This window comes from Streptomyces sp. BRA346, assembly GCF_052851135.1.
Map to the genome: position 1 here is coordinate 57,672 of NZ_JAIWIH010000038.1, position 57,671 is coordinate 115,342.

At 71.4% G+C, this 57,671-nt stretch carries 44 protein-coding genes and 2 tRNA genes (2 of these 46 cut by a window edge); 23 read left to right on the forward strand and 23 right to left on the reverse strand.

Features of this window, described 5'->3' with window-relative positions; all coding sequences use genetic code 11:
• From LCH29_RS34550 to LCH29_RS34590, 9 genes are all read right to left on the reverse strand, one after another.
• Positions 1-112, reverse strand: the start of a protein-coding gene (locus LCH29_RS34550; RefSeq protein WP_446465635.1) for a hypothetical protein. 1,232 nt of this gene lie to the left of the window's left edge; 112 of the gene's 1,344 nt are visible here — the first part of the coding sequence; the start codon lies at positions 110-112; its stop codon lies beyond the left edge, outside the window.
• A gap of 155 nt (positions 113-267) precedes the next feature.
• Entirely contained in the window at positions 268-1,299 is a 1,032-nt protein-coding gene (locus LCH29_RS34555) for a glutamate ABC transporter substrate-binding protein (RefSeq protein WP_446465636.1), read from the reverse strand.
• A gap of 80 nt (positions 1,300-1,379) precedes the next feature.
• Positions 1,380-2,789, reverse strand: a complete 1,410-nt coding sequence (locus LCH29_RS34560) for a hypothetical protein (RefSeq protein ID WP_446465637.1) — start codon at positions 2,787-2,789, stop codon at positions 1,380-1,382.
• Between the two features lie 124 nt (positions 2,790-2,913).
• Complete coding sequence (locus LCH29_RS34565) at positions 2,914-4,044, reverse strand: N-acetylglucosamine kinase (RefSeq protein WP_446465638.1); 1,131 nt, start codon at positions 4,042-4,044, stop codon at positions 2,914-2,916.
• The gene (locus LCH29_RS34570; protein WP_446465639.1) at positions 4,035-5,297 is read right to left on the reverse strand and encodes a 6-phospho-beta-glucosidase; all 1,263 of its coding nucleotides are present in this window, start codon (positions 5,295-5,297) and stop codon (positions 4,035-4,037) included. The genes LCH29_RS34565 and LCH29_RS34570 overlap by 10 nt, the downstream gene beginning before the upstream one ends.
• A complete protein-coding gene (locus tag LCH29_RS34575; protein ID WP_446465640.1) occupies positions 5,294-6,199 on the reverse strand; it encodes a carbohydrate ABC transporter permease in 906 nt (301 codons plus the stop codon). Before LCH29_RS34575 ends, LCH29_RS34570 begins: the two co-directional genes overlap by 4 nt.
• A 15-nt stretch (positions 6,200-6,214) precedes the next feature.
• Positions 6,215-7,168 carry a carbohydrate ABC transporter permease gene (locus tag LCH29_RS34580; protein WP_446465641.1) on the reverse strand — a complete coding sequence of 318 codons (954 nt, stop codon included), beginning with the start codon at positions 7,166-7,168 and terminating at the stop codon, positions 6,215-6,217.
• Positions 7,169-7,179: 11 nt separating this feature from the next.
• A complete protein-coding gene (locus tag LCH29_RS34585; protein WP_446465642.1) occupies positions 7,180-8,508 on the reverse strand; it encodes an extracellular solute-binding protein in 1,329 nt (442 codons plus the stop codon).
• Positions 8,509-8,606: 98 nt separating this feature from the next.
• Positions 8,607-9,833: an ROK family transcriptional regulator gene (locus LCH29_RS34590; RefSeq protein WP_446465643.1), complete on the reverse strand. Its 1,227-nt coding sequence runs from the start codon at positions 9,831-9,833 to the stop codon at positions 8,607-8,609.
• 478 nt (positions 9,834-10,311) lie between these two features.
• Between LCH29_RS34590 and LCH29_RS34595 the strand changes: the two genes are divergently transcribed.
• Positions 10,312-10,557, forward strand: coding sequence for a protease pro-enzyme activation domain-containing protein (locus LCH29_RS34595; RefSeq protein ID WP_446465749.1), 246 nt, complete (start codon positions 10,312-10,314; stop codon positions 10,555-10,557).
• Positions 10,558-10,589: 32 nt separating this feature from the next.
• Here LCH29_RS34595 and LCH29_RS34600 read toward each other — a convergent pair whose 3' ends face one another.
• Positions 10,590-11,675 (reverse strand): mechanosensitive ion channel family protein, encoded by a 1,086-nt coding sequence (locus LCH29_RS34600; RefSeq protein ID WP_446465644.1) that lies wholly within the window; start codon positions 11,673-11,675, stop codon positions 10,590-10,592.
• A 410-nt stretch (positions 11,676-12,085) separates the two neighbouring features.
• Between LCH29_RS34600 and LCH29_RS34605 the strand changes: the two genes are divergently transcribed.
• Complete coding sequence (locus LCH29_RS34605) at positions 12,086-12,625, forward strand: HNH endonuclease (RefSeq protein WP_009717897.1); 540 nt, start codon at positions 12,086-12,088, stop codon at positions 12,623-12,625.
• 291 nt (positions 12,626-12,916) lie between these two features.
• Here the strand turns inward: LCH29_RS34605 and LCH29_RS34610 are convergent, their stop codons facing one another.
• Positions 12,917-15,916: a beta-N-acetylglucosaminidase domain-containing protein gene (locus tag LCH29_RS34610; protein ID WP_446465750.1), complete on the reverse strand. Its 3,000-nt coding sequence runs from the start codon at positions 15,914-15,916 to the stop codon at positions 12,917-12,919.
• Between the two features lie 423 nt (positions 15,917-16,339).
• Between LCH29_RS34610 and LCH29_RS34615 the strand changes: the two genes are divergently transcribed.
• The 6 genes from LCH29_RS34615 (at position 16,340) to LCH29_RS34640 (ending at position 24,300) form a co-directional block, all read left to right on the forward strand.
• Positions 16,340-16,627: a hypothetical protein gene (locus LCH29_RS34615; RefSeq protein WP_446465645.1), complete on the forward strand. Its 288-nt coding sequence runs from the start codon at positions 16,340-16,342 to the stop codon at positions 16,625-16,627.
• Complete coding sequence (malQ, locus tag LCH29_RS34620; RefSeq protein WP_446465646.1) at positions 16,627-18,780, forward strand: 4-alpha-glucanotransferase; 2,154 nt, start codon at positions 16,627-16,629, stop codon at positions 18,778-18,780. Before LCH29_RS34615 ends, malQ begins: the two co-directional genes overlap by 1 nt.
• 511 nt (positions 18,781-19,291) lie before the next feature.
• A complete protein-coding gene (locus tag LCH29_RS34625) occupies positions 19,292-20,986 on the forward strand; it encodes an alpha-L-fucosidase (RefSeq protein ID WP_446465647.1) in 1,695 nt (564 codons plus the stop codon).
• A 49-nt stretch (positions 20,987-21,035) separates the two neighbouring features.
• Complete coding sequence (locus tag LCH29_RS34630; RefSeq protein WP_009717902.1) at positions 21,036-21,281, forward strand: hypothetical protein; 246 nt, start codon at positions 21,036-21,038, stop codon at positions 21,279-21,281.
• A gap of 229 nt (positions 21,282-21,510) precedes the next feature.
• Positions 21,511-22,485, forward strand: a complete 975-nt coding sequence (locus LCH29_RS34635; RefSeq protein WP_446465648.1) for an acyl-ACP desaturase — start codon at positions 21,511-21,513, stop codon at positions 22,483-22,485.
• 21 nt (positions 22,486-22,506) lie between these two features.
• Positions 22,507-24,300 (forward strand): tetratricopeptide repeat protein, encoded by a 1,794-nt coding sequence (locus tag LCH29_RS34640; RefSeq protein WP_446465649.1) that lies wholly within the window; start codon positions 22,507-22,509, stop codon positions 24,298-24,300.
• Positions 24,301-24,514: 214 nt separating this feature from the next.
• Here the strand turns inward: LCH29_RS34640 and pepN (LCH29_RS34645) are convergent, their stop codons facing one another.
• The gene (gene pepN, locus LCH29_RS34645) at positions 24,515-27,106 is read right to left on the reverse strand and encodes an aminopeptidase N (RefSeq protein WP_446465650.1); all 2,592 of its coding nucleotides are present in this window, start codon (positions 27,104-27,106) and stop codon (positions 24,515-24,517) included.
• Between the two features lie 165 nt (positions 27,107-27,271).
• Positions 27,272-28,297 (reverse strand): aspartate-semialdehyde dehydrogenase, encoded by a 1,026-nt coding sequence (locus tag LCH29_RS34650; protein WP_446465651.1) that lies wholly within the window; start codon positions 28,295-28,297, stop codon positions 27,272-27,274.
• A 325-nt stretch (positions 28,298-28,622) separates the two neighbouring features.
• On the opposite strand from LCH29_RS34650, the gene LCH29_RS34655 reads away from it, so the two are divergent.
• Positions 28,623-30,359: a TIGR03767 family metallophosphoesterase gene (locus LCH29_RS34655; RefSeq protein WP_446465652.1), complete on the forward strand. Its 1,737-nt coding sequence runs from the start codon at positions 28,623-28,625 to the stop codon at positions 30,357-30,359.
• Positions 30,360-30,380: 21 nt separating this feature from the next.
• Here the strand turns inward: LCH29_RS34655 and LCH29_RS34660 are convergent, their stop codons facing one another.
• The gene (locus LCH29_RS34660; RefSeq protein ID WP_446465653.1) at positions 30,381-31,403 is read right to left on the reverse strand and encodes a hypothetical protein; all 1,023 of its coding nucleotides are present in this window, start codon (positions 31,401-31,403) and stop codon (positions 30,381-30,383) included.
• A 133-nt stretch (positions 31,404-31,536) separates the two neighbouring features.
• A complete protein-coding gene (gene pepN / locus LCH29_RS34665) occupies positions 31,537-34,185 on the reverse strand; it encodes an aminopeptidase N (RefSeq protein WP_446465654.1) in 2,649 nt (882 codons plus the stop codon).
• Positions 34,186-34,350: 165 nt separating this feature from the next.
• Here pepN (LCH29_RS34665) and LCH29_RS34670 point away from each other — a divergent pair, with 165 nt between their 5' ends.
• Entirely contained in the window at positions 34,351-34,986 is a 636-nt protein-coding gene (locus LCH29_RS34670) for a mycothiol-dependent nitroreductase Rv2466c family protein (protein ID WP_446465655.1), read from the forward strand.
• Positions 34,987-35,102: 116 nt separating this feature from the next.
• Here LCH29_RS34670 and LCH29_RS34675 read toward each other — a convergent pair whose 3' ends face one another.
• Both LCH29_RS34675 and LCH29_RS34680 read right to left on the reverse strand, forming a co-directional pair.
• Positions 35,103-35,744: a superoxide dismutase gene (locus LCH29_RS34675; protein WP_446465656.1), complete on the reverse strand. Its 642-nt coding sequence runs from the start codon at positions 35,742-35,744 to the stop codon at positions 35,103-35,105.
• A 217-nt stretch (positions 35,745-35,961) separates the two neighbouring features.
• Complete coding sequence (locus LCH29_RS34680; protein WP_446465657.1) at positions 35,962-37,308, reverse strand: amino acid permease; 1,347 nt, start codon at positions 37,306-37,308, stop codon at positions 35,962-35,964.
• Between the two features lie 266 nt (positions 37,309-37,574).
• On the opposite strand from LCH29_RS34680, the gene LCH29_RS34685 reads away from it, so the two are divergent.
• Positions 37,575-38,168 (forward strand): biotin transporter BioY, encoded by a 594-nt coding sequence (locus LCH29_RS34685; protein WP_446465658.1) that lies wholly within the window; start codon positions 37,575-37,577, stop codon positions 38,166-38,168.
• A gap of 68 nt (positions 38,169-38,236) precedes the next feature.
• Here the strand turns inward: LCH29_RS34685 and LCH29_RS34690 are convergent, their stop codons facing one another.
• Positions 38,237-39,670, reverse strand: coding sequence for an amino acid permease (locus tag LCH29_RS34690; RefSeq protein WP_446465659.1), 1,434 nt, complete (start codon positions 39,668-39,670; stop codon positions 38,237-38,239).
• 182 nt (positions 39,671-39,852) lie between these two features.
• On the opposite strand from LCH29_RS34690, the gene LCH29_RS34695 reads away from it, so the two are divergent.
• The 5 genes from LCH29_RS34695 to LCH29_RS34715 all read left to right on the forward strand — a co-directional run bounded on the left by LCH29_RS34695 (position 39,853) and on the right by LCH29_RS34715 (position 46,255).
• The gene (locus tag LCH29_RS34695; RefSeq protein ID WP_446465660.1) at positions 39,853-40,341 is read left to right on the forward strand and encodes a ribose-5-phosphate isomerase; all 489 of its coding nucleotides are present in this window, start codon (positions 39,853-39,855) and stop codon (positions 40,339-40,341) included.
• The gene (locus tag LCH29_RS34700; RefSeq protein ID WP_446465661.1) at positions 40,341-41,150 is read left to right on the forward strand and encodes an Fpg/Nei family DNA glycosylase; all 810 of its coding nucleotides are present in this window, start codon (positions 40,341-40,343) and stop codon (positions 41,148-41,150) included. Before LCH29_RS34695 ends, LCH29_RS34700 begins: the two co-directional genes overlap by 1 nt.
• A gap of 328 nt (positions 41,151-41,478) precedes the next feature.
• The gene (locus LCH29_RS34705) at positions 41,479-42,624 is read left to right on the forward strand and encodes a PP2C family protein-serine/threonine phosphatase (RefSeq protein ID WP_446465662.1); all 1,146 of its coding nucleotides are present in this window, start codon (positions 41,479-41,481) and stop codon (positions 42,622-42,624) included.
• A 126-nt stretch (positions 42,625-42,750) separates the two neighbouring features.
• Positions 42,751-43,692 carry an ABC transporter ATP-binding protein gene (locus LCH29_RS34710; RefSeq protein ID WP_446465663.1) on the forward strand — a complete coding sequence of 314 codons (942 nt, stop codon included), beginning with the start codon at positions 42,751-42,753 and terminating at the stop codon, positions 43,690-43,692.
• A 52-nt stretch (positions 43,693-43,744) separates the two neighbouring features.
• A complete protein-coding gene (locus LCH29_RS34715) occupies positions 43,745-46,255 on the forward strand; it encodes an ABC transporter permease (protein ID WP_446465664.1) in 2,511 nt (836 codons plus the stop codon).
• A 61-nt stretch (positions 46,256-46,316) separates the two neighbouring features.
• Here LCH29_RS34715 and LCH29_RS34720 read toward each other — a convergent pair whose 3' ends face one another.
• Positions 46,317-47,498 (reverse strand): acyltransferase family protein, encoded by a 1,182-nt coding sequence (locus LCH29_RS34720; protein WP_446465665.1) that lies wholly within the window; start codon positions 47,496-47,498, stop codon positions 46,317-46,319.
• A gap of 598 nt (positions 47,499-48,096) precedes the next feature.
• Between LCH29_RS34720 and LCH29_RS34725 the strand changes: the two genes are divergently transcribed.
• On the forward strand, positions 48,097-48,291 hold the full coding sequence (locus tag LCH29_RS34725; protein ID WP_063734160.1) for a hypothetical protein: 195 nt from the start codon (positions 48,097-48,099) through the stop codon (positions 48,289-48,291).
• Positions 48,292-48,345: 54 nt separating this feature from the next.
• Here the strand turns inward: LCH29_RS34725 and LCH29_RS34730 are convergent.
• Positions 48,346-48,419, reverse strand: a tRNA-Gly gene (locus LCH29_RS34730).
• 151 nt (positions 48,420-48,570) lie between these two features.
• On the opposite strand from LCH29_RS34730, the gene LCH29_RS34735 reads away from it, so the two are divergent.
• From LCH29_RS34735 to clpX, 5 genes are all read left to right on the forward strand, one after another.
• Positions 48,571-48,647 (forward strand) — tRNA-Pro (locus tag LCH29_RS34735).
• Positions 48,648-48,801: 154 nt separating this feature from the next.
• Positions 48,802-50,253 (forward strand): trigger factor, encoded by a 1,452-nt coding sequence (gene tig, locus LCH29_RS34740; RefSeq protein ID WP_446465666.1) that lies wholly within the window; start codon positions 48,802-48,804, stop codon positions 50,251-50,253.
• A gap of 289 nt (positions 50,254-50,542) precedes the next feature.
• Positions 50,543-51,157 carry an ATP-dependent Clp protease proteolytic subunit gene (locus LCH29_RS34745; RefSeq protein ID WP_281291531.1) on the forward strand — a complete coding sequence of 205 codons (615 nt, stop codon included), beginning with the start codon at positions 50,543-50,545 and terminating at the stop codon, positions 51,155-51,157.
• Positions 51,158-51,218: 61 nt separating this feature from the next.
• Positions 51,219-51,875 carry an ATP-dependent Clp protease proteolytic subunit gene (locus LCH29_RS34750; RefSeq protein ID WP_039941924.1) on the forward strand — a complete coding sequence of 219 codons (657 nt, stop codon included), beginning with the start codon at positions 51,219-51,221 and terminating at the stop codon, positions 51,873-51,875.
• A gap of 183 nt (positions 51,876-52,058) precedes the next feature.
• Complete coding sequence (gene clpX / locus LCH29_RS34755) at positions 52,059-53,345, forward strand: ATP-dependent Clp protease ATP-binding subunit ClpX (protein WP_123104843.1); 1,287 nt, start codon at positions 52,059-52,061, stop codon at positions 53,343-53,345.
• A gap of 87 nt (positions 53,346-53,432) precedes the next feature.
• On the opposite strand, the gene LCH29_RS34760 is transcribed toward clpX, so the two are convergent.
• The 3 genes from LCH29_RS34760 to LCH29_RS34770 are packed head-to-tail and all read right to left on the reverse strand — an operon-like array spanning position 53,433 to position 56,329.
• Positions 53,433-54,287 carry a hypothetical protein gene (locus LCH29_RS34760; protein ID WP_446465667.1) on the reverse strand — a complete coding sequence of 285 codons (855 nt, stop codon included), beginning with the start codon at positions 54,285-54,287 and terminating at the stop codon, positions 53,433-53,435.
• Between the two features lie 60 nt (positions 54,288-54,347).
• Positions 54,348-55,355: a hypothetical protein gene (locus tag LCH29_RS34765; protein ID WP_446465668.1), complete on the reverse strand. Its 1,008-nt coding sequence runs from the start codon at positions 55,353-55,355 to the stop codon at positions 54,348-54,350.
• 32 nt (positions 55,356-55,387) lie between these two features.
• Positions 55,388-56,329: a hypothetical protein gene (locus LCH29_RS34770; RefSeq protein ID WP_446465669.1), complete on the reverse strand. Its 942-nt coding sequence runs from the start codon at positions 56,327-56,329 to the stop codon at positions 55,388-55,390.
• A gap of 121 nt (positions 56,330-56,450) precedes the next feature.
• Between LCH29_RS34770 and LCH29_RS34775 the strand changes: the two genes are divergently transcribed.
• Positions 56,451-57,671: the beginning of a valine--tRNA ligase gene (locus tag LCH29_RS34775; RefSeq protein ID WP_446465670.1), read on the forward strand. 1,413 nt of this gene lie beyond the right edge of the window; only the first 1,221 of its 2,634 coding nucleotides appear in the window; the start codon lies at positions 56,451-56,453; its stop codon lies beyond the right edge, outside the window.

Genomic DNA, 57,671 nt, shown 5'->3' on the forward strand with positions numbered 1-57,671 from the left:
TCGCCTCGTGCTCGGCGCCGAGCCTCGCCAGCGCACGGTCCACCTCTTCGCGGCCCATGGCCGGCCCCTCGGGTGTCCCCGCGGAGCCGGGGAAGGGTCCCGGGACCCCCATCGATCACCTCTCCGAGTCCGTGTCCGTATCCGTCAGGCGTGATCCGTCTGCTGCGACATCCCTACGCGTATGAACCGGGCGCTAATCCTGGCCGGTTCGTGATCCTCCGCTCCTCGACGCTCCTCCTGGTTCTTGGCCCCCTGGTTCTTGGCCCCCTAGTTCTTGTACAGGGGATCCGGAGGTGCCGGGTTCCGCTGCGTCCTGCCGAAATCGTCCGCGAGCCAGGTGCGGTAGGCGCGCTGCCAGGGGCTGTCGGCGCCGCCTCTGCGGTAGTCCTCCAGGACCTGGTTGACCCGGCGTACCAGGTCGTCGTCGTTCTTGTTCATCGCCACGCCGTACAGCTCATCGGTGAATCGTGGGCCGACCAGCTTGACGGAGGGGTCCTGGGCGGCCTGGCCCGCCGCCAGCGCGTTGTCCGTGATCACCGCGTCCACCTGCCCCATCTGTAGCCTGACCAGGCAGTCCAGCTGGTTGGGAACGGGCTTCACCTTGATCGCGCCCAGCGCCTCGGCGCCCTTGTCCGGCTCGTCGAGCACGGCCTCGGCGGTCGAACCCTGGGCCGTGCAGACCCTCTTGCCGCGCAGGGTCGTGTTGTAGCCGGTGATGGACGAGTCGTCGGGGACCAGCACCTGCTGTCCGGCCTGGAAGTAGGCGGTGGAGAAGGCCACGTCCTTGATCCGGTCGCAGTTGATGGTCATCGTGCGCACCACGATGTCCACCTTGCCCTGCTGGAGGGCCTTGATGCGCTGACTGGTCGGAATGGTGCGGTAGATGACCGCGTCCGGATCGCCGAAGATGTCCTTGGCGATCGCGCGCACGAGGTCGATGTCGAACCCGGTCAGTTCGCCGGTGGCCGGGTCGCGATAGCCCCAGCGGTAGCTGTTCTGGTCGACGCCCGCGATCAGCTTGCCGACCTTGTGCCCGTGGATCTTCCGTTCCTTGATCCGCTTGATGGCCGGTCCGCTCGCGCTCGACGGCCGCAGGCTCGCCTCCGGCTTCTCGCAGTCCTCCGCCGCCGCCTCGGAACCGGCGCCCAGGGGGTGCGGGCCCGGGCGGGACCGCTGAGGCGCCTGGGACGGGCGGGTGTCGTCCCCGCCGTCCACCAGCGCGGGCCCCACGAGGGCCGTGGTCACTCCGAGGGCGCACACCACCGCGGCGAGGCCCGATCGCAGTCGTGCCGATCGCATCCGCCCCGATCGCAGTCGTGCCGGTCGCGGCCGTGCCGGTCGTGTCCGCGTCGCTCGCATGTCTCCGCCCCCCATCGCCGTCACCGGTACTCCGACAGCCTGCGGCCTATGCCCAGAACGGCGCCCGCCGCGCCCAGCACCGCCAGCACCCCGGCCCCGACCGCCATCCCGGTGAACGCCCCGCGCCCGCTGTCGGCGGCCTGCTGGAACTGCCGCTGCTCATGGCCCAGCGCCTCCGCCAGCTCGTCGTCCACCCGGTCGAAGGACTCACCGGTGCTGTCCTTGGTGCCGATGACCTTCTCCAGCGCGTCCTTGTAGTCGCCCGCGTCATCGGCGCTGCGGGCCGCCTTGTGGCGGTCCTGCCAGGCGCGGACCGCCGTGGCGGCCGCCTCCACCGGCTCCCGGCCCCCGCCGTCGTCGGCGAGGTCGTCCGCCCGGTCCAGCAGGCTGCCCTCGGCGGGGCGGTCACCGGACCCGCCGCCGACGAGCCCGGCCATCCGGGAGGCGTAGCTGACCTCGTAGGCGTCCTTGCCTTTGTTGGCGCCGTCCTTGTCGACGACGACCGCGCCACGCGCGACCAGCGTCAGGTTCTCGTCGGCGCGGGCCCGCAGCGAGGCGATCCGCGCCTCGTTGAGCACCCGCAGGGACTTCGCCCCGCGGTCGTCGGACTCGTTCAGGTCGGCGCGGGCGATGGCATGGCCGACCACCAGCCACACCAGCACCACCGTGGCGGCGGCGGACGCGCCCAGCAGCCCGTGGTTGAACACCCGGTTGGTCCGCCGGTAGTTGCGGCGCTGGGCCCAGCCCAGGGCGGCCAGCGCGACCACACCCAGCCCTATCGCCACCCAGGGCCAGGACTTCGCGTCCCCGTAGTCGTCGCCGAGGCGGGCGGTCTCCGCCTCGTACAGCCGGTCGGCGGCGGGCAGCAGCCGGGTGCGCATCGTGTCGTTCGCATACCGCAGATACGCGCCGCCCAGCGGCAGGCCCTGGCGGTTGTTGGCGCGCGCGGACTCGACCAGCCCCGTGTAGACCGGAAGCAGTTGGCTGATCTTCCGTATCTCGGCGCGTGCCGAGGCCGACCCCTCGGTGTTCGCCGCGGCCCGCACCAGCAGCTCGGACGCCGTGTCGATGTCCCGCTCATAGCGCGTGCGCACCGCGGCGGGCTCCTGACCGCCCGCCAGGAAGCCGCTCGCCGCCGTGGTGTCCGCGTCGGCCAGCGAGCGGTAGATCCGCGCGGCGTCCGCGCTCAGCGGCTGGCTGTGCTCGGCCACCGCGTCGGCCGCGGTCTGCCGGTCGGAGACCTGCCAGGCCGTCACCGCCCCGAACGCCACCACCAGCGCGGCCAGCACGGCTCCGATGATCCGCAGCCGCCCGGGCTCGGTCGTGGCCGCTGACCGCAACCGGTCCAGGCCCTCCCGCCACGCGGTCCGCGGCGGGGCCGCAGGCGCGGGCGGCGGCGCTGGTCTGCCGGTGGTCGACAGAGATGACACAAGACCTCCCCCTTGGTCCGGACCCCACGGTCACTGTCCGCAGAAGTATGGACCGCGCCCCCCGGCCAGGTCACCGGTCTTGCCTGGATCTTGCTCGGACCGCGATCTTCCCTCCCCACTGTGATTACGCTCGGGAGGGACTCCCGGTTCCCATTTCGTCACCGTCAGTTTCCGTGACGCCCGTTCGCGCACGCTGCGTGGACACCCCCCAGGCCCCGTCGTAGTGCGCCCGCAGCCGGGCGTACGCCGCCGGTGGCGCGCCGGTGCGGTCCAGGCCGAGCAGCGCCGCACCCAGCACGGGCGGGACCGTGACGAGCCGGGGCGCGGCCTTCGGGGCGCGCTCGGCGAGGCGTTCGCGGACCCGGTCGTCCAGCTGCGGGTGCCGGGCCGCGAGCACCCCGCCGCCCAGGACCACCGGCGTCTCCTCGGCCAGCAGGTCCAGCCGGGTCAGCGCGACGGTGGCCATCGTGACCACCTCCTCCGCCTGGCGGTCGACGATCGCGCGCGCGACCGCGTCGCCGCCCGCGGCCACGGCGAAGAGCACCGGCGTCAGCGCGTAGCGGTGGGACGGCTCCAGCCGCCCCAGATGGACGGCCTCGATCAGCTCGTACATCGTGGTCAGGCCGAAGTGCGCGGGGAGGGCGCGGGCCAGCTCGGTCGGCTCGCCCCGGCCGTCCTCCGCGCGCGCAGCCCACCACAGCGCCTCCTCCGACAGGAAGCCCCCGCCGCCCCAGTCGCCGGAGAGCCGCCCGATGGCGGGGAAGCGGGCGGTGCGCCCGCCGTGGCCAAGACCGGCGCAGTTGATGCCCGCGCCGCAGACGACGGCGACACCGGTCGGCTCGCCGTCGTCCGCGACCCCGGCGCGCAGCAGCGCGAAGATGTCGTTGGCGACCGTGACGGTGTCACCCCAGCCGTGGCCGGTCAGCGCCTCCGTCAGCGCCTCCTCCTCGCTCGGCAGATCGGCGTTGGCCAGGCACGCGGAGACGTGCCCGACCCGCGGCGGACCGGAGCCCCCGGCCCGCCGTGCCGCCTCCTCCACCAGCCGCGCCAGCCCGCCGACGGCCCGCTCGGTGCCCACGACGGGCGGCCGGAAACCGCCGCCGCGGGCCGTGCCGAGCACGGTTCCGTCCGGGCCGACCAGCGCGACATCGGTCTTGCTGTTGCCCGCGTCGATCGCCAGCACGGACGGCCCCGGTGCGGCGGAGGAGGGGGAGGCCGGTGCGGAACCGGCCGGTTCGGACTGCGTCAGGCCCACGCCAGGTGCTCCCGGTTGTGCGCGATCAGGTCGTCGGTCAGCTTCTCGGCGCAGTCGATCTGGCCGATGAGGGGGTGGGAGAGCAGCGCCTGGAAGACGCGCTCCCGCCCGCCCTTCAACGCTGCCTCCAGCGCCAGCCGTTCGTACGCCGTGACATGGGCGACCAACCCGGCGTACAGCGGTTCCAGGGGGCGTACCGGGAGCGGCTTCGCGCCGGTCGCGTCCACGGCCGCCGGGACCTCGATCACCGCGTCGTCGGGCAGGAAGGGCAGGGTGCCGTCGTTGAACGCGTTGACGATGCGCACCTCCCCGCTGTCGCGCAGCAGCGACGAGGTCAGATCGACCGCCGCCTCCGAGTAGAACGCGCCGCCGCGGCGGCTCAGCAGCTCCGGCTTCTCGTCCAGCGCCGGGTCGCCGTACATCTCCAGCAGCTCGCGCTCGATCGCCGCGACCTCCGCCGCCCGCGACGGCTTGGTGCGCAGCTCCCGCACGACGGCGTCGTGCTGGTAGTAGTAGCGCAGGTAGTACGACGGGACGACGCCCAGCCGGTCCACCAGGTCGCGCGGCATCCGCAGGTCGTCGGCGATCGCGTCGCCGTGCTCGGCGAGCAGCTTGGGCAGTACGTCCTCGCCGTCCGGGCCGCCGACGCGCACCGCCCGCTCCCAGGTGAGGTGGTTGAGGCCGACGTGCTCCAGCGTCACCTCCCCGGGCGCCACGCCCAGCAGCTTCGCGAACTTCCGCTGGAAGCCGATGGCGACGTTGCACAGCCCCACGGCCCGGTGCCCGGCCGTCAGCAGCGCCCGGGTCACGATGCCCACCGGGTTGGTGAAGTCCACGATCCACGCGTCCGGGTTGCGGCGGCGCACCCGCTCCGCGATGTCCAGCACCACCGGGACGGTACGCAGCGCTTTGGCGAGCCCGCCCGCGCCGGTGGTCTCCTGGCCGACGCAGCCGCACTCCAGCGGCCAGGTCTCGTCCTGCTCGCGCGCGGCCTGGCCGCCGACGCGCAGCTGGAGCAGGACCGCGTCGGCGCCGTCCACGCCCGCGTCCAGGTCGTCGGTCCAGGAGATCTTCCCCGGATGGCCCTGCTTGGCGAAGATCCGGCGGGCGAGCCCGCCGACCAGCTCCAGCCGGTCCGTGGCCGGGTCGATGAGGACCAGCTCCTCCATCGGGAGCACGTCCCGCAACCGGGCGAACCCGTCGATGAGTTCGGGGGTGTAGGTGGACCCGCCCCCCACGACTGCGAGTTTCAACCCTTGACTCCTGTCAGTGTGACGCCTTCCACGAAGGCTTTCTGGGCGAAGAAGAAGACGATGATGACGGGGGCCATGACCAGCAGTGTCGCGGCCATCGTCAGGTTCCAGTTGACGCTGTGCGCGCTCTTGAAGCTCTCCAGCCCGTAGCTGAGCGTCCAAGCGCCCGGGTTCTGCGCGGCGTAGATCTGCGGGCCGAAGTAGTCGTTCCAGCAGTAGAAGAACTGGAAGAGCGCGACGGCCGCGATGCCCGGCTTGGCCATCGGAACGATGATGCGCAGCAGCGTGCGGAACTCCCCGCAGCCGTCGACCCGCGCCGACTCCAGGTATTCCCGCGGAATCGTCAGCAGGAACTGGCGCAGCAGGAAGATGGAGTACGCGTCACCGAACGCCATCGGAATGATCAGGGGCCACAGCGAGCCCGACAGATGGAACTGCTGGGCCCAGACCAGGTACATGGGCACCACGACGACCTGCGGCGGCAGCATCATCGTCGAAATGACGAGGATCATGGCGGTACGGCGGCCACGGAAGCGGAACTTGGCGAGCGCGTACGCGACGGGGATGGACGAGCAGAGCGTGAACAGGGTGCCGAGCACCGCGTACATCAGCGAATTGCGCCACCAGTCGAGGAAGCCGGGGGTCCGGAAGACCTCGGCGTAATTCGACCAGTGCCATTCGGTGGGCCACAGGGCGCCGCTCATCGCCTGGCTGTCGCTCATCACGGCGGTCAGGAAGACGAAGACGAACGGCAGCAGGAAGAAGAGCGCCGTGGCGATGGCGACGGTGTGCACGGCGATCCAGTGGAGCGCGGCGCGGCGGCGGGCTGACGGGGCGGGGGAGCGCCGGGCGCGGGGACGGACGGGCGCGGAGGGCGCGGTGAGGGTGGTGGTCGCGGTCATGGCGGACGGGTCCTCTCAGTCCTCGGCCGACAGCAGGCCGGCGCGCCGGCGCATCAGCAGTGTCGTCACTGCCATCGCGATCGCGAAGAGCACGAGCGAGAGCACGCAGGCGGCTCCGGTGTTGAAGTTCTGGAAGCCGAGCGAGTAGACGAGCTGCGGCACGGTGAGGGTGGAGTGGTCGGGATAGCCGGGCTGGATGACCGAACCGGGCCCGATGCTGACACCGGAGGCGAGCTTTCCGGCCACCAGCGCCTGGGTGTAGTACTGCATGGTCTGGACGACGCCCGTCACGACCGCGAACATCACGATCGGGGTGATCGACGGCCAGGTCACATAGCGGAACTTGTGGAGCGCCCCGGCGCCGTCCAGGTCGGCCGCCTCGTACTGGTCCTTCGGCACGTCCAGCAGCGCCGCCATGAAGATGACCATGAGGTCGCCGATGCCCCACAGGGACAGCAGGACGAGCGACGGCTTGGCCCACGCCGGATCGTTGAACCAGTTGGGGGCGGAGATCCCGATCGTCCCGAGGATGTCGTTCACCGGGCCGGTGCCGGGATTGAGCAGGAAGACGAAGGCGACGGTGGCCGCCACCGGGGGAGCCAGATACGGCAGGTAGAACGCGGTGCGGAAGAAACCGACCCCGGACTTGACCTTGGTGACCAGAAGGCCGATGCCGAGGCCGAAGACGACCCGCAGCGCGACCATCACCACGACCAGCCAGAGCGTGTTCCACAGCGCCGGGCCGAACAGCGGCATCTGCTCGAACACATACTGCCAGTTCCGCAGCCCCACGAAGGTCGGGGTCTCGATCTGGTTGTAGTGCATGAAGGAGAAATAGGCGGTGGCGACCAGCGGATAGCCGAAGAAGACGGTGAAGCCGACCAGCCAGGGGGAGAGGAAGCCGAGGGTGCGCAACCGCGCGCGCACGGCCTTGCGGCGCAGGGCGGGGGAGTTCATCACTGTGGCCATGTCGCGCTCCGTCAGTTCTGAGCCTGGAGATTGTCGGCGTCGATTTCCTTGTCGAGTTCCCTCAGGCCCTTGTCCAGATCGGGTTCCTTTCCTGCTTCGACGCCATAGGAGAAGTCCTGGAGGGAGACCACGTACTGTCCGCCGTTGATCGAGGCGGGCAGGGCGGTGCTGTATCGGTTCTGCGCGATGCCCAGGAAGGCGCGGAAGGTGGGGTCGGGATCGAGCTTGGGGGAGGCGAGGGCGGCCTTGGTGGACGGCACGTTGTGGATGGCGTTGGCGAAGGAGACGACCTGATCGGTATCGGCGGTCAGGAACTTCACCAGCTCCCACGCCGCGTTCTGGTGGGTGCTGCTGTGCCCGATGCCGATCACCGTTCCGGTGAGATAGCCCCGGCCGTAGGTCTCGGGCTGGTCGTCGGGTACCGGGAGGGGAGCGGTGCCCCACCTGAACTTGGCGCCCTTCATGAAGAGGCCGCGCCATTCGCCGTCCATGTGCATGGCCAGCTTGCCGGTGAGAAAGGCGTTCTGCGAGGACATCTCGTCACCGAAGGAGGTACGGAACTTCTCCAGCGGACCGTAACCGCCCTGACTGCGCACCAGGTCCCGGGTGGTGGCGAAGAAGTCCTTGGCGGCGTTGCCCTTCGCCAGCCGCGCCTTTCCGTCCTTGTCGAAGTAGGTCGGACCCCACTGGGCGAAGAGGCGGTCCGGGCTGTTCTGGTAGAGCCGGAAGTTCGGCATGAAGCCGACCCGCTCATAACCGCCGTTCTTGGTGCGCTTGGTCAGCTTGACGGCGTCCCGCTTCAGCTCCGACATGGTGCGCGGCGGCCGGGAGATCCCGGCTTCCTTGAACGCGTCCTTGTTGTAGTACATGCCGTACGCGTCGGCCAGCAGCGGCAGCGCGCACTGGTCGCCGTCATAGCTGGTGTAGTCCAGCAGCGTCTTGGGGAAGACCTTGTTCTTGTCCAGTCCGGTCTTCTTCATGAACGGATCGAGATCCGCCCACATCCCGGATGAGCAGTACTGTCCGACGTTGTTGGTGGTGAACGACGAGGCCACGTCCGGAGCGTCGTCCCCGCCGGCCCGCAGCGCCTGGTTCAAGGTGGCGTCGGTGACATTGCCGGTGGTCTTCACCTTGATGTTGGGGTGGAGTCTCTCGAACCGGGCGATGCTGGCATCAATCGCCTTGACCTCGTTCTTCTCCGACCAGCCGTGCCAGAACTTCAGCGTGACGGGTTTGGTCGGATCGTCGGTCGCGCTGCCGGTGCTGGGATTGGCGCAACCGGCCAGCAGGAGGGCACCGGCGCCGAGCACCGAGGCGAGAACAGCCAGTCTTGGTGGCATGGCGGTACTTCCTTGCGGGGAATTCAGGCGGTATCGAGCAGGCGGTATCGATCTCAGGCGGTCTCGGTCGCGGACAGGAGCTCGGGCGGTATCGAAACTCAGGCAGTGTCGAAAACGGTGTTACGGGCATCGGCGACCGCCTGACGCAGCGCGCCGATGAGTATCGGATCCCCCTCGATATCGCTGATCCGCAATTCCGGCCGGGGCAGGGCCAGCCCCGTCAGCTCGGTCTCGACCAGCTCGCGCAGCCGCTCCCCACCGGCCTGCGCGACCTCCCCCGACAGCACCACCAGCTCCGGGTCGACCACCGCGACGACGGAGGCGAGCCCGGTGGCCAGCCGCCGGGCCAGCTCGGTCAGCACCGCGTCGCCCGCCCCCGGGGTGCGCAGCGCGGCGGTGAGCGCCTTGGCGGCCGTGGGCGCCTCGATGCCGTGCTCCCTGGCCAGTTCCACGACGGCGGGGCAGCCGACCAGCTTCTGGAACCCGCCGCCCCCGTCCGGCGCGGCCGCGGCGTCCGGCCCGCCGCGGGCGAGCGGCGCCCCCGGCAGCGGCATGTAGCCGATCTCCCCGGCTCCGCCGGTGGCCCCGCGCAGCAGCGTGCCGCCGAGCACGATGGCCGCGCCGACGCCCTCGTCGGCCCAGACGAGGGCGAAGTCGTCGAAGTCCTGGGCGGTGCCGTGGTGCTGTTCGGCGACGGCCGCCAGATTGACGTCGTTCTCGATGACGATCGGGGTGTGCAGCACTTCGGCCAGCTCGTCCCGCAGCGCGCGCGACTGCCAGCCGGGCAGATGCGGTGCGTAGCGCAGGGTTCCGGTGCGCGGGTCGAGGGCGCCGGGGGTGCCGATGACGGTCCCGTGCAGGTCTGCCCGGTCGAGCCCGGCCGCGGACAGGGCGCCGTCGACGGCCTCGGCCACCAGCTCCGCGGTGCGGCCGGTCAGGGACTCGTCGGTGGTGGGGGCGGTCACCCGGTGCTCGCCGACCACCTGGCCGGTGATGTCGGCGATGGCGGCGCTGATGCCCTCCTGGTCGACGGCGAGCGCCGCGACATGGGCTGCGGTCGGGTTGATCTCGTACAGCTGGGCGCTGGGCCCGGGCCGCCCGGTCACGTTGCCGGTCGGCCGGACCAGCCCGGCGGACTCCAGGCGGGTCAGCAGTTGCGAGGCGGTCGGCTTGGACAGCCCGGTCAGTTCCCCGAGCCGGGTCCGGGTGAGCGGGCCGTGCGCGGCCAGCAGGTCCAGCGCGGCCCGGTCGTTCATGGCGCGCAGGACCCGGGGGGTCCCGGGGGCGCCGTTGGGGGTGGTGTTGCCGGGGGGTGGTGCGGCCATGGTGGTGCCCCGCCTCACTCTGTTAAGAAACTTTCCTATTGATGAAGAGGAAGGTAGGGCGCTTCCGGGGCGGCGTCAATGGGGGTGGGCGTCCGGATTTGGCGTCTTCTTGGCGAAGCCATAGTCCTGGCATGGACAAGTCATCGAAAGAGGCCTGACGACGTCATGGATCACAGGGGGCCAAGTGAGATCGTCTTCTTTCGGGCCGTCTTCTTTCGGATGCGCATGGCCTTGGTGATGGCCACGGCGCTGCCGCTGACCGTGGGCTACCCGCCGACCGGGCCGACTCCGCACCGTCCGGGCGGGACACCCTGAGCGCGACCAAACCCGCCTGGGCCACGGCGAGTTCGGACCGGGGTGCCGCCGCCGACAGCGGTAAGGTCACCGCGCGCGTCTACCTCGCCGGACGGGATGCCAAGGGGCTCGCCGACTACGCCGCCGCCGTGTCCGACCCTCCTCGCCCGCCTGAGGCCGGTATCTGACGGCGCGGCAGACCCGGGCGCGGTTCGGGCCGACCCGGCAGCAGACCGACGCCGTGACCGGCTGGCTGCGGGGCTCCGGACTCACCGTCAACGGCCACGACGCCTCGGACGGCCTGGTCACCTCGCTGCGCAGCCTCGGCCGCGACAGCTCGCTGAGCGCGGTCGTGGGCTACGACGACGTAACCGGGGTGGGCACCCCGGCCGCCGGGTACCTGGCGTCGTTCGGCGCGCACCGGCGCTGAGCCGCACGCCCTTCAGCTGCCGCCCGCTCCCGTCACTTCGTGGGGGCGGGCGGTGACGCGGCGGGCGGCGGCGAGAGGGGGCTGGCCGCCGCGGACTGCGGCGAGTCCGGGTTGGCCAGCGCGGACGGCGCGTTCACGCCCGCCGACCCGTCGGCCGCCTCGGTCGCCAGGTTCGCCTCGGGCGGGTGGCCGACCAGCTGGATGCCCGCCTCGTCCAGTGCCTTCTTGATCCGCCAGCGCAGCTCGCGCTCGACGCCGAGCGCCTTGCCCGGCATGGTCCGCGCCGAGACCTGGACGACCATGGAGTCGAGGTAGACCGCGGTGAGCCCCAGCACCTCGATCGGCTCCCACAGCCGCTCGTTCCACGGCTCGTCCTTGCCCATGTCCACGCCGACCTGGTTGATCACCTCGCGGACCCGGTCCAGGTCCTCGTCGGAGCGGATCTGGACGTCCACCCCGGCCGTCGCCCAGCCCTGGCTGAGGTTGCCGATCCGCTTGACCTCGCCATTGCGGACGTACCAGATCTCCCCGTTGTCCCCGCGCAGCTTGGTGACCCGCAGGCCGACCTCGATCACCTCGCCGGAGGCCACCCCCGCGTCGATCGAGTCGCCCACCCCGTACTGGTCCTCGAGGATCATGAAGACGCCGGAGAGGAAGTCGGTGACCAGGTTGCGGGCGCCGAAACCGATCGCCACACCCGCCACACCGGCGCTCGCGAGCAGCGGCGCCAGGTTGATCTGGAGGGCGGAGAGGATCATCAGCCCCGCGGTTCCCATGATCACGAACGAGGCGACCGAGCGCAGCACCGAGCCGATGGCCGCGGACCGCTGCCGCCGCCGTTCGACGTTGACCAGCAGCCCGCCGAGCGCGGTGCCGTTCACGGCCTGGGCCGTGCGGTTCATGCGCTCTATCAGCTTGGTGATCCCCCGCCGCACGGCGGACCGGAGCACGAACGCGATCACCAGGATCAGGGCTATGCGCAGCCCGACGCTGAGCCAGGTGGACCAGTTCTCCTCCACCCAGCCCGCGGCGTTGGTGGCGCTCCTGTGCGCATCGTCCAAGGTCGGGGTCGTGGGACGAGGCGTCGAGTCAGCAGCCAGAGCAGCGGACCAGAACACAGCGGAAACCCTTCGGTCTACGGCATGCCCGCGCGGATGGGCGCACGCGCAATTCCTTCACACAGTAGCCGGGCGCGGGAAACTGCCGTTCCTGTGTTCGACAGCGCGCGAGCGCGCCCGGGGGGCGCACGAAAGCAGGCCCAGCGGCCTCAGCTCGCGGTTTCCGCCGCCCTCCGCTTCGTCCGGACGGCCGCAAGATCGATCCGGGTCCGCCGGGGTCGTGATTCTTGCCACTCCACGAAGTTCTGAAGGCCCCGTGTGCAGTGTGTGCGGGCCGTATACGGCCGGTACGCGGAAATGCCTCTCAACCGTTAACCCAGTGATAGTGGCGTTCCGGCCAGGGTTCAGGGGAAACTGGGTGAGATCGTCCCGGCGCGAGCCACGCGCCGCCGGCGTACAAGGAGGCATCCGTGCCGCATGTCCTGGTCCTCAACGCGTCGTACGAGCCGCTCGGCGTCGTACCGCTCCGCCGCGCGCTCATTCTCGTCCTCAACGACAAGGCCATCAGCCTCGAGGACTCAGGCGCCCTGATGCACAGCGCAACCCGCGCGATCCCCGCTCCCAGCGTCGTCAGGCTGAAGCGCTTCGTGAGGGTGCCCTTTCGCGGGCCCGTCCCGCTCACCCGCCGCGCCCTGTTCGCCCGCGACGGCGGGAGATGCGCCTATTGCGGTGGCGTCGCAACCAGCGTCGATCACGTCATCCCGCGCAGCCGTGGCGGGCAGCACACCTGGGAAAACGTGGTCGCCGCCTGCCGCAGGTGCAACCACGTCAAAGCCGACCGGCACGTCGCCGAGATCGGCTGGCGGCTGCGTCATCAACCCGCGCCGCCGTCCGGCCTCGCCTGGCGCATCATCGGCACCGGCCATAGGGACCCGCGCTGGCTGCCATACCTGGAGGCATTCGGCGCGGACGACGCGATGGCCCGGATCGACGGCAGTAAAACCGCCTGAGACCCGGGCTGAAGCATTTTTGAGGCGCGGTGCTCCCCCAGCTACTGCTGGGAGGTGCCCCTTCGGCGGGTGAGCCGAAGGGGCAGCCCGGCTAGGGGGTGTCCGCAACGTCGCGTCGGATCAGCCCGCGGCGTCAGGGGGCACCTCCCGGCGGTGGCCGGGGGCGCGTGCGATCGCAAGGCGGAGGGTCGCCCTCGCGGGGGCACCTCCCGGACGGAGTCCGGGGGCGGGTCTACTCGGGTGATCCCGACAACGCAGCGAGCGGGCCCGGCGGGACTTTGCGGACACCCCCTAGTCCCTGCTCGGCTTCTTGCCCTTGGTCTCCTCCACCGCGTACGCCGCGACCGACCAGAGCGAGTAGCCGAAGCGGGTGCCGCGCTCGATGCCCTGGATCCGGATGAACCGGGTGTCCGGGGCGTCCACCCCCACCATCTCCCGGCCGCCCTGGCCGTCGGTGACGGTCGCCGCCGTGCGCCAGGTGCGTCCGTCGGCCGAGACCTGGACCCGGTAGCGCGAGGCGTACGCGTCCTGCCAGCGCAGGTCGAGCCGCCCGACGTGGGCCGGGCGGGCCAGTTCGAGCTGGAGCCAGGCGTCCTCGGCGGGGGAGGACCAGCGGGTCCCGGAGTCGCCGTCGATGGCCGCGGACGCCGGGAAGTCGGGCGTCTCGTCGCCGGACGAGGTCGCCTTCGTCCCCTTCGCGCGGGCCAGGTCGGGGCCGCCGGTGCGCGGCAGGGCCCGGACGGTCAGCATGCGCTGCTCCGACCCGAAGCGGACCGGGACGGCGTACGTGCCCGGCTTGGTGCCCTCGTCGACCGAAATCTCGATCCGGGCGGTCGCCGTCGCCCCGCGCGGGGCCGTCACCCCCTCGGGGGCCCGGGCCGTGATGCCGTGCGGGGCGCGCAGCTTGAGGTCGTCGTTCACATCGCCGGGGCGCAGGGAGGTCAGCTCGGCCCGGACGGTCGCGGACCGGCCGCCGACCTCGGCGTCCACCGACTGGCGCGACAGCCGCAGCTCGGCGGCCGGGGTGTCGGCGAACCAGGGGGTGATCTCGTGCACGGTGGACGGAGCCGTGCCCGCCGCCCAGCTCAGCCGGACCGCGTCGGCGCGGATGCCCTTGCCGCCGACCTGGGTGAAGCCGTCGGCGGCCAGCGCGCCGAGCCTGCGCCAGCCCTCGCCCGGCACATGGGCCTCGACGGTGCCCGAGCCGTCCGCGGAACGCCCGGTGAGCGCGGAGACCGAGGCCAGCGGGCGGGTGCGGCCGAAACGCACGGTGACCGGCTTGCCGGGGGAGGCAACCGTGGTGGTGGCCTTGCCGTCGGCGGCCGCGTGGTCGGCCTCGCGGGTGCGGAGCTTCTCCTTGCCCGACCGCTTCACGCCGGACCAGTCGTCCGCCTGGGCCAGCGCCTTCTTCAGGAAGGGGTCCAGCACATCCTTGCCGACCGTGACCCGGCTGTCGGCGATCTTCTCGCGCAGCCCCTCCACCGCCAGCCGCGCGGTCCAGGCCCGGTCGCCGTCGCCGTGCGCCTGGGCGGTGAGCATGTCCACGGCCTGGACGCCCGCGTCGCCGTAGCGCCCGAGCTGCTCCAGCCAGGGGCGTACGTCGTCGCCCAGCGTCCCGGACAGCCGCTCGGGGGCGTCGCGCATCGTGGCGAACGCCGCGCGCAGCCGGTCCGCGGCCCGGTCCAGCCGCCCCACGTCCGTACGGCCGACCGCCGACCAGAAGGCCTCGGTCAGGGGCCGCAGATACGCCGACTCGTCGCCGCCGAGCACCGAGGACGCGTCGTTCCCGGCGAGCGCGTGCAGCGCCGCGCGGGTCTTGCCGTCCGGCCCTGCCAGGTCGTCGATGGCCGCCTGCCAGGACTCCTGGGGGCGGTAGCCGCGCGGGTTCCAGGCGAAGTCGGCCGCCGTGAACAGCGGGATGCGGGACGCGGTCGGCTGCTCCATGGCATTGGCCAGGAGGGCGGAGGACTGGGTGGCCACCGCCGGGTCCCGGCCGGTGTAGGGGCCGAGGAAGATCCGGTCCTGGGCGTAGTCGTTGACCGGGTAGTTGTCCATGGTGACCAGCCGGTGGCCGAAAGCCGACCGGGCGTCGGCCAGCTCGCCGCCGGTGATCGTCCTGGGCACCACCCCGACGCCGGTCCAGGCCACCTCGACGGCGGTGTCGAGGTCGGCGGCCAGCGCGCGCCGGAACTCGGTGTCGCCGTCCTGGAAGTACTCGGTCGGCATCAGCGAGAGCGGGGCGGCGTCCGGGTGCCGCCCGGCGAGGTGGCGGGCGACCGCGTTGGCCATCTTCGCCTGCGCCTTCGCGGCCGCCTCGGGGCCGGAGCCGAAGGTGTCGGCGTCCTTGCCGCAGTGCCACTCGCTGTAGCTGACGTCCTGGAACTGGAGCTGGAAGGAGCGCACCCCCAGCGCCCACATGGCGTCGATCTTCTTCAGCAGCGCCTTCAGGTCGCTGTCGGAGGAGAAGCACATCTCCTGGCCGGGGGAGACCGCCCAGCCGAGGGTCACGTGGTTGGCGCGGGCGCGGGTGGCCAGCTCGCGGAACTCCTCGCGCCGCTCCGCGGGGTACGGATCGCGCCAGCGGGCCTGGCGGTACGGGTCGTCGCCGGGCGCGTAGAGGTAGCGGTTCTGCTTGGTGCGGCCCATGAAGTCGAGCTGGGCCAGCCGGTCCCGCTGGGACCAGGGGGAGCCGTAGAAGCCCTCGGTGGTGCCGCGGACCGCCGTACCGGGCCAGTCGCGGACGGTGACCCCGGCGAAGGCCTTGGTGTCCTGCCCGGTCCGCTGGACGAGCAGCTGGCGCAGCGTCTGGACGGCGTGGAAGAGGCCGTCCCGCCCGACGCCGTCCAGCGCGACCGTGGCACGCCCGTCCACCCGGCCGCCGGCCAGCCGGTAGCCGCCGGACGGGAGGTCGCCGCGCTCCGGCGCCCGCAGCGCGCGCAACGCGCTCTCCGCGCCCTTGCCTCCGGCGTGCACCACGAGCCCGCGCGCCGGGGGCGTGCCTCCCGGGGTGGCCTCGGTGACCGTACGCACCCCCGCGTCGTGCAGCAGGGCGCGCAGCGCGTCCAGCGCGTACGGATCGGCGTCGCCGTCCGCGATCAGCGTGGCTTCGCCGGATATCGCCACATCCGTCCCCTGTGCGCGCAGCGACTGGGGTCGCGGCCAGACGGACGGCACGTCTCCGGTGCTGTTCCGGTCCGGTGTGGAGGCCCCGGCCGTGCCGGGATCGTCCACGGGCGCGGCGCTCGCCCCCTGGGCGCCGCCGAGTAATCCGCCGATGACCGCGGCCGCCATGGCCGTCGCCCCCACTGCCCTCGGCCTCTTCCCCCGGAAGTGCACGGGCGTCTCCTCGATTCAGATAGCTGGCCCCGTCGTATCGGCCGCAAAAGGCGCCAATTGGCGACGAGCCCACCAGTACGCCGGTGAGGTGTCAACGCGCATGACCGAACTGTCGGCATTGCCGCGACCGCGGTGGTGCCGACGGATGTGCCCCCCATGGGTCGCCCCACCCTGCGCGCCGTCGTGTCGCCCCCGCAAGTCTGACGGATGAAGGCGGGCCCTGTCCGTAAGCTCTGTGTTCCCGACCCCTCCCGGCCGCGAAATCGCCTGTCCCGCGGGTGTGACGTACGGCACGTCCGGGTGTCGTTTACGTCTGCGGCCGGATTGAGTGGGTAGGGCTCGTCATTGACACACTGCCGACACCCCACGGAGGTCCGTGTGGCCGCGTCAGCTCTTCTCCCGACCGCCCTGTCCAAACCCGTGCCCGAAGCCGTGCGCGAGCCTGATCCGTTCGCCGGTGTCTCCGACCCCGACTGCGGACTGTGCGGACTGGACGGCTTCGGGTCCGGTGTCGCCACCGAGGCACCCCTCACCAGCGAACCCCCACACGCCGACAACGTTCCCCTGACCAGCGAGCCCCCGCTCGCCACCGAACTGCCCCTGACCAGTGAGCCGACCGCCGCCGGGACCGGCACGGGCGCGGCCATGGAGCCGATGGAGTACTGATGGGCAGAGCGCGGCTCGCCGAGCTGCACGGTGTCGCCACCTCTTACGAGCCCGCCCCGGGCCGCACCGTCCAGGTGCCCGAGGACACCGTCGTGGCCGTACTCGCCGCGCTGGGTGTGGACGCCTCCACCCCCCGATCAGTGAAAGACGCGCTGGACCGGCACGAACGCCGACAGCGCGACCGGCTGCTGCCCCCCTGCGTGGTCCTGCGCCCCGGCGGAACGCCGCGCCAGGCCCTGCCCGACGGCCTGGCCGAGGCCCTGCCCGACGGCACGGAGCTGCGCGTGCGCACCGAGGACGGCGCGCCACGCGGGTGGGGGCCCGCGGCCGCCGCGCGCCCGTTATTACCTCCGGGTACGGGGGCGCCTCCGGGCGCGCCTGCGGACACGCCCCTGCCCCTGGGCGCGCACACCCTCACCGCACGCGCCCCCGACGGCCGCACCGCCACCGCCGCCCTCATCGTGGCCCCCGACCGGATGCCGTCGCCCCCGGCCCGCAGCCACGGCTTCCTCGTCCAGCTCTACTCGCTGCTGTCCGCCCGCTCCTGGGGCATGGGCGACCTCGGCGACCTGGCCGACCTCGCCGCCTGGTCCGGGCGCGCCTTCGGTACGGGATTCATCCAGCTCAACCCGCTGCACTCGGCGGTCCCCGGCACTCCGGCCGCCCCCACCGACCCCTCGCCCTACCGCCCCTCCTCGCGCCGCTTCCCCGACCCCGTCCACCTGCGGGTCGAGAACGTGCCCGAATACGCCCACCTCGGCGGCGCCGCCCGCGAGCAGGCCGACCGGCTGCTGGAGGCCGCGGCCGCGCTCCGTACGTCCGTCCTGCGCGACGGCGCCCTCATCGACCGGGACGCGGTCTGGGCCCTCAAGCGCGAAGCGCTGGAACTGGTGCGGGCCGTCCCCCTCAGCCCCGGCCGCCGCGCCGCCTACTGCGACTTCCTCGCCGAACGCGGCCAAGCCCTCGAGGACCACGCCCTGTGGTGCGCCCTCGCCGAGACCTACGGCACCGACTGGCGCGGCTGGCCCGACGGCCTGGCCGACCCGCACTCCGCCCGCACCGCCCGCGCCCGCGGCGAACACCTGGACCGTGCCGACTTCCACTCCTGGCTCGCCTGGCTCACCGACGTCCAGCTCGCCGCCGCCCAGCGCGCGGCGCTCGACGCGGGCATGGGCATCGGGCTGGTGCACGACCTCGCCGTCGGGGTGCACCCCTCCGGCGCCGACGCCTGGGCCCTCCAGGACGTCTTCGCCACCGGCATGTCCATCGGCGCGCCCCCGGACGCCTTCAACTCCCGCGGCCAGGACTGGGGCCTTCCGCCCTGGCGCCCCGACGCCCTCGCCGCCACCGGCTACGCCCCCTACCGCGAGCTGCTGCGCGGCCTGCTGCGGCACGCGGGCGCGCTGCGCATCGACCACGTGATGGGCCTGTTCCGGCTGTGGTGGGTCCCGGAGGGCCGCCCGCCGACCGAGGGCACGTACGTGCGGTACGACGCCGACGCGATGCTCGGCGTGCTCGCCCTGGAGGCCCACCGGGCCGGGGCCGTCGTCATAGGGGAGGACCTGGGGACCGTCGAACCCGGCGTACGGGAGGCCCTGGCCGGGCGGGGCGTGCTCGGGACGTCGGTGCTGTGGTTCGAACGCGACTGGAACGGCGGCGGTGACGGCCGTGTGGCCCGCCCCCTGGCCCCCGAGGAATGGCGCGCCGACTGCCTGGCCACGGCCACCACGCACGACCTCCCCAGCACCGCGGCCCGGCTCACGGGCGACCACGTCGCCCTGCGCCACCGGCTGGGCCTGCTCACCCGCCCGCTCGCCGCCGAGCGGGCCGCGGAGGCGGCCGAGGTCGCCGAGTGGACGGAGCTGCTGGGGCGGCTGGGCCTGCTGCCGGAGGGGCCGGGCGACGAGGAGGCCGCGATCCGGGCCGTCCACCGCTTCCTGCTGCGGACGCCCGCGCGGATGGTGGGCGTGTGGCTCCCGGATGCGGTGGGGGACCGGCGGCCGCAGAACCTGCCGGGTACGTGGGATCAGTACCCGAACTGGCGGTTGCCGATCGCCGACGCGGCGGGCAGGCCGATGACCCTGGAGGCCCTGGCGGCCTCGCCCCGCCTCCACGCCCTGATGGCAACGCTGCCGAAAGCCGAGGCGGATTAGCCCCCACCCCGCCCCTCCCCGAAACCGGGGGCAGGCCCCCGGCCCCCCACACACACCAAGTGCCCCCGCCGGGGCTCCGCCCCTGGACCCGCCGGGCCTCGGGCCCGCGCCCCGCCGAGTTTCCGCCCCGTGCCCCAGGGACGGAGCCCCTGGGGCACGGGGCGGGGCTCCCACCGGGGGCTGACCCCGTACCGTGCCGGGCTCCGCCGCAGGGCCCCGGTGTGTGGGCAATCGTTCCGCGGAGGGGCACCTCCCAGCGGTAGCTGGGGGAGGAACGGGTGGGCACAAAGCGGCCACCGGCCCGCGCCCCCGGGCACCGTCCGCGCCTGGCCAGCGGGCTGTCCTGGCCGCTGGGCCTCGCCCGGCCGCTGGCCGCGCCTGGTCCCCGGCCACCGGCCCGCCCTCGGGGCGGAGCCCCGGAAGCGGGGGGTCCGGGGGCTTGCCCCCGGTTTCGGGGAGGGGCGGGGTGGGGGATTGCTGTCATGGACACAACCGCATACGGAGGGGACCCATGTCCGGACGACGACCCGCCCGAAGGCTCCGCATCCTCGCCCTCGCCACCATGGCCGCCGCAGCGACACTGATACCCACGGGCGGCGGAGCCGCCGCCCAGGACACCTGCGAGGCCCCCATCAGCGACGCGGCACAGCACGTCATCGAGGCCTGCGACACCCCCGCCCGCATCATCGACAAGGCCGTCCACACCGTCCCCACCCCCGGCCAGCTCGCCTGGCAGCAGCGAGACGTCACCGCCTTCACCCACTTCGGCATGAACACCTTCACCAACCGCGAGTGGGGCTCCGGCACCGAGGACGAGAAGCTGTTCGACCCCGCCGCGCTCGACTTCGGTCAGTGGATGCGTACGTACAAGGCGGCCGGGGCCCGGCAGGTCATGCTCACCGCCAAGCACCACGACGGCTTCACGCTCTACCCCAGCCGCTACACGGACCACGACGTGGCCGCCAGCCCCTGGTGGACCCGCGGCCCCGGCGGCAAGAACCCGGACGGGGACGTGCTCGGGGCGTACGTGAAGGCGGCCCGGGCGGCGGGGTTGAAGGTCGGGGTGTACCTGTCGCCCGCCGACGGCGCCGAGCTGCCGCACGCCTGGCACGCCCAGTGGGTGGAGAAGGTCAAGGAGAAGCAGGCGAACGGCGAGCAGCTGTCGCTGCCGGAGCGCATGGCGCTGGAGGACGCGGGCCGCGCGCCCGCGGGCCAGGGGCGGTACGGCAACGGCAGCACGCCCACCGAGCGCACCATCCCGACCCTCGTGCCCGGCGACGACCGCGCCGCCGACGTCGCCTCCGGCAAGCTGCCCAGCTTCCGTTTCACGGCCGACGACTACGACGCGTACTACCTCAACCAGATCTACGAGATCCTCACCCAGTACGGCCCCGTCGACGAGTTCTGGCTGGACGGCGCCAACCCTTGGTCGGGCGCCGGGGTCACGCAGAAGTACAACGTCACCAACTGGTTCCGGCTGATCCGCGCCCTCGCCCCGGACAGCGTCGTCTTCCAGGGCGCCCAGGGCGTGCGCTGGGTGGGCAACGAGAGCGGTGTCGCCCGCGAGACGGAGTGGTCGGTGACCCCGTCCGCCGTCGACCCCTGGACCGTGATCGGCGGAGGGCTGCCCAACGACTCGACCGACGCCGACATCGGCTCGCGCGCGAAGCTGACCGCCCCCGGCGTGAAGTACCTCCAGTGGTATCCGGCCGAGGCGGACGTCTCGCTGCGCCCCGGCTGGTTCCACCACCCCGCCGAGCGCCCCAAGACGGCCGCACAGCTGATGTCGCTGTACGAGCGCAGCGCGGGCCGCAACGCCTCGCTGCTGCTCAACGTGCCGCCCGCGAAGAACGGCCGGATCGACGACGCCGACGTCGCCTCGCTGACCGCCTTCGGCACGGCCGTGGCGAACACGTACGGCTCCGGCCTCCCGATCGGCGACGGCCCCGTGACGTTCGACCGGGTGCGGGTCGGCGAGGACATCCGGTACGGGCAGCGGGTCGAGGCGTTCACCGTGCAGGCGCGTACCGCGGGGGCCTGGCGCGACATCGCCTCCGGTACCACCATCGGCGCGCGCCGCATCCTGGCGCTGCCCACGGCCGTGACCGCCGACGCGGTGCGGGTGCGGGTCCAGCAGTCGCGTGCGACGCCGCGGCCGTTGCCGGTGACCGTCCACCGGGCGCAGAAACTCCAGGAAGGGCCTTAAGGGCCACCCCGCGCACGCGCCACCCACGGGCGTCCGATAGCTTGAGCGTGTGAGCAACAAGGTCAAAAAGAACGCCGTGCGCGCCGGTGCCGTCATCGCCGCGACGACGGCGATGCAGCTGATGTCGTCCCCCGCGTTCGCGCTCACCCGCGACGACGGTGACGACCCGGGTCCGGGCCTGAGCGTCGCCGAGACGCTGGGCCTCTTCGTCGTCGCCCCGATCCTTCTGTTCCTGGTGATCGCGGGCCTCGTCATGCTGGGAGACAAGAAGTCCGGTCAGCAGACCACTGACTGACGACGGGCGAACGAGAGACGAAAGCGCTGAACGGCGCTGCGAGGGCGCCCCTGGCCGAAGAGGCCGGGGGCGCCCTCGTCGTATGTGGGCAACGTCTCCCGTATCCGCTCCCGTATCCGCGGCCGAAACGCACGGGACCGGAGCGGTTTATTTTCGCTTTAACCTACGGTGTCGTAACCTACGGAGCCGTAAGTAAAGGCCCCTCGTACCCGTCCCCAGGAGCTTCGCAGTGACCCTCGCCCCCTCCAGCCGCAACGGTCAGGCCGTGTGGAGCGATACCCAGCTCCTGTACGCGCTCGAAGAAGTCGTCGAGACCGAGCTCAACAGGCACCTGGGCGTCGCCAAGGAATGGATGCCCCACGAGTACGTGCCGTGGAGCGACGGCCGCAACTTCGACGGGGTGATGGGCGGCGAAGCCTGGGCCCCCGACCAGTCCAAGGTCAGCGACGTCGGCCGCATCGCGCTCGTGGTGAACCTCCTCACCGAGGACAACCTCCCCAGCTACCACCACGAGATCGCGACCCTCTTCGGCCGGGACGGCGCCTGGGGCACCTGGGTGCACCGCTGGACGGCGGAGGAGGGCCGGCACGGCATCGTCATGCGCGACTACCTGCTCACCAGCCGCGCCGTCGACCCGGTGCAGCTGGAGCGGTTCCGCATGACGCACATGGGTGAGGGCTTCGAGTCCGACAACAACCACAGCATGCTGCACACGGTGGCCTACGTCGCCTTCCAGGAGCTGGCCACCCGCATCTCGCACCGCAACACCGGCCACCACTCCGGCGACCCGGTCTGCGACCGGATGCTGGCGCGCATCGCCACCGATGAGAACCTGCACATGATCTTCTACCGGAACCTGCTCTCGAAGGCGTTCGAGCTGGCGCCTGACCAGACCATGTGCGCCGTCCGCGACGTCGTCGTCAACTTCCGCATGCCGGGCCACGGCATGCCCGGCTTCGAGCGCGCCGCCGCGCAGATAGCGATCGGCGGCATCTACAACCTGCGCATCCACCACGACGACGTGCTCCAGCCCGTGCTGCGCTTCCTCAAGGTGCTCCAGATCGGCGGGCTCGGCCCGGAGGGACTCAAGGCGCAGGAGGAACTGGGCCTGTACATGGGCGGACTGGACGACCAGGCCACCAAGTTCGACGAGCGCCGCGAGGCGCTGCTCGCCCGGCGCAGGGCCCGTGCCGAACGGGATTGATCACTCTGGCACCATCGGGTGATGGTCGATCATCCTTCGCACGGGACGTCCGGCGCGGCACCCGGGGACACCCCCGGTGACCACCCTGACGTGGCAGCCGAGTTGCGGGCCGCGGCGGCGGCCGGGGAGCCGGGCGCCTACCGCTCGTACGCCGAACTCCTCACCGAGCGCGGGCAGTTGGACGAGGCCCTGCCCTGGTGGGCCAGGGCGGCCGACGCCGGTGACGCGGACGCCTCGCGCACCCTCGCGATATGCCACAAGGACCGCGGCGACTTCGCCGAGGCCGAACGGTGGTACCGCACCGCCGCCGACCGCGACGGCGGCTGCGCCTTCGGGCTCGCCCGGCTCCTCCAGGAGGCGGGCGACCCGGCCGGCGCCGAGGAGTGGTACGGGCGCGGCTCCGCGCTCGGCAGCGTCTCCTGCACGACCAACGGCGCCCTGATGCTGGCCGCCCGGGGCGAGTGGATCAGCGCCCTGGAGCGGCTGGCCGAGGCGTCCGCCGAGGGCGACGACGTCGCCACCCGCACCCGCAAGGTGATCGAGGGCCTCCTCGACGAGCTGGCGGGCTGGCGCGACGCCCTCGCCGCCGCGGAGGCCGCGGACGACCCCGAGGCCGCGTACGAGGCGCTGCGCGCGCTCCTCGACCCCGACCGGCAGGGGATGTACGACGCCTATCCGCACCTGGTCGCCGAGGCCGAGGCGCTCTACGCGCGCGCGGCGGCGGTCGGCAGCGTCAAGGCCCTGGTCGACCAGGCCATCTTCGTCTCCCGCGACGCCGACCGCTGGGACGAGGCCCGCGCCCTGGTCGAGCGCGCCCATGAACTCGGCTACGACGGTGCCGCGTTCGTGCTCGGCGTCTGGGCCGAGGAACGCGGCGAGCTGCGGGCCGCGGAGACCTGGTACCGCACGGCCGACGACGCCGACGGCGGCCACTTCTGGGCCTGCTACAACCTGGGCGTGCTGTGCACCCGCCAGCGGCGGCTGGACGAGGCCGAGGAGTGGCTGCTGTCCACCGGCATCGACCCGGAGCACTGGGACCCGTTCTCGGAGAGCGAGGAACGGGTCATCAGAGCCCTGGAGGACGTCGCCGCCATCCGCGCCGACCCCGCGCGGCAGGGCTCCGCCCAGTGGCGCGACCGCCTCCCCGGGCTGCGCGCCCGCGCCCGGGACGGCGGGCCCGACGCCTGGTACGCCTACGCCGAGGCCCTCGACCACATCCACCGGCTCCCCGAAGCCGCCGAGTGGTACCGCAAGGCGGGCACCCCGCGCGCCCTCCTCGCCCTGGGCCGGATGCTGTACGGGGCGGGCGGCGCCAAGGGCACGCTCATGGTGCCGTACTACGAACCCGCCGCGGGCGAGGGCGACGCCTCCGCCGCGTACGACATCGGCCGCATCCACGACGAGGCCGGGAACCGGCGCACCGCCGAGATCTGGTTCCACCGCGCGGCCGGGCTCGGCCACGGGGGCGCCGCGTGGTGGCTCGGCCGGACCTCCGAGGAGCGCGGCGGCGATCCGCAGCAGGCCGAGCGCTGGTACGTCCGCGCCGCCCGCACCGGCCTCGTACCGCCCGCCTTCCTCGCGGGCCGCAGCATGGTCCGCCGCGGCGCCCATGCCGACGCCGTACCGCTGCTGCACACCGCCCACGACGGCGGGCACGCGGAGGCCGCGTACTGGCTGGCCAAGGCCGTGCGGGGGCTCGGGCGCCCGGAGGAGGCCGAGCGGTGGCTGCGGACGGCCGTCGAACGCCACCCCGAGCTCCTACGCGAGTACGGCCCCATGGCCCGCCTGGCCATACCGGACCCCAGCCGAAACTAGCCCGTTTGTGGGCAATCGTTCGGCCGGGGGGCACCTCCAGCGGTAGCTGAGGGAGGAACGGGTGGGCACAAACGGCCACCGGCCCGCACTGGGCCGCGAAACCCCGGCCGTGGACGGCCTGGCCAGGTGCAACCTGAGCTTTCGTTGCCGTCCGCGGGGCGGTGGGTGGGTTGTGCCCACCCACCGCCCCGCGGAACGCCTGCCCACAACCAGGTCAGCCCGCGGCCGCGTCGGCCGCGCGGGCCTTGAGGGCGCGCTCGACACCCGCCCGCGACTCGGTCACCAGCCGCCGCAACGCCGCACTGGGCTCGGCGGAGCCCAGCCACGCGTCGGTGGCGTCCAGCGTCTCCTGGGACACCTGGAGCGCCGGGTACAGCCCGACCGCGATCTGCTGCGCCATCTCATGGCTGCGGCTGTTCCAGACGTCCTTGACCGCCGCGAAGTACTTCTCGGCGTACGGCGCCAGCAGCTCCCGCTGATCGGTCTGGACGAACCCCCCGATCACGGCCTCCTGCACCGCGTTCGGTAGCCCCGCTTGTGAATCAGACGCAGTGCCCTCGACGACCGACGCCCACGCCTCCGCCTTCGCGGCCTCGGTCGGCCGCGCGGCCCGCGCCGTGGCGGCGTGCCGCTCACCCGCCGACGTCTTGTCGCGCTCCAGCTCGGCGGCGATCTCGGCCTCGTCGGCGCGCCCGGTCGCGGCGAGCCGCTCGACCAGGGCCCAGCGCAGCTCGGTGTCGACGGCCAGGCCCTCGATCGTCTCGCTGCCGTCCAGCAGCCCGGCGATCAGGTCGAGCTGGGCGTCGGTGCGGGCGGTCGCGGCGAAGGCGCGGGCCCAGGCGAGCTGGTGGTCGCTGCCGGGGGCGGCGGCGCGCAGGTGCTCCAGCGTGGCGTCGGTCCACCGGGCGAGCCCGGTCTCACGCCAGTCGGGCGCGGCGTACAGATCGAGCGCGAGCTTCACCTGCCGGTGCAGCGACTGCACCACGCCGATGTCCGACTCCTTGGCCACGCCGGACAGCACGAGCGCCAGGTACTCGCGGGTGGCCAGTTCGCCGTCCCGGGTCATGTCCCAGGCGGAGGCCCAGGACAGGGCCCGCGGCAGGGATGCCTCGAAGTCGCCCAGGTGGTCGGTGACGACGGCCAGGGAGTCGGCATCGAGCCGGACCTTGGCGTACGAGAGGTCGTCGTCGTTGAGCAGGATGACGGCGGACCGCTTCGTGCCGACCAGGCCGGGCACCTCGGTCAGCTCGCCGTCCACGTCCAGCTCGATCCGCTCGGAGCGGACCAGCTTGCCGGTCGCGTCGAGGTCGTACAGCCCGATCGCGATGCGGTGCGGCCGCAGGGTGGGCTCGCCCTTGGCGCCGGTCGGCAGCGCGGGGGCCTCCTGGCGGATCGCGAAGGAGGTGATGGTGCCGGAGGCGTCCGTGGCGATCTCCGGGCGCAGCACGTTGATGCCCGCGGTCTCCAGCCACGCCTTCGACCACGTCTTGAGGTCGCGCCCGCTGGTCTCCTCCAGCGCGCCGAGCAGATCGGTGAGCCGGGTGTTCTTGTAGGCGTGGCGCTTGAAGTACGCCTGCACGCCGCGGAAGAACTCGTCGATGCCGACGTACGCGACGAGCTGCTTGAGCACGCTCGCGCCCTTGGCGTACGTGATGCCGTCGAAGTTGACCAGGACGTCGTCCAGGTCGTTGATCTCGGCCATGATCGGGTGGGTCGACGGCAGCTGGTCCTGCCGGTAGGCCCAGGTCTTCATGGAGTTGGCGAAGGTGGTCCACGAGTGGGGCCACTTGCTGCCCGGCGCGTACGCCTGGCAGGCGATGGAGGTGTACGTGGCGAACGACTCGTTCAGCCACAGGTCGTTCCACCACTCCATGGTGACCAGGTCGCCGAACCACATGTGGGCCAGCTCGTGGAGGATGGTCTCCGCGCGCACCTCGTACGCCGCGTCCGTCACCTTGGAGCGGAAGACGTACTGGTCGCGGATGGTGACCGCGCCCGCGTTCTCCATCGCGCCCGCGTTGAACTCCGGCACGAAGAGCTGGTCGTACTTGGCGAACGGGTACGCGTAGTCGAACTTCTCCTCGAACCAGTCGAAGCCCTGCCGCGTCACCGCGAAGATGGCGTCCGAGTCGAGGAACTCGGCGAGCGAGGGGCGGCAGTAGATGCCGAGCGGCACCGACCGGCCGTCGCCGCCGTCCCAGCTGCTGTGCACGCTGTGGTACGGGCCGACGATGAGCGCGGTGATGTACGTCGAGATGCGCGGCGTCGGCTCGAAGCGCCAGACGTTGTCCTTGGGCTCGGGCGTCGGCGAGTTGGAGATCACCGTCCAGCCCTCGGGCGCGGTCACGGTGAACTGGAAGGTGGCCTTCAGGTCCGGCTGCTCGAAGCTCGCGAAAACCCGGCGGGCGTCCGGCACCTCGAACTGCGTGTAGAGGTACGCCTGCTGGTCGACCGGGTCGACGAAGCGGTGCAGCCCCTCACCGGTGTTGGTGTACTCGCAGTCGGCGACGACCCGCAGCTCGTTGCGCCCGGCCAGCAGCGACGGCAGCGCGATCCGCGAGTCCCGGAAGACCTCGGCGGGGTCCAGGGCGTCCCCGTTGAGGACCACCTCGTGCACGGTGGGCGCCACCAGGTCGATGAACGAGGACGCACCCGCCTCGGCGGCGTCGAAGCGCACCGAGGTCACCGAGCGGTAGGTGCCGCCCTCCTGCGCGCCGCTCAGGTCCAGCTCGATCTCGTACGCGTCCACGGTCAGGAGGCGCGCTCGCTCTTGCGCTTCCTCCCGGGTGAGGTTGGTACCAGGCACGTCGGCTCTCTCCCGTTCGTCATGTGCGGTATGTGCGGTACGCCATGCGTCAGGCGGATTGCCATCCTCGCACGTCGGAGCCGGTCGGTGCCGGTACATGACCGCGCCCGGGAAACGCCGAGGGGGAGCGGCCGTGGCCGCTCCCCCCCCGGGACAGGTGTGGCGTCAGCCGAGGTCGGCCGCCACCAGCTCGGCGATCTGCACCGCGTTCAGCGCCGCGCCCTTGCGCAGGTTGTCGTTGGACAGGAACAGCGCGAGACCGTTCTCGACCGTCTCGTCCACCCGGATCCGGCCCACGAAGCTCGGGTCCTGGCCCGCGGCCTGGAGCGGGGTCGGGATGTCGCTGAGGGCCACGCCCGGGGCGCCGGCCAGCAGCTCCACGGCCCGCTCCACGCTGATCGGACGCTCGAAGCGGGCGTTCACCTGGATCGAGTGGCCGGTGAAGACCGGGACCCGGACGCAGGTGCCGGAGACCTTCAGGTCCGGGATCTCCAGGATCTTGCGGCTCTCGTTGCGGAGCTTCTGCTCCTCGTCGGTCTCCAGCCGGCCGTCCTCGACGATCTTCCCGGCCATCGGGAGCACGTTGTACGCGATCGGGCGGGCATAGACCTCCGGCTCGGGGAGGTCGATCGCCGAACCGTCGTGGGTCAGCTCGGCCGCCCGGTCGGCGCCCTTGCGGAGCTGGTTGTCCAGCTCGGCGACGCCGGAGAGCCCGGAGCCGGAGACGGCCTGGTAGGTGGTGGCGACCAGGGCGGTCAGCCCCGCCTCCCGGTGCAGCGGGCGCAGCACCGGCATGGCGGCCATGGTGGTGCAGTTCGGGTTGGCGATGATGCCCTTGGGGCGCTGCACCGCCGCATGCGGGTTGACCTCGGAGACGACCAGCGGAACGTCGGGGTCCATGCGCCAGGCGGACGAGTTGTCGATCACGACGGGGCCCTGCGAAGCGACCTTCTCGGCCAGCGCGCGGGAGGTGGCGCCGCCCGCCGAGAACAGCACGATGTCCAGGCCGGAGTAGTCGGCCGTGGCCGCGTCCTCGACGGTGACCTCGGTGCCGCCCCAGGGGAGCGTGCGCCCTGCGGAACGGGCGGATGCGAACAGCCTCAGCTGGTCGGCGGGGAAGTCGCGCTCGGCGAGGATCCTCCGCATCACTCCGCCGACCTGGCCGGTCGCTCCGACAATTCCGATCCTCATATGAACCCTTTTCCTCGGTCGTGTCTCTCAGCGGCCCCTACCCCTCCGGCCAGTGTCTCAGGCCTCGCCGTAACCCTTCCGTGACCAATGTCGCACTGGTCGGGGCTGCCCGGGCTTCCCGCGCGAGTGAACACGAAGTGAGCGGAAGAATTCCTGTTCACGAGGGCGCGATGGCCGTTTTCTTCACGAAGATCAACGTGAGGAGATCGGCGACCGGCGTTGCCGCGTCGTTCACTCCCAGGCCATCCCCGATGCCAACGATCCGAAGTGACGACAGCCGCCGCTGTCCGCCCGCTTCGCGAATCCACTCGGGGAGAGATCGCGCATGTCCCGCATACGGTCCGCTGCCTCCGCCGTCGCCGCGCTCGACCGTCGCACCTTCCTCACCGCCGCGGCAGCCACCGGCGCCACGGCAGGCCTCGGCATCGCCTTCGGGCCCGGCAGCGGATCGGCACGGGCCTCGCAGCCCGCCACGGCACGCACCGTGGGACGCAGGGTCGCCCAGGCGCCCGCCGCCCCCTCCAACGCCGGTACCACGCTGGAGACGTTCTCCGCGCCGATCAGCGGCACCGAGGGCTACCGGCGCCTCGGCGACGGCCCGGCCTGGGACCGTCGGATACGCACCGACATCACCGGCGCCAAGGCGGGCCGGGAGGACCGGCGCACCGCCCTCGCCTCGTTCGTCCAGCTGACGGACATGCACCTGTCGGACGTTCAGCACCCGCTGCGCTACGAGTTCCTGCGCTCCGGCCGCACCGGCGCCTGGCGCCCCCACGAGGCGCTCACCGTCGTGGGCCTCGCCTCCCTCATCGAGCGGGTCAACGGGCTGCGCGGCGGCCCGGCCACCGGCGCCCCGCTCTCCTTCGTGATGACCACCGGTGACAACACCGACAACAACGCGAAGATCGAGCTGGACTGGTTCCTCACCGCCATGAACGGCGGCCGGATCACCCCCAACACCGGCGATCCGCGCCACTACGAGGGCGTGCAGAACAGCGGGCTCAAGGAGTTCTGGCACCCTGAGCAGGCGCTGCGCGACTCCGACAAGCAGCTCGGCTTCCCGCGCATCGAGGGCTTCCTCGACGCCGCCCTGCGCACCGTCAACAGCCCCGGGCTGCGGCTGCCGTGGTACTCCACCATCGGCAACCACGACGATCTGGCGGGCGGCGTCTACTCGTTCGGCGGCGACTACCTCGCGGACATCGCGACCGGCAAGCGGAAGCTCCAGCTCATCCCGGGCGACGAGGCCGCGGCGATCTACAAGGGTCAGCGCAAGGGCGCCGACCCCAAGGGCACCGACATGAAGGCGGTGGTGGAGGCGCACGCCAAGGAGATGCGCACGGTCACCCCGGACGAGCGCCGCGCGCCCTTCACCCAGCGGGAGTACCTCGCCGCGCACCTCGACCCGCTGGCCGCCGGGCCGGGCCCGGTCGGCCACGGCTACACCAAGGACAACCTCGAAGAGGGCACCCTCTACTACTCGTTCCGGATCTCCGAGAACGTCATCGGCATCAGCCTGGACACCACCGACCCGGGCGGCCACTACACCGGCTCGATCGGCACCGCCCAGCTGAAGTGGCTGGAGAGGACGCTGAAGGAGCACAAGGACGACTACGTCATCGTCTACAGCCACCACTACAGCGACAGCATGGACAACATGAACGCCGACCCGTCCCGCCCGGATGAGGCCCGGCACGGCGGCGACGAGGTGGTCTCCCTCTTCCAGGCGAACCCCCACGTGCTGGCCTGGATCAACGGCCACAGCCACCAGAACGAGATCACGCCGCACGACACCTTCTGGGAGATCACCACCGCCTCCCACATCGACTTCCCCCAGCTGGCCCGGGTCGTCGAGGTCGTGGACAACCACGACGGCACGCTGTCCCTGTTCACCACGCTCATCGAGGCGGCAGCCCCGCGCCGCACCGACTTCGAGGACCTGTCGCAGACCGGACTCGCCGCGCTCTACCGCGAACTGGCCTTCAACGCGCCCGGCGCCAGCGAGACGCTCGCCGGTGACCCGGACGACCGCAACACCGAGCTGCTGCTGCGCAAGCCCTGAAGCCCGGACGGGGCTTGAGGATCAGCGCGGCAGGAGCATCACCTGGGGAGCCGGGCCGCGGTCGGCCGACGCGATCAGCGCCGTACGGACCACCGCGGCCTGCTCCTCCAGGCCCTCCCGAAGCCGCTTGGGCGTGACGCGCACGACCGTGATTCCCATGTCCTCCAGATGCTCGCGCCGCCGGGCCTGGGCCGTGCCCGGGACCGGCCCGCCGTGGCGCGGCGCCCGGGCGTCGATCTCCAGCGCGACGCCCTGGTCCCGCCAGTACGCGTCCACCCCGCCGAGCGCGGGCCCGCCCGGCAGCCGCAGCTCGACGTTCCACAGCGGTTCGGGCAGGTCGTAGCCGCGCACCATGTCGTACAGCCGCCCCTCGGCGATGGCCCGCCCCTCGGCGAGCAGCGCGTCCACGGCGTCGACGACATGCGGCCGGGACAGCAGCCGGGCCCCGCTCAGCTCCGTGACCACGGCCGCGGCGTCGCAGTGCCCCTGGCGCACGGACTCGGTGAGCAGCGCGCGCACCGTCACCGCGTCGGAGAGCCGGGCGACCGCGTCGGCCAGCGCCCGGGCCACCGGGGCGATGGGCATCCCGACGCGCTCCTGCGGCGACGGGACGGGATGGGCGCGGACGAAGCGCACGAAGCCGGTGGAGCGCAGCCGCCGTGCGCGCGGCACGAGGACATCGATGCGGTCGAGGGACGCCAGCGGGGGAGCGGAGGAGAAGTGGTGCAGGGCGAGGGCCGCGAGCCCGGTGATCATCGCCTCGCCGTACTCGCCGTCCCCCGCTGATCCGTCACCGCCCGCGTGGCCGCGGCTCGCGGTGTACAGCAGCGCCGCGTACAGCCGCTCCTCGCCGGTCGGCGGACCCGGGTGCAGCAGGTGCACGCCCGGCAGCATCCGCTGCCAGGGGCCACCGGGTCGGCAGCGCTCGGCGGTCTGGGCCGCCGTCACGCCGTGGGCGCGCAGCTGATGCGTCGTCAGGACCCGGCGGCGGGCGTCCGAGAGGTGGTGGAGCGGGCGGGGGGACAGCGGTGTGTTGTGGTTCATGACCCCGCCATTCCCGCCCGCTCCACCCCGCTCACCGCTGTGACAGAACCGTCGACAAAACCGGACAACACCGCACTAAAGTACGGCAGTTCGAATGCCGAAAGGGCCCCCGCCGCGGTCGGTCATCCGGCGGTCATCCGGCGGCCCGCGCGTCGCACTCCTGCCCGCGCAGGGTCCGCGCGAGGTCGTCGCGGGACTCCAGCACCAGCCTGCGCAGCGCGGGCGGCGCCTCCGGGTGGCCGGCCAGCCAGGCGTCGGTCGCCGCCAGGGTGGTGGCGTCGCCCTGGGTAGACGGGAACAGCCCGCGCACGATCGCCATGGCGATCTCGATCGACCGCTCCTGCCAGATGCGCTCGATCGCCTCGAAGTAGCGCGGGGCGTACGGGGTCAGCAGCTCCCGCTGGTCCGGCTGGTCGAAGCCCGCGATGGTGGCCTCCACCAGCGCGTTCGAGAGCCGGTCGGTGTCCACCACGGCCGCCCACGCCTCGGCCTTGACCGCGGCCGAGGGCCGGGCGGCCAGGAGGCGCACCTGGTGGCGCTTGCCGGACGCGGTGTCGTCGCGGGACAGCTCCGCCGCGATCGCCTTCTCGTCGGCCTCTCCCTGCGCGGCGAGCGACGCCAGGAACGTCCAGCGCAGCTCCTGGTCCACGTCGAGCCCGTCGATCCGCGCCGTGCCCTCCAGCAGTCCGCGCAGCATCCGCAGCTCGGTGTCGGCGGAGGCGACCTGGGCGAAGAACCGCGCCCAGGCGAGCTGGTGTCCGCTGCCCGGCGCGGCGAGCCGCAGCTCGCGCAGCGCGCCCTCGGCGATCCGGGCCCCGGCCTCGGCGCGGCGGTCCGGCGCGCTGTAGTGATGGAGGGCCGACTGCGCCCACGCCTGGACCATCTGGAGCACGCCGATGTCGGTCTCCGCCCCGGCGAACCGCTCCACCAGCGCGAGGTAGTCGCGGGCGGGCATCAGCCCGTCCCGGGTGAGGTTCCACAGCGCGGACCAGCACAGCGCGCGGGCGAGCGGGTCGCTCAGCTCGCCCAGGTGCTCGCGCAGGGTGTTCAGCGAGACCTCGTCGAAGCGGACCTTGCAGTAGGTGAGGTCCTCGTCGTTGACCAGGATCAGATCGGGCCGCTCCGCCCCGGTCAGCTCGGTGACGACCGTACGGGGGCCGTCGACGTCCACCTCGGCGCGGGCGTACCGCACCAGCGCCCCGGCGCGCTCCCCGGCGGCCGCGTCCTTCCGGTACAGCCCGACCGCGACCCGGTGCGGGCGCAGTGTGCCACGCGGCGGAGCCGCATCATCGGGAACAGCGGTGCCGGATCCGGCCTCCTGGAGGACGGCCAGCTCGGTGATGTGCCCCTCGGCGTCATAGACGGCCTGCGGGGTCAGCACATTGACGCCCGCGGTCTCCAGCCAGGCCCGCGACCAGGCCGCCATGTCCCGGCCGGAGGTCTCGGTGAGCACCGCCAGCAGATCGGCCAGCCGGGTGTTGCCGAACGCGTGCCGCTTGAAGTACCGGCGGGCGCCCTCCAGGAAGGCGTCCTGCCCGGCGTAGGCCACCAGCTGCTTGAGCACGGACGCGCCCTTGGCGTACGTGATCCCGTCGAAGTTGAGCTTGGCGTCCTCCAGGTCCCGGATGTCGGCCGTGACCGGATGGGTGGACGGCAGCTGGTCGGCCCGGTACGCCCAGGACTTGCGGCGGTTGGCGAAGGTGATCCAGCCGTCGGTGAAGCGGGTCGCCCCGACCAGCGCGAAGGCCCCCATGAAGTCGGCGAACGACTCCTTGAGCCACAGGTCGTCCCACCACTCCATGGTCACGAGGTCGCCGAACCACATGTGCGCCATCTCGTGCAGGATGACCGTCGCCCGGTGCTCGTACGACGCCTGGGTGACCTTGCCGCGGAAGACGAACTCCTCGCGGAAGGTCACGCATCCCGGGTTCTCCATCGCGCCGATGTTGTATTCCGGCACGAACGCCTGGTCGTACTTCCCGAAGGGGTACGGATAGTCGAAGTGGTCGTGGAAGAAGTCCAGGCCCTGCTTGGTGACGGTGAAGATGTCGTCCGCGTCGAAGTGCTTGGCGAGCCCCTTGCGGCAGAGCGCGCCGAGCGGGATCTCCAGCACCGAGCCGTCCGGCTGGGTGCGGCGGTAGCGGTCGCTCACGTAGTGGTACGGGCCCGCGACGACGGCCGTGATGTACGTCGAGATGGGCAGGGTCGGGGTGAAGCGGGTGGTCGCGGCCCCGTCCCCGTCACCGGACGGCTCGACCCCGGCGGCCGTCCCGTTGCTCAGCACCGTCCAGCCCGCGGGGGCGGTCACCGAGAAGGTGAACGGCGCCTTCAGGTCGGGCTGTTCGAAGGTGGCGAAGACGCGGCGGGCGTCGGCGGGCTCGTACTGGGTGTAGAGGTACACCTCGCCGTCCTCGGGGTCCACGAAGCGGTGCAGGCCCTCGCCCGTGCGGCTGTACGCGCACCGCGCGTCCACCACCAGCTCGTTCTCCCCGGCCAGCTCCTCCAGGGCGATCCGGGTCCCGTCGAAGACGGCCGCCGGGTCCAGCTCCCGCCCGTTGAGCGTCACCGCGACGACCTCCGGCGCCACCAGGTCGGCGAAGGACGCGGCCCCCGGCTCGGCACAGCGGAAGCGCACCGTCGTCGTCGAGCGGAAGGTGCGCGGTCCCGGTCCGGTATCCGCCCCGACCGCGGACCGCAGGTCGAGGACCACGTCGTACGCGTCCACCGACAGCAGCCTCGCCCGCTCGCGGGCCTCTTCACGGGTCAGGTTCTCACCGGGCACGTAGCAGCTCCCCTCGTGTCCCTCTCGCCATTCGGACAGCGGGAATCATGTCACGCGGCACTGACACCCGGCATCGGGGAATGGGCCCCGGGTCCGGCCACGTTGTTCCTATGAGACAACCCCCGATACCTCTTTTATCCGCGCCTGCCCGTCCGAGGAGAGACCGTGACCGAGACTGCCAAGACTCCCGCCGACTTCTGGTTCGATCCGCTGTGTCCGTGGGCCTGGATGACCTCGCGCTGGATGCTCGAGGTGGAAAAGGTGCGCCCGGTCGAGGTGCGCTGGCACGTGATGAGCCTGGCCGTGCTCAACGAACCCAAGCTGGACGAGCTCCCCGAGCGGTACCAGGAGCTGATGAAGACCGCCTGGGGCCCGGTCCGGGTCTGCATAGCCGCCGAGCAGAAGCACGGCAGCGACGTCCTCGGCCCGCTCTACACCGCCCTCGGCACCCGCTTCCACAACCAGGGCCTGGAGAAGGACCGGGAGACGATCGTCGCCGCCCTGGAGGAGGCCGGGCTGCCCGCCGACCTCGCCGACGCGGCCGACTCCGACGCCTACGACACCGAGCTGCGCGCCTCCCACAAGGCGGGCATCGACCTGGTCGGCCAGGAGGTCGGCACCCCGGTCATCGCCGTCCCCGGCTCGGACGGCGAGCAGATCGCCTTCTTCGGCCCGGTCGTCACCCCCGCCCCCAAGGGCGACGCCGCCGCCCAGCTCTGGGACGGCACCCTGATGGTCGCCTCGATCCCCGGCTTCTACGAGATCAAGCGCACCCGCACGGTGGGCCCGATCTTCGACTGACCCGCACCGCCGCACCCCGGTACGGCAGGGCCCCCGCGCGACTCGACCGCGCGGGGGCCCTGTTTTTCCGCCTGCCCGTGAAGGTTGAGAAGACGATCACGTGAGCAGGGGGCTTGTCACGGCACCAGCAGCAGATGGTGGGCGCGCTCCTTCGCCGCCGCGTACCGGCGGGCGACATCCTGCCAGTTGACGACCTTCCACATGGCTTCGATGAAGTCCACCTTCTGGTTCTTGTACTGGAGATAGAAGGCGTGCTCCCAGGCGTCGAACACCAGGATCGGCACCGAGCCCTGCCCCACGTTCCCCTGGTGGTCGTATACCTGCTCCACCACCAGTCGCCCGCTCACCGGCTCGTACGCCAGCACCCCCCACCCCGACCCCTGGGTGGTCGCCGCCGCCTTGGACAGCTGCGCCTTGAAACGGCCGAAGGACCCGAAGTGCTCGGCGATGGCATCGGCCAGCTCGCCCACCCCGTCCTTCTCCAGCGGCTCACCACCACCGTCGCCGGTCATGTTGGTCCAGTAGATGCTGTGCAGGATGTGGCCCGACAGATGGAAGGCCAGGTTCTTCTCCAGACCGTTGATCGACCCCCACTGGTCCTTGTCCCGCGCCTCCGCGAGCTGCTCCAGCGTGTCGTTCGCGCCCTTCACGTACGTGGCGTGGTGCTTGTCGTGATGCAGCTCGATGATCTCGGGGCTGATGACCGGGGCCAGCGCCGAGTAGTCGTACGGAAGTTCAGGAAGTGTGTAGATGGCCATGCCAAAGCCCTCCGGACCTTATTGCAATAAGCTTGCAACTGCACGCTACCAGCAAAAGTCCTTCCCGCCACGGGAGATCCGAGGGTTGCGCCAAAAGACCGAGGCGGGGCGGGTCCTCGGACTGAGGACCCGCTTGGGCAGGCGGAAGGACGACGTCTTGTCGGACGTCTCGGGGAGGGACGACAACGGACACACTCCGGGCCACCTCGGCCCCGGGCTACAGCTGGGTGCTGGTGTCGTCCTCGCGGAGCATCAGCAGCAGGACGGCGATGGTGGCGGCCAGGGCGACGTAGGTCAGGTACGGGAAGAGCCACATCTTGACCACCAGCTTCTCGGGGGCCTCGCGCTGGAGGCGGCGGCGCATCACGAGCTGGGAGACGGCGATGAAGGCCCAGACGACCAGCACCGCGGCGCCGACCATGTTGAGGAGCCACTTGAAGATGGTGTCCGGCCACCAGTAGCTGAGCAGCACCGCGACGAAGCCGAAGAAGGACGAGGCGAGCACGGTGAGGCGGGGGACGCCGCCGTAGACCCGGCCGAGGACGCCGGGGCCCTCGCCGCGGACGACCAGGGAGTAGGACATGCGGGAGGCGCCGTAGATGTTGGCGTTCATCGCGGAGAGCAGGGCGATCAGCACGATGACGTTCATGATGTTGCCGGCCGCGGGGATGTCGAGGTGGTCGAGGACCGCCACGTACGGGCCGTCCTTGACGACCGCCGCGTCGTTCCACGGGATGACCGTGACCACGACGACCATCGAGCCGACGTAGAAGAGGGCGATGCGCCACATCGCGGTGCGCACGGCACCGGCGACGCTCTTGACCGGGTTCTCGGACTCGGCCGCCGCGATCGTCACCGTCTCCAGACCGCCGTAGGCGAAGACGGAGGCCAGCAGGCCGACGACGAGGCCGTTCGCCCCGTTGGGCATGAAGCCGCCCTCGCCGGTGAGGTTGCTGCCGCCGGGGGCGTCGGTGCCGGGGAGGGCGCCCATGATGGCGAGGACGCCGAGGATGAGGAAGACGGAGATCGCGGCGATCTTCAGCGCGGCGAACCAGAACTCGAACTCGCCGAAGTTGCTGACGGCCGCGAGGTTGGTGCCGCAGAAGATCGCCATGAAGACGGCGACCCACATCCAGGAGTCGCTGCCCGGGAACCAGTGGACCATGATCCCGGCCGCGCCGATCGCCTCGGCGGCGATGCCCACGCACAGCAGGGTCCAGAACATCCAGCCGACGGTGAATCCGGCCCACGGCCCGATCGAGCGCTCGGCGTGCACGGAGAACGAACCGGAGGCCGGGTTGGCCGCCGACATCTCGCCGAGCATCCGCATCACGAGCATCACGAGCAGCCCGGAGAGCGCGTAGGCGAGGATGATCGAGGGCCCGGCGGCGGCGATTCCGGCACCGGAGCCGACGAACAGTCCGGCGCCGATGACCCCGCCCAGGGCGATCATCGACAGATGGCGCTGCTTGAGGCCGTGCGAGAGCGGTCGCGAGGCGTCCGCGCCCGCGTCGGTCGCCGTCGTGCCGCTCTGCGGCGCGGAGGACGCAGGTGTCGGGTTCATGGCTGGTCTCTGTCCCTTGTGTGAGGGGCGGGCGGATGCAAAACGCCCCCAGTGTGAGGTGTGCGTCCGATCAGGACAACATTGATGTCAAACTTTTCTGGATATCGGACATGATGGTCACGCTCTGTATCGCGCCAATCTGTGCGGCAATCTGCCGAAGCCGCCAAGCCCGGGGCCCGGCCTTTGTGGTCATCCGATGGTGTGCGGCCGCTCCACGCCGGGTTACCGTCGCGTAGTCCACCCCTCCCGACCTCGGAGTTCCGCTGATGAGCACTGTTTCTGCCACCGCCTCGACCGGTACGGTCCTCGCCGACGCGGTCTTTCCCGCGCGGCGCGTCCTCGCCCGTGACACCGCGCTCGTCGTGGGCGGTGCCGTGCTCACCGGCCTCGCCGCGCAGATCTCGGTGCCCGTGCCCGGCTCGCCGGTGCCGGTGACCGGCCAGACGTTCGCCGCGCTGCTGGTGGGCACCTCGCTCGGGGCCCGCCGGGGCTTCCTGTCGCTCGCGCTGTACGCGCTGGCGGGGATGGCGGGCATGCCCTGGTTCGCCGAGGGCGACTCCGGCGCCGCCATGCCGTCCTTCGGCTATGTGCTGGGCATGCTGCTCGCCGCGACCGTGGTGGGCGCGCTGGCGCGCCGTGGCGGTGACCGGGGCGCGCTGCGCACGGTGGGCACCATGGCGGTCGGCTCCGCGATCATCTACGCGATCGGCGTTCCGTACCTGGCGCTGGCCATGCACATCTCCCTCGGCCAGGCGGTGGCCGCCGGTCTGACCCCGTTCCTGATCGGGGACGCGCTGAAGGCCGCGCTGGCGATGGGTGCGCTGCCGGCCGCCTGGAAGCTGGTGGGCCGCCGCGGCTGAGCGTCACCCTCTTATGCGTCGGGCGGGCTGGTCCTCCAGCCCGCCCGACGCATATCCGGTGCCGGAGGCTACCGGGGCACGGACTCGGACTCCTTGGAGGGGGTCTGGGCCGCGGCGACCGGCTTGGGCCCGGCGACCTTGTCCCGTACCAGCGCGATGACCACCACGACCGCCGCCGCGGCGGTGGACAGCAGCACCTGCTCGCGTCCGTCCTTGTCGGTGAGCATGTAGACCAGCACGAACAGGATCATCCCGATGGTCGCCCAGGTCAGATACGGGAAGCCCCACATCCGGACGACGAGCTTGTCCGGGCTCTCGCGCAGGATGATGCCGCGCATCCGCAGCTGGGTGAAGCAGATCACCAGCCAGACGAAGAGCGCGACCGCGCCGGAGGAGTTCAGCAGGAACTCGAAGACCGTGTCCGGCCACTGGTAGTTGAACCAGACCGCGATGAAGCCGAAGACGACCGAGCCGAGGATCGCGGCCTGCGGCACACCGCGCGCGGTGGTCCTCGCGAACGAGGCCGGCGCGTCACCGCGCTGCCCGAGCGAGAAGGCCATCCGGGAGGCGGTGTAGAGGCCGGAGTTGAGACAGGAGAGCACGGCGGTCAGCACGATGACGTTCATGACCTGACCGGCGTGCGGAATGCCGATCGAGTCGAGCGCGGCGACGTACGACCCGTTCTTGGTGATCGACTTGGAGTCCCAGGGCAGCAGGGTGACCACGACGAAGATCGAGCCCAGGTAGAAGACCGCGATACGCCAGATCACGCTGTTGGTGGCCTTGGAGACGGCCCGCTCCGGGTCCTCGGACTCACCGGCGGCCAGGGTGACGATCTCACTGCCCATGAAGGAGAAGACGACCAGCAGCACACCGGTGAGGATCGCGCCCGGACCGTTGGGCAGGAAGCCGCTGTGGTCGGTCAGGTGGGCCAGCCCCGCACCCTCGTTCTCGGAGCCGGGCAGGAGGCCGAAGACCGCGAGCCCGCCGATGACGATGAAGGCGGCGATCGCGACGACCTTGATCCCGGCGAACCAGAACTCGAACTCACCGTAGGAGGAGACCGAGACCAGGTTGGCGGCGGTGAGCACGACCATCACGATCAGCGCCCAGCCCCACTGGGGCACGGCGGGCCACCACTCCTCCAGGATCTTGGCACCGGCGGTCGCCTCGACCGCCAGCACCACGACCCAGAAGAACCAGTAGAGCCAGCCGATCGAGAAGCCCGCCCAGCGGCCGAGCGCCCGGTCTGCATAGGCGGAGAAGGAGCCGGAGGTCGGGTTCGCGGCCGCCATTTCGCCCAGCATGCGCATCACGAGGACGACCATGAGGCCGACGAGTGCGTAGGAGACGAGGATGCCCGGTCCGGCCTTGGCGATGCCGGCGCTGGAGCCGACGAACAGCCCGGCGCCGATGACCCCGCCAATCGCGATCATGGACAGGTGGCGATTCTTGAGCCCGGCCTTCAGACCGTCGGGGGAGGTCGCTGGTTGTGCGCTCATATGGCTCGATCCTTTGCTTCCGGAATAGGAGCGACGCCAGTGAATCTCAGGAGAACCGACAGGTGAACCTTCGATTTCAAATTGTTATTTGAGGTTTCCATGAGGTTCCTTGGTGTTGCGTGGTAATCACAGAGCGCCTACCCGGCGCGGCGGGAAAGACACGGCCATGCCACACTCAGGGCATGCGCGTGTACCTCGGCTCCGATCATGCCGGATACGAACTGAAGAACCACCTCGTGGAGTGGCTCCGGGCGGGCGGTCATGACCCCGTCGACTGCGGCCCGCACATCTACGACGCCCAGGACGACTACCCGCCGTTCTGCCTGCGCGCCGCCGAGCGGACCGCCGCCGACGCCGACAGCCTCGGCATCGTGATCGGCGGCTCCGGCAACGGTGAGCAGATCGCGGCGAACAAGGTCAAGGGGGTACGCGCCGCACTGGCCTGGAGCGAGCAGACCGCCGCCCTCGCGCGCGAACACAACGACGCCAACGTGATCAGCATCGGCGGGCGCATGCACACCCAGGACGAGGCGACCACGTTCGTCGAGATCTTCCTGGGCACGCCGTACTCGGGCGAGGAGCGGCACACCCGCCGCATCGACATGCTCGCCGCATACGAGACCACCGGCGACCTGCCGCCCATCCCGGCCCACCACCCCGCCGGCGACTGATGCCCGAAGGGCACACCATCCACCGACTGGCCGCCGACCACCTCGAGAGGTTCGGCGGCCGGCCCGTCCGTGCCACCAGCCCCCAGGGCAAGTTCGCCGACGGCGCGGCCCTCGTGGACGGGCAGGTGCTCCAGCACGCCGAGGCGCACGGCAAGCACCTCTTCCTGGACTTCGCGGCCGTCGGCTGGGTCCACGTCCACCTCGGGCTGTTCGGCAAGTACACCTTCGGCCCGGCCCCCGCCCCGCCGTCCACCGAGACCGTACGGCTGCGACTGGCGGGCCCCGGGGGGTACGCGGACCTGCGCGGGCCGACCGCCTGCGCCCTGATCACCGACCCCGAGAAGCAGGCGATCCACGACCGCCTCGGGCCCGACCCGCTGCGCCCCGACGACGACGGCGACGCCGCCTGGACCCGGATCTCCCGCAGCCGGGTCAGCGTGGCCGCGCTGCTCATGGACCAGAAGGTGGTCGCGGGCGTGGGCAACGTCTACCGCGCCGAGGTGCTGTTCCGGCACGGCATCGACCCGTACCGCCCGGGCCGCGGGCTGGCCCGCGCCGAATGGGACGCGATCTGGTCCGACCTCGCGGAGCTGATGCGCGAGGGCGTACGGAACAACCGGATCGACACGGTCCGCCCCGAGCACACCCCCGAGGCCATGGGCCGTCCGCCGCGCGTCGACGACCACGGCGGCGAGGTCTACGTCTACCGCCGGGCCGGGCAGCCCTGCCACGTCTGCGGCGGTGAGATCCGCACCGCCGGTCTCGCGGCCCGGAATCTGTTCTGGTGCCCCGCTTGCCAGCGGTCCTGAGGCGCGGTCCCCGACGCTCCGTCAGAAGGCGCCGCCCGCCCACCCGCCGTCCGCGGTGCCGACGGAGCGCTCGCATTCGGTCAACTCCCGCCGGAACGCGGATTTCTCCGGCGGCCGGGGTACGACTCCGAAGGGGAGTACCAGCTTTCCGTACCAATCATCCCAAACAGCCGATCGGGCACCCCCGGCTCCGCGCTCATATCCCCATCCCCAGCAGCGGTTTCCCGTACACGCGCACGAATATCGCTTACGATTGCCCCCCTGGCTGGGTGGTTCAACGCGCCACGAATCGACGCGCGTCCGAACGGGTGGGTAGGGTCCCGATGCAATGACTGGCGGCGCGGACACTCCGATGGCCCGGATGCGCAAAGCTCTGCACCGGGCTCGCACAGGCGTGCGCAAAGCCGGAGTCGACTACTTCCGCGGCGAGGGCTCCGACCGGCTCGCCCTGGCCCTGCTGCTCCTCGCCGTCCCCGCCATCGCCTGCGGCACCATCGCCACCCCCGACTGGTGCGCCCCCTCCGCCCTCGTCCTGCCGATCGTCGCGGGCGGACTGCTGCTGCGCCCCGCCAGCCTGCTCGCCCTGTACGCGGCCGCCGCCACCGCCCTCATCGTGGAGTCCGCCGTCCTCGGCCCGTACACCGAGGAGGACACCTCCGCCCGGGTCACCCCCGGCACCATCCTCGTGGTCGCCGCCGTCGGCTTCTCCGGGCTGCTCATCGCCCAGTTCCGCAGCCGGGTCGGCGTGCCCTGGCGGCGCGGCGGCACCATGCTCTTCGACCTGCGCGAGCGCATCCGCGTCCAGAGCAAGCTGCCCGCCCTGCCGCGCGGCTGGCACCGCGAGATGGCCCTCCGCCCGGCCGGCGGCCAGTCCTTCTCCGGCGACTTCGTGGTCGCCGCCCGCACCGGCAACGGCGGCCGCACCCTCGAGGTCGTCCTCACCGACGTCTCCGGCAAGGGCATGGACGCCGCCTCCCGCGCCCTCCTGCTCTCCGGCGCCTTCGGCGGCCTCCTCGGCTCGCTGCCCCCGCACGGCTTCCTCCCGGCGGCCAACGGCTATCTGCTGCGCCAGGACTGGGAAGAGGGCTTCGCGACCTCCGTCCACCTCGTACTCGACCTCGACAGCGGCGACTTCGAGCTGTTCTCGGCCGGTCATCTGCCCGCGCTCCAGCTCAGCGCGGGCACCGGCAAGTGGGAGGAGAAGTCCGCCGACGGTCCGCTGCTGGGCGTCTACGACGGCGCCCAGTTCGACCCCACCAAAGGCACCCTGCGCCCCGGCGACGTCCTGATGCTGTTCACCGACGGCCTCGTCGAGACCGCCGACCGCGACATCAGCGAGGGCATCGACCACCTGACGGGCGAGGCCGACCGCTACGTCGCCTCCGGCTTCCACGGCGCGGCCTGGCACCTGATCGAGACGGTGGCGAAGGACGTCAACGACGACCGGGCGCTCCTGCTGATCTGCCGCCAGTAGAGCCGCCTTACCGGGGGTTAACCCCACCCCGTTACGGCGGCGGCCGCCATGGCCCCGGGTCACCCCGATCCCTACGTTCGTAGGGCGCGAAAGACATCGGGCGAACTCCGGAGAAGGGCCACCACCATGCGGCTGCGCAAGCGGCGTACGACAGCGGCGCCCCCGGCACCGCACCCCGCCCCTGCCACCCCCGCCATCGAACTCCATGGCGTCCAGCGCCGCTACGGCCGCGGCGGCACCGCCGTGCACGCGCTCCGCGGCATCGACCTCGCCCTCCCGCACGGCAGCTTCACCGCCGTCATGGGCCCCTCGGGCTCCGGCAAGTCGACGTTCCTCCAGTGCGCCGCCGGGCTCGACCGGCCGACCGCCGGGTCCGTCACGCTCGGCGGCACCGAGATCACCGGACTGAGCGAGAACAAGCTCACCACGCTGCGCCGCAGCCGCCTCGGCTTCGTCTTCCAGGCGTTCAACCTGCTGCCCTCCCTCACCGTCGAGCAGAACGTGCTGCTCCCCATGCGGCTCGCCGGAGCCCGCCCCGACCGCCACCGGGCCCGCGAGGTCCTGGCCCAGGTCGGGCTGCACGAGCACGCCCGGCGCCGCCCGGGACAGCTGTCCGGCGGGCAACAGCAGCGTGTGGCCATCGCCCGCGCGCTCGTCACCCGCCCCGACGTCGTCTTCGCCGACGAGCCGACCGGCGCCCTGGACACCGTCACCGCCGCCGAGGTGCTCGGGCTGCTGCGGCACGCGGTGGACGCGCTCGGCGCGACCGTGGTGATGGTCACCCACGACCCGGTCGCCGCGAGCTACGCAGACCGGGTGCTGTTCCTCGCGGACGGACGCGTGGCCGACCGGCTCACCCGCGCCCCCGCGCACGAGATCGCCGACCGCATGACCCGTCTCACCGCCCGTACTCCAGCGGCCCCAGGGGGTGTCTTGCCGACCATGCCGGGCTCGCGACGCGTGGCACGGCATCTCGCGGCCCCGCGCTCGTCGCGCGCAGCGCCTCCCCCAGCTACCGCTGGGAGGTACCCCCTGCGCCCCCAGCTACCGCTGGGAGGTGCCCCCTGACGCCGCTCGCTGATCCGGCCTGGTCGACAAGACACCCCCTCGCCGTCGTCCGGTGAGGGCCCTCACCAACGGACTGGCCCGCGCCTCCGTCCGCTTCAAGCCCGCCGCCTTCGCGGGCACCTTCGTCGCCCTGATGATGACCGCGATGATCGTGTCCGCCTGCGGCATCCTGCTGGAGACCGGAGTACGGGCCTCCGTACCGCCCGAGCGCTACGCGAGCACCCCGGTCGTCGTCGCCGCCGACCAGCGCGCGCACCACATCACCGGACGCGGCGAGGAGCGGGAGGACGCGTCCGAACCGGTCCCCGACCGGGCCCGGCTCGACGCCGCGCTCGTCACCACCGCCGCCCGCATCCACGGAACGGCCGCCGCCGCACCCGACACGACCTTCCCGCTGCGCACCGCCTCACCGGGCACGCTGACCGGCCACGGCTGGGGCGCGGCGCCCTTCACCGGCGTGACGCTCACCACCGGCACACCGCCCCGGGCGGGCGACGTCGTGCTCGACGAGGGAGCCGCCCGCGCGACGGGCACCGCGGTCGGCGGCAGTATCACGGTGAGCGCCCCGGACGGGAGGCACGCCTTCCGGGTGTCCGGCATCGCCCGGGGCACGGCCGAGGACGGGCCCACCGCCTGGTTCACCGACGCCCGCGCCCGGGCCCTCTCCGGCCACCCCCGTACCGTCGACGCGTTCCTCGTCCGCCCGGCCCCCGGCACCGGCCCGGACCGCCTGGCCGCGCACCTGAAGGACGCGTACGGCGGCACCGCGCGGGTGCACACCGGCGACGGACGCGGCGCGGCCGAGGACCCCTCGCTCGCGGGGGCCAGGGAACTGCTCATCGCCCTCGGCGGCTCCTTCGGCGGGATCGCCACCGCCGTCGCCGTCTTCACCGCCGCGGGCACCGTCGCACTCTCGGTCGGCCAGCGCGCCCGCGAGGTCGCCCTGCTGCGCGCGATCGGCGCCACCCCGCGCCAGATCCGCCGCTCCATCGCGGCCGAGGCGCTGCTCGTCGCCCCGCTCGCGGGCGCGCTGGGCTGCCTGCCCGGCATCGCCCTCGCGCACTGGTGGTTCGGACAGCTGAAGGACAAGGGCGCGATCCCCGCCCCCGTGGACCTCTCGGTCTCCTGGATTCCGCTCGTCACCGCCGTCGGCGCGGGCCTGGTCAGCTCGCTGCTGGCGGGCCTGATGGCCGCCCGCCGCCCGGCCCGGATCAAGCCGGGCCAGGCGCTCGGCGAGGCGGCCGTCGAACGGCTGCGCCCCGGGGTGATCCGCACCCTGCTGGGCACGGCGGCCCTGGTCGGCGGCATCGTGCTGGCCGGGGTCGCCGCCTCGACCTCGGGGGAGGACGCAGCCAACACCGCGCTCGGGGTCGTGATGCTCTTCATGCTGGCCGTGGCCCTGCTCGGCCCGCTGGTCGCCCGGCTGTGCGCCTGGCTGATCGGACTGCCGCTGCGCGCGGGCGCGGCCCCGGCCGTCCTGGCGGCGGCCAACACCCTGGCCCATGCCCGGCGGCTGGCCTCCGCGATCACCCCGATCGTGCTGGCCATGGCGTTCTCCTCGACGCTCGTGTTCCTGCACACCAGTGAGGACCATGCGATGGCCGGGCAGCGGCGCGCCGGGATCGTCGCCGACCAGGTCGTGTCCGCACCCGGCGGCCTCCCGGCCGACACGGCGGACCGCGCCGCCTCCGTGCCCGGCGTGGCGGCGGCGGTGGGCGTGCTGCGCACCGGGGTGCTCGTCACGACGGGCTCGTCGCTCCAGGGCGAGACGGCCCAGGGCGTCTCCGGGAGCGGCCGTGCGCTGGCCGCCGTACAGGACCTGGACGTCCGCACCGGCCGCCTGGCGGACCTGGGGCCGGGCCGGGTGGCGGTCGACGCCGGCCTCGCGCAGTCCGCGCACGTCCGCGTGGGCGACCGGCTCCGGCTGCGCCTCCCGGACGGCACGAGGGCCGCCCCCGAGGTGGTCGCGACGTACGGCAGGGGTCTGGGCACCGCCCGGATCACCCTGCCCCGCGCGGCCCTGGCGGCTCACGTGACGTCGGCCTTCGACGCCGATGTGCTGGTACGGGACGACGCGGGCGCGGACCGCGAGGCCGTCGCGGCGGCGCTCGGGAAGCGGCTCGGCGAGCAGGTCACCGGCCGGGACGGCTACGCGGCCGCCGAGGACCGGGACCGCGCCCTCAACGCCTGGTCCAACACCACCATGGCCGCGGTGCTCGGCGGCTTCGCCGCGGTCGCCGCCGCCAACACCCTGGTGATGACGGTCCTCGACCGCCGCCGGGAACTGGGCACCCTGCGCCTGATCGGATCGACCCGGCGACAGGTGCTGGAGATGGTGCGCTGGGAGGCGCTGCTGGTGGCCACGGCCGGTGTCGCGCTGGGCACGGCGATCGCCCTGGCCACGCTCGTACCGATGGCGCGCGGGCTGACCGGCGAGGGCCCGTACGTCCCGCCGCTGACGTACGCCGGGTTCGTGGGTGCGGCCGTGGCGCTCGGGCTCGCGGCGACGGCCCTGCCCGCCCGCGCGGCGCTGCGCCGCGAGACGCCCGGAGGGGCGCGGTGAGCGAAACGGCGAAGGGGCCGGGACCATGCGGTCCCGGCCCCTTCGGGCGATCTTCGAGCCGTCAGGCGGCCGTACGGTGACGGGCCTGCTCGGCGGGGTCCTTGCGGAAGGCCCACTTCATCTTCGGCTCCATCGCGAAGCGGAAGGCGCGCTGTACCGGCGGGGTGCACAGCACGGTGATGACGGAGGCGGCGACGACGGTGACGGTGATCTCACCCAGCGGCTTGTGCAGCCAGTCGATGTCGAACCAGCCCCAGAAGCGGGAGCCCTTGGCGAGGAAGCCGTGCAGCAGGTAGCCGTACAGCGTCCCGGCGCCCAGCACGGTGAACCACATCTTCCGCCGCGGCACCCAGGCGAAGAAGCACGCCACGAGGACCATCGAGCAGCCGAACATGGCCAGGGTCATCACGGGGCCGGTCCACGCCGGGGCGTGGAGCTCCTGGACGCTGTCGCGGTGGTAGAACCAGGCCGAGTTCATCCGGGGCGCCGCCCAGTAGGCGAACAGCAGGGCGCACGCGAAGATCGGCACGGCGGCCAGCCGCATCTTCGGGCCCCGCATCCGGTGGAAGTGCTCGGGCTTCATGCACAGGCCGATGACGAAGAACGGCAGGAACTGGAGGACCCGCTGGAGGTCGAGGTCGTCGCCGATGTCGGGCGAGACGGACGCCAGGGTGGCGATCGCCAGCGAGAGCGGGACCGGCCAGCGCACCAGCTTCCAGATCGGCGTCGTCAGCCGCCACACGAACAGCGCGACCAGGAACCACGTCAGGTACCAGGGGTCGAGCAGGCTGATCGGGTGGCCCGGGTCGTCGTCGGCCCAGCGCTTGAAGAAGCTGTACGCGACCTCGAACAGCACGTACGGCACCGCGATCCCGGTGATGAGCCGCTTGAGCCGGTCCGGTCGCATGTCGAAGCTGCGGGAGAAGAAGCCGGAGATGATGATGAAGGCCGGCATGTGGAAGGTGTACACCGTCATGTACAGGGCTTCCGCGGTGCGGCTCGTATCGGTGAGCGGCTCCCACGAGTGGGCCATCGCGACCAGCACGATCGCGAGGTACTTCGCGTTGTCGAAGAACGCGTCCCGCTGCTTCGGCTTCGGCCCGGCAGGGGCTTCGGCGGCGGGCTGGGTCGCCTGGCTCCCTGCTTCTTCGCGCTGCGGTGTGGGGGACGCCCCGGCCTCGGCCTCCCGGGCCGGGGGGAGCGGGGACCGCTGGGAACCGTGCGGGCGCAGGGAGTTGGTCACAGGCCCTCCCACCAGGAGCTGGGGGAGAGCACCCGGGACCGCACTGCGCGTGGGGGAGAGATGGCAGCGTGGAACATCTGAGGCACGATAGCGCCGAAACCTCTAATGCGTAAAACCTCGACCAGATCTTCCCCAGTAATACGGTTCACACTCCGGCCGATAGCCGACCGTTATCAAGTCGACATAGCGATCCGGTTGTTCGATATGAGGAACAAAGCTGTCCGTTCTGTCAGGTTTCATCCCCCTTAAATGGTGCATATGCCCCCCGGGTGGCTCCGGCGGAATGTCTGATTCATGGAAATCGGAATTCCCCTCCGCGTTATGTGATCAGGTCGCAAATTGATCCATGTGCGGTCCCTCACGTGACCTCTCGGATACCCCGCGGAATTGTGGGGAGCGTCACCCGTGTCCATCCGTGTAAGGGATTCTTGACGGGGTACCAGACGGGTGGGTGTGGTGTGCGTCGACGCAGGTGATCACCTCACCCTGCTGCTGTGGAGCCGTAGTTGATGGCACGATGGTTGCAGCGGGGGTGTGCGAGGTCGCGTGCTTCCGGGGCCGGGTGAAGACATGAGCGACCGAGGAAGCGTGATCAGCTGTGGTCATTTCCCTGTCATTGGTGGTGCTGGTAGGGATCATCCTCGTACTGATGATCCGGGCCGGGAAGATGAAGGCGGGGCCGGCGCTCGTCGCCGCGCTCTTCGGCTTTCTCCTGGCCTCTTCCGACCTGGCGCCGAACATCCAGGACTTCCTCGACTCGGTCGCCAGCTCCATCAGCGACATCAATCTCTGAATACGCCGACGGCCCGGCCCCGGAGGATCCTCCGGGGCCGGGCCGTCGTGCGAGTGGAGCGGGCGACGGGAATCGAACCCGCGTAGCCAGTTTGGAAGACTGGGGCTCTACCATTGAGCTACGCCCGCACGCGCCGCGCGTCGCCCGGGTCTGATCACCCGGGCCGCGGCACGGGAAGCATCGTAGCGGGTCCGGGCCCTTTCCCGCACACCCTTGCCCACCGGTGGAATAACGGGCAGCCGGGGCGTCCGCGGCCATGTACCCTACGTGTCGCACCGACGGGGTGTGGCGCAGCTTGGTAGCGCGTCCGCTTTGGGAGCGGAAGGTCGTCGGTTCGAATCCGGCCACCCCGACCATCCACAGCCGTCAAGATCGCGTTGTGGGCCGCGTCATGCTTGCGGTTACTATGCAAGCTGCGCGTCTGTGTCTTTCTTTACCGGGCGCGATCCGCTGCGAAGCATCAGTGCGAGGCAGCAGAACACCACACGTCAGCCCCAAGGAGACCGAACCGTGAAGAGCGCCGTGGAGAACCTGAACCCGACCCGGGTTCGGCTCACTGTCGAGGTGCCCTTCGAGGAGCTCAAGCCCAGCCTCGACGCGGCGTACAAGAAGATCAACCAGCAGGTCACGGTGCCTGGCTTCCGCAAGGGCAAGATTCCGGCCCGCATCATCGACCAGCGTTTCGGCCGCGGCGCGGTGCTGGAGGAGGCCGTCAACGACGCCCTTCCGAAGTTCTACACCGACGCGGTCAACGAGGGTGAGCTGAACCCGCTCGGGCAGCCCGAGGTCGACATCACGGAGCTCAAGGACAACGAGCTCCTGACGTTCACCGCCGAGGTGGACATCCGCCCGTCGATCGAGATCCCGGACTACTCCGGCATCGAGGTCACCGTCGACTCCGTCGAGGTCTCGGACGAGGACATCGACAAGTCGGTCGAGCAGCTGCGCGACCGCTTCGCCACCACCAGCCCCGTCGAGCGCGCCGCCGCCGAGGGCGACATCGTCGTGATCGACCTGGAGGCCAAGGTCGACGGCGAGGTACTGGAGGACGGCGTCGCCGAGGGCGTCACCTACACCATCGGCTCCGGTGAGCTGCTCGACGGCATCGACGAGGCCGTGACCGGCCTGGAGGCCGGTGGCACCGCCACCTTCACCTCCGAGCTGAAGGGCGGCTCCGCGCAGGGCAAGGAGGCCGAGGTCTCCGTCAAGGTGAACGAGGTCAAGGCCCGCGAGCTGCCCGAGCTGGACGACGACTTCGCCCAGCTGGCCAGCGAGTTCGACACCCTCGAGGAGCTGCGCGAGGACAGCCGCAAGCGGCTGGAGCAGTCGAAGAAGTACGACCAGGCCACCCAGGCCCAGGAGAAGGTGCTGGACGCCCTCCTGGAGCTGGTCGAGGTGCCGATCCCCGAGAAGCTGCTCGAGGACGAGATCCAGACCCGGAAGCACAACCTGGAGCACCACCAGCTCGGCCAGATGGGCCTGAACCTGGAGTCCTACCTGGAGCTTCAGGGCAAGTCCGCCGAGGAGTTCGACGCCGAGCTCAAGGAGCAGGCCGAGAAGGGCATCCGGACCCAGTTCGTCCTCGACGAGCTGGTCAACAAGGAGAAGCTGTCCGTCGGCCAGGAGGAGCTCACCGAGCACCTGATGCGCCGTGCGCAGTCCTCCGGCATGAGCCCGGACCAGTTCGCCCAGCAGGTCGTCGAGGGCGGCCAGGTGCCGATGCTCGTCGGCGAGGTCGCCCGCGGCAAGGCGCTCGCGGTCGTGGTCGAGGCCGCCAAGGTCGTGGACGACAAGGGCGAGACCGTGGACCTGGACGACGAGGACGAGACCGCCGAGACGGTCGAGGCCGCCGCCGAGGGCGATGAGGCCACCGAGGCGGGCGCCGAGGCCCCCGGGGCCACGGAGGCCGCCGCCGAGGCCGCTCCCGAGCAGGAGAAGGCGCAGGAGAAGGCCGAGGGCTGATCCTCGCCGCTCCACAGCCCGTACGAACGGGCCCGAACGTCTGCACGCGTCCGGGCCCGTTCGTGTTCCGCGGAGTCCCCGGGCCGGTGGCGCCCAGGACCCGCGGAACCTGCGCTCAGAGCGAACAGTTCCTGATGCGGGATGGCGCCCGCCGACCAGCGCGTTAGGGTCCGTAGATACGAGGGCAGGGAGTCTCGCAGGTCCGCCGGATCGCACCGGCCGGCCCGTCCCGAGCCCAGAAGAAGACGCTGAGACGGCCAGTCGCCGTCAGAGACGAGCAGGTGGATACGTGACGAATACGATGCCTTCCGCCGCCGGCGAGCCGACCGGCGGTGGCCTCGGCGACCAGGTCTACAACCGGCTGCTCGGTGAGCGGATCATCTTCCTCGGCCAGCCGGTCGACGACGAAATCGCCAACAAGATCACCGCGCAGCTGCTCCTGCTCGCCGCGGACCCGGACAAGGACATCAACCTCTACATCAACTCTCCGGGCGGCTCGATCTCGGCGGGCATGGCGATCTACGACACCATGCAGTTCATCCCGAACGACGTCGTCACCATCGCCATGGGCCTCGCCGCCTCGATGGGACAGTTCCTGCTGAGCGCGGGCACCCCCGGCAAGCGGTTCGCGCTGCCGAACGCCGAGATCCTGATCCACCAGCCGTCCGCGGGCCTGGCCGGTTCGGCCTCGGACATCAAGATCCACGCCGAGCGGCTGCTGCACACCAAGCGGCGGATGGCCGAGCTGACCGCGTTCCACACCGGTCAGACCGTTGAGCAGATCACCCGCGACTCCGACCGCGACCGCTGGTTCTCCGCCCAGGAGGCCAAGGAGTACGGCCTGGTCGACGACGTCATGGCCTCGGCCTCGGGCGTTCCGGGCGGGGGCGGCACCGGGGCCTGAGCCCCGCCGTCCCGTAGCCGACCTCCAGCCCTTTGATCGCCACAGGATGGTGAACACCCAGATGAACAACTTTCCCGGCAGCGGCCTCTACGACGGCCCGATGGCCGAATCGCGCTATGTCGTTCCGCGCTTCGTCGAGCGCACCTCCCAGGGTGTCCGGGAGTACGACCCGTACGCGAAGCTCTTCGAGGAGCGCGTGATCTTCCTGGGCGTCCAGATCGACGACGCCTCGGCCAACGACGTCATGGCGCAGCTCCTGTGCCTGGAGTCGATGGACCCGGACCGCGACATCTCGGTCTACATCAACTCGCCCGGCGGCTCGTTCACCGCGCTGACCGCCATTTACGACACGATGCAGTTCGTCAAGCCCGATATTCAGACGGTTTGCATGGGCCAGGCGGCGTCCGCCGCGGCCGTGCTGCTCGCCGCCGGTACGCCCGGCAAGCGGATGGCGCTGCCCAACGCACGTATCCTGATCCACCAGCCCTACAGTGAGACGGGGCGTGGTCAGGTCTCCGACCTGGAGATCGCGGCCAACGAGATCCTGCGGATGCGGTCGCAGCTGGAGGAGATGCTGGCCAAGCACTCCACCACGCCGATCGAGAAGATCCGTGACGACATCGAGCGGGACAAGATCCTGACCGCCGAGGAGTCGCTGGAATACGGTCTGGTCGACCAGATCGTCTCGACCCGTAAGACCTCGGTCGGCCTGGGCTGAAGCCCGGGCGACCCGGCGCCCCTTGGACCAGTTAGGTCCAAGGGGGGCCCGAACCGGGGGCCCGGCAAGGTACCGTCATAGAGGGCTGGGGGCCGGCCCCCGGAAACATCAAGCGGAAAGCTCGCAGCGCAAGCACCCGGTTCCGCGGAGCAAAGCGGATCCAAGGCGAAGGGGAAGCACCTCGTGGCACGCATCGGTGACGGCGGCGACCTGCTCAAGTGCTCGTTCTGCGGGAAGAGCCAGAAGCAGGTGAAGAAGCTCATCGCGGGCCCTGGTGTGTACATCTGCGATGAGTGCATCGATCTCTGCAACGAGATCATCGAGGAAGAGCTGGCCGAGACCTCCGAGGTGCGGTGGGAGGAACTCCCCAAGCCGCGGGAGATCTACGAGTTCCTCGAGGGCTATGTGGTCGGCCAGGAGGCCGCCAAGAAGGCCCTGTCCGTCGCGGTCTACAACCACTACAAGCGGGTCCAGGCCGGTGAGAACGGCAGCCACAGCAAGGACGACGGCATCGAGTTGGCGAAGTCCAACATCCTGCTGCTCGGTCCGACCGGCTCCGGGAAGACCCTGCTCGCGCAGACCCTCGCCCGGATGCTCAACGTTCCCTTCGCCATCGCCGACGCCACCGCGCTCACCGAGGCGGGCTACGTCGGCGAGGACGTGGAGAACATCCTCCTCAAGCTGATCCAGGCCGCCGACTACGACGTCAAGAAGGCCGAGACGGGCATCATCTACATCGATGAGATCGACAAGGTGGCCCGCAAGAGCGAGAACCCCTCGATCACCCGTGACGTCTCCGGCGAGGGCGTGCAGCAGGCGCTCCTGAAGATCCTCGAGGGCACCACGGCCTCCGTTCCGCCGCAGGGCGGCCGGAAGCACCCGCACCAGGAATTCATCCAGATCGACACGACGAACGTGCTGTTCATCGTCGGCGGCGCCTTCGCCGGTCTGGAGAAGATCATCGAGTCGCGGGCCGGCGCCAAGGGCATCGGCTTCGGCGCCACGATCCGCTCCAAGCGCGAGATCGAGGCCAGCGACCAGTTCCAGGAGGTCATGCCGGAGGACCTGGTGAAGTTCGGGATGATCCCGGAGTTCATCGGCCGTCTCCCCGTCATCACCTCCGTCCACAACCTCGACCGCGAGGCGCTGCTCCAGATCCTGGTCGAGCCGCGGAACGCGCTCGTGAAGCAGTACCAGCGGCTGTTCGAACTCGACGGCGTGGAGCTGGACTTCGACCGCCCGGCCCTGGAGGCCATCGCCGACCAGGCGATCCTGCGCGGCACCGGCGCGCGGGGCCTGCGCGCCATCATCGAAGAGGTCCTGATGTCGGCGATGTACGAGGTGCCGTCCCGCAAGGACGTGGCCCGCGTCGTCATCACGGAGGACGTCGTCCACTCGAACGTCAACCCGACGCTGGTGCCCCGCTCGCGCGGCACCGAGCCGGGTGAACGGCACGAGAAGAGCGCCTGAGCGCCCCGCAGAGCGCATACGAGAGAGCCCCCGGTTCCCCGGGGGCTCTTCTCGTCCTGGGCGGCCGCGGGGCGTCCTGCGGCCGGTTCAGGCGGGTTTGCGGGTGTCCTCGTAGATGCCCGCGGTCACCTTCGCGAAGGCTTCCACGTCGACGTCGGACGCGGTGGTGTTCTCCGCGTCGACGTCCAGCACCATCGCCGCGTCCGTCTCCTCCGCCCACGCGCACGCCGGAGCGTAGATCCGGTCGTACATCTTCACGACCTCGCAGTCGATGGCGGGCCCGTCCGCGCCGTCCGGCCGGAACGTCTTGCGCTCCTCCTCGACCGCCGGGGAACCCTCGCCGTCCTCGAACCCCTTGAACATCTGGTCCCGGACCGTGTCGGGGTCGTTGATCTCCCCGTACATGCCGGAGAACGCGAGCCCCGAGTTCTCGTCGTCGGCGCGCTTGTACTGGCCGAGGACCGAGGTCGCGCCCTCGGGCATGCTGCCCTGCACGCTGGTGCCCTCGTCCTTCAGCTCGTCGGTGCCCTTGGCCAGGGTGTACGTGCCGTCGTCGAGCGTCTTGGGGGTGACCAGGCGCATCGGCGCGGGGCCGCTGTCTCCGCCGGAGAGCACCACGGCGCCGGTGACGATCGCCCCCACCACCACGAGCCCCGCCGCCGACATCGCGATGATCTTGGTGCGATTGCGGCCCGGCACGGGCCCGGGCGGCACCGGGTAGCCCGGCTGCGCAGCCTGTCCATAGGGGCCCGCCTGCTGCGGATAGCCGTAACCCGGCGGGGGTGCCTGCGGATAGCCGTAACCCGGGTTCTGGGCGTACGGGTTGGGCTCCGCGGACGGCTGCTGCCCCCCGCCGTACGGATTGGGCTGGGCGCCCCCGTACGGGCCGGGCCCGCCGCCGCCGTAGGGACCGGGCGGCGGCGGTGGCTGGTTGTGGCTCATGGGTGTGGTGGTATCCCTCCGGACGGTGGGCGGCGTATGGACGGGCGCGGCGCGGAACCGCTACTTGGGGATCTCGACGCGGACGTCCTTGCGGACCTTCGCGGTGATTTCCCCGGCCTGGTCGACCGACATGCCCCCACCGGAGATCACGGAGGCGGCGTCGGACACGATCACGAAGCCGACCGTGCTGTGGTCGCCCCACATGCAGATCGGAACGGTGAAGCCCTTGCTGCCCACACCGCTCGCGCTGGAGCCGGAACCCGGGGTGAACTTGGCGTTCTGGCACTTGATGACGGCGTCGTCCGTCCCGGCGGGGGTCACCTTCTCGGGGCTGCCGACCAGTTCGGCCTTCCCGCCGCTGCTGTCGGTCGACGGGTCCTTGGTGGCCTCCTTCGCCATCTTCGCGAAGGCGCCGTCGACGACCGTCCCGGGGTCCTTCACCTCGCCCCAGACGCCCTTGAACTGCAACTGCTTCACGGACATCCCGGAGCCGGCCTTGTAGTTCGCGCCCGCGCCTTTCGGGTTCTGCACACCGAACTTCTCGAAGTCGCTGGTGTCACTGGAGGTCATCGAGTCGTCGCCGCTGCCCGCCTGCTTGCTGTACTCGGTGGCCACCGTCTGCGGGGTGGTGAGCTTGTAGCGCTTGCCGTCGTCGGCGACCTCGTCGCCGCCGCTGTCACTGCTGCTGAACACCATCACGCCGCCGATCACCGCGGCCACCGCGACCACCGCGCCGATGGCTATCGCCAGGCCCTTCTTCTTGCCGCCGCCCTGGCCCGGGCCCGGCTGGTACGGCCCCGGCATGCCCGGCTGGCCGTACGGCTGCTGTCCGTAGGGCTGCTGACCGTACGGCGGCTGCTGCGGCTGGCCGTACGGGTTCGGGGGCTGGCCGGGCTGGCCGGGCTGCGGCTGACCGTAGCCGGACTGCGGCTGCTGTCCGTACGGACCGGGCTGCTGGGGAGGCTGCTGCGGGTAGCCGTAGCCGGGCTGGCCGGCGGCACCGCCTTGTCCGTACGGACCCGGCTGCTGGGGCTGCTGGCCGTAGGGGCCCGGCTGGTTGTAGCTCATGCTGTTTCCCTCGTTAGGTTGTGCTCTTGTTGCTAGTTGTCGATTTCGACGCGTGCGTCCTCACGCACCTTGGCGGTCAGCTCCGCGGCGTCCTCCAGCGACATGCTGCCGCCGAGAACGGCCCCCGCCGGATCCGCCATCACCGCGACGCCCAGGGTGCTCTTGTCGCCCCAGACGCACGCGGGTGCCTCCATGGATCCCTGATCCGACGTGAACTTCAGGGACTGGCACTTCATGACGTCCCCGTCGAAGCCGTCCGGCGAGAACTCCTGGGGAGTTCCCTTCGCCTGCGCGGTGCCGTTGTCCTGGAGCGCCTTGACGATGACCGCCAGCGCGAGGTCCGCGCCCCGCTCGGGGTCGGTCACCTCGCCCCAGACACCCGTGAACTTCAGCATCTCCTTGCCGTCGGTCTGGTAGTCGGCCGCCACCAGGTGCGGATCCTTGACCACCGGGACCTGCTGGAGGTCCTTCTTGCCCGCGGCCGACAGATCGCCGTCGTCCGTGCCGCTGCCCTGGCGCTGGTACTCCTCCGCGACCGTCTTCGGGGTGGTGAGTTTGTACGGCCCGCTGTCGCCGCCGAACAGCAGGAACCCGCCCGCCGTCAGCGCGCCCACGACCGCCAGCGCGCCCACCGCCATGCCGATGGTGCGGCCCTTGCCGCGGCCACCGGGCGCGGCGGGCGGCGGCGTCGGCTGCCCGCCGTAGAAGCCCTGCTGCGGCGGGCCCGGCTGACCTGGCTGCCCCGGCTGCGGGGGCTGCTGGGCGTACGGGTTCGCCGGGGAGCCGTACGGGCCGCCGCCGTTGTACGGAGGGGGCGCCGCGTAGCCCCCGGGCTGCGCCGGCTGCGCCGGCTGCGGGTGACCGTAGCCGGTGGGCTGGGCGTACGGATTCGGCACTGGCGGCTGGCCGGCGCCGTGAGGGCCCGGCTGTGCCCCGTAGGGACCGGGCTGCGGCGGCGGCTGCTGATAGCTCATCGTGCCTCTCCTAGATGCGGCATGACAGGTCCCGAACATCCTTCCCGACGCGTACCGGCGGCGTTGCGGCGGGGCCGCAACGGGTTCGTAACGGAGTCCGGCGGCCCTTTAGACTGCGGGGGTGACCGAGAACTCTCAGCAGCGCCCCGACAGCGGGCCGAACAGCCACCCTGAACTGCCGACCCAGTACGCGCCGGCCGACGTAGAGGGGCAGCTGTACGAGCGCTGGGTAGAGCGCGGTTACTTCGAGGCGGACGCCAAGAGCGGCAAGGATCCGTACACCGTCGTTATTCCGCCGCCCAACGTGACCGGATCGCTCCACCTGGGCCACGCCTTCGAGCACACGCTCATCGACGCGCTCACCCGCCGGAAGCGGATGCAGGGCTTCGAGACGCTGTGGCAGCCGGGCATGGACCACGCCGGTATCGCCACCCAGAACGTGGTCGAGCGCGAGCTGGCCAAGGAGGGCCTCTCCCGCCACGACCTGGGTCGCGAGGCGTTCGTCGAGCGCGTGTGGCAGTGGAAGAACGAGTCCGGCGGGCAGATTTCGGGCCAGATGCGGCGGCTGGGCGACGGCGTCGCGTGGAACCGCGAGCGGTTCACCATGGACGACGGGCTGTCCAAGGCCGTCCAGACCATCTTCAAGAAGCTCTACGACGATGAGCTGATCTACCGCGCCGAGCGCATCATCAACTGGTGCCCCCGCTGCCTCACGGCCATCTCCGACATCGAGGTGGAGTACCAGGACGACGACGGCGAGCTGGTGTCCATCCGGTACGGCGAGGGAGACACCGCGATCGTCGTCGCCACCACCCGGGCCGAGACGATGCTCGGCGACACCGCGGTCGCCGTCCACCCCGACGACGACCGCTACCGGCACATGGTCGGCACCGAGATCGAGCTGCCGCTCACCGGCCGCCGCATCCCCGTCGTCGCCGACGAGCACGTCGACCCGGAGTTCGGCACCGGCGCGGTCAAGGTCACCCCGGCCCACGACCCGAACGACTTCGAGATCGGGCAGCGCCACGGCCTGCCGAACCTCAGCGTCATGGACGAGCACGCGGTGATCACCGCGCACGGTCCCTTCCAGGGCCTGGACCGGCTGGAGGCGCGCAGCGCCATCGTCGGCGCCCTGCGCGCCGAGGGCCGGATCGTCGCCGAGAAGCGCCCGTACACCCACTCCGTGGGCCACTGCTCGCGCTGCAAGACCACGATCGAGCCGCGGCTGTCCATGCAGTGGTGGGTCAAGGTCGGCCCGCTGGCCAAGGAGGCGGGCGACGCCGTCCGCGACGGCCGGGTGAAGATCCACCCGGAGGACATGTCGAAGCGCTACTTCGACTGG

What these genes read in the sequence shown, in the direction of transcription:
- LCH29_RS34640 (WP_446465649.1), top strand. Translation starts at nt 22,507, where the DNA reads ATGGTCGATCATCCTTCGCACGGGACGTCCGGCGCGGCACCCGGGGAC.
- LCH29_RS34770 (WP_446465669.1), bottom strand. Translation starts at nt 56,329, where the DNA reads ATGAGCTATCAGCAGCCGCCGCCGCAGCCCGGTCCCTACGGGGCACAG.
- LCH29_RS34660 (WP_446465653.1), bottom strand. Translation starts at nt 31,403, where the DNA reads ATGAACCACAACACACCGCTGTCCCCCCGCCCGCTCCACCACCTCTCG.
- LCH29_RS34705 (WP_446465662.1), top strand. Translation starts at nt 41,479, where the DNA reads ATGACTGGCGGCGCGGACACTCCGATGGCCCGGATGCGCAAAGCTCTG.
- LCH29_RS34680 (WP_446465657.1), bottom strand. Translation starts at nt 37,308, where the DNA reads ATGAACCCGACACCTGCGTCCTCCGCGCCGCAGAGCGGCACGACGGCG.
- LCH29_RS34710 (WP_446465663.1), top strand. Translation starts at nt 42,751, where the DNA reads ATGCGGCTGCGCAAGCGGCGTACGACAGCGGCGCCCCCGGCACCGCAC.
- LCH29_RS34625 (WP_446465647.1), top strand. Translation starts at nt 19,292, where the DNA reads ATGTCCGGACGACGACCCGCCCGAAGGCTCCGCATCCTCGCCCTCGCC.
- LCH29_RS34585 (WP_446465642.1), bottom strand. Translation starts at nt 8,508, where the DNA reads ATGCCACCAAGACTGGCTGTTCTCGCCTCGGTGCTCGGCGCCGGTGCC.
- LCH29_RS34690 (WP_446465659.1), bottom strand. Translation starts at nt 39,670, where the DNA reads ATGAGCGCACAACCAGCGACCTCCCCCGACGGTCTGAAGGCCGGGCTC.
- LCH29_RS34760 (WP_446465667.1), bottom strand. Translation starts at nt 54,287, where the DNA reads ATGAGCCACAACCAGCCACCGCCGCCGCCCGGTCCCTACGGCGGCGGC.
- LCH29_RS34695 (WP_446465660.1), top strand. Translation starts at nt 39,853, where the DNA reads ATGCGCGTGTACCTCGGCTCCGATCATGCCGGATACGAACTGAAGAAC.
- LCH29_RS34685 (WP_446465658.1), top strand. Translation starts at nt 37,575, where the DNA reads ATGAGCACTGTTTCTGCCACCGCCTCGACCGGTACGGTCCTCGCCGAC.
- LCH29_RS34750 (WP_039941924.1), top strand. Translation starts at nt 51,219, where the DNA reads ATGAACAACTTTCCCGGCAGCGGCCTCTACGACGGCCCGATGGCCGAA.
- LCH29_RS34765 (WP_446465668.1), bottom strand. Translation starts at nt 55,355, where the DNA reads ATGAGCTACAACCAGCCGGGCCCCTACGGCCAGCAGCCCCAGCAGCCG.
- LCH29_RS34580 (WP_446465641.1), bottom strand. Translation starts at nt 7,168, where the DNA reads ATGGCCACAGTGATGAACTCCCCCGCCCTGCGCCGCAAGGCCGTGCGC.
- LCH29_RS34675 (WP_446465656.1), bottom strand. Translation starts at nt 35,744, where the DNA reads ATGGCCATCTACACACTTCCTGAACTTCCGTACGACTACTCGGCGCTG.
- LCH29_RS34650 (WP_446465651.1), bottom strand. Translation starts at nt 28,297, where the DNA reads ATGAGGATCGGAATTGTCGGAGCGACCGGCCAGGTCGGCGGAGTGATG.
- LCH29_RS34655 (WP_446465652.1), top strand. Translation starts at nt 28,623, where the DNA reads ATGTCCCGCATACGGTCCGCTGCCTCCGCCGTCGCCGCGCTCGACCGT.
- LCH29_RS34700 (WP_446465661.1), top strand. Translation starts at nt 40,341, where the DNA reads ATGCCCGAAGGGCACACCATCCACCGACTGGCCGCCGACCACCTCGAG.
- malQ (WP_446465646.1), top strand. Translation starts at nt 16,627, where the DNA reads ATGGGCAGAGCGCGGCTCGCCGAGCTGCACGGTGTCGCCACCTCTTAC.
- LCH29_RS34610 (WP_446465750.1), bottom strand. Translation starts at nt 15,916, where the DNA reads ATGGCGGCCGCGGTCATCGGCGGATTACTCGGCGGCGCCCAGGGGGCG.
- LCH29_RS34555 (WP_446465636.1), bottom strand. Translation starts at nt 1,299, where the DNA reads ATGCGATCGGCACGACTGCGATCGGGCCTCGCCGCGGTGGTGTGCGCC.
- LCH29_RS34590 (WP_446465643.1), bottom strand. Translation starts at nt 9,833, where the DNA reads ATGGCCGCACCACCCCCCGGCAACACCACCCCCAACGGCGCCCCCGGG.
- LCH29_RS34575 (WP_446465640.1), bottom strand. Translation starts at nt 6,199, where the DNA reads ATGACCGCGACCACCACCCTCACCGCGCCCTCCGCGCCCGTCCGTCCC.